The organism is Candidatus Darwinibacter acetoxidans (assembly GCF_041936445.1).
Lineage (GTDB): Bacteria > Bacillota > Limnochordia > Darwinibacteriales > Darwinibacteriaceae > DTU010.
In genome coordinates, this window is record NZ_JBHGXH010000279.1 from 1 (window position 1) to 44,593 (window position 44,593).

The window sequence follows — 44,593 nt, forward strand, 5'->3', positions numbered from 1 at the left end:
TCATCCCGAAGGGGAAGCCCATCAAGTCCTTCAGCGCAGACCACATCCGAAGAGCTGAGACCTTGGTGAATAACCTACCTCGGAAGATCTTGGGTTACCGCACACCGTTGGAGCTCTTCCAGGAGGAACTATCGAAGCTGAACACAACTGTGAAATGCTTTATAGAACGGGTTTCTGGCTAGCTGTTGCATTTGCTATTGCATTTTAGACAATTCCTAGGTGGCCATGCGCTCGGCGATGATCTCCACATAGCGGTTCTGCACGCCTTCCCGGGCCACCCGGATGGCGTTGTAGATGGCTTTGGCATTGGATCCGCCGTGGGCGATGATCACCACCCCGTTGATGCCCAAAAGCGGTGCCCCGCCGTATTCGTTGGGGTCCATCCGCTTTTTGATCCGGCGGAAGCCGGGTTTCATCAACAGGGCCCCGGCAGTGGCCACCAGGCTCCGCTTGGCCTCTTCCTTGATCATGCCCAGGAGGGTGGACCCTAAGCCTTCGGCAAACTTGAGCACGATGTTGCCCACAAAGCCATCGCAGACCACCACATCCACATGGCCCGCGGGGATCTCCCTGCCCTCCACATTGCCGATGAAGTTCACTGCCGCATCCTGGAGGAGCGTGTAGACCTCCTTGGCCAGCTGGTTGCCCTTGCCGGGCTCGTGGCCCACGTTGAGCAGGCCCACCCTAGGGCTGTGCACCTTGAGGACCTCGGAGGCATAGATGGAGCCCATCTGGGCAAACTGCACAAGTTGATTGGGGCGGCAATCCGCATTGGCCCCCACATCCAGCAGCAGGGTAAAGCCTGTGGCGGTGGGCATAATGGTGGAAATGGCCGGCCGCTCCACACCCTTGATCCGTCCGATATTGAACAGGGCGGCAGCCAGGGTAGCCCCTGTATTCCCGGCACTGACCAGGGCCTGGGCCTGGCCCTGGCGCACTAGTTTAGCCCCCTGCACCAGGGAAGAGTCGGGCTTGGCCCGCACCGCAGCCACCGGCTCCTCATCCATGTGCACCACATCCGGAGCGTGGACGATCTCCAGGCGGCTGCCGCCGGCCTTCCCGCCCACCAGCGCTTTTAGGCGGCGTTCATCGCCGGTGAGGATGATTTGAACGTTGTCCAGCTCCGCCGCGAGCAGGGCTCCTTCCACGATCTGCTCCGGCGCATAGTCTCCTCCAAACGCATCTACTGCAATCCTAAGCACGGTTTGCCCCTCCCTTATCAGCCACATCAACCACCACAAATTCGCCGTTGAACACCAGTTCATCCTGGACGTAGCTGGCCACCGCCACCCGGTAGTGATCGCCCTGAACGGCAGTGACCTGGGCCTTGGCCAAAACCCGATCCCCCAGTTTCACCGGGCGCAGGTAGTCCACCTTGGCTCCCTCAGCCTGGACATCTTCCGAATCCACCAGGGCCACCGCCAGGGAATAGGCTTGGGCAAAGAGAAAATGACCCCTGAGGATCTGGTTGTGGGCGAAGACCATGGCTTCCGTAACTTCCATCACCGAGGAGCCCTTTTGGCCCAGCTCCAGCTCCACCAGATCACCGATGACCTCTTCGCCCCGCAGGGCGCGGATGGCGGAATAGGTGTCAGCGGCGATGGTTTTCGCCCGTTCCCTGAGTTCTGGAATGTCTAAAGCCATGCGGTCCAGGCGGATGGTGGCCACGCTCACCCCCAGCCGTTCGGCCAGCTGCCAATCGGTGAGGAAGGGATCTTTCTGCAAAAGTTCCCGAAGGGCCTTCCTCCGTTCGTTCCGGCCCTGCCTGCTCAACCCTGCTCCCCCCTTAACGCCAAGTCTTAGCACCAGGTTATAACTACTATTCAGTATAGGGCGGGGGTGGGAAAAAGTAAAGTAAAAATTTAGAATAAAAAAAGATGTCCCAAACGAGACACCTTTTCCAAGCTATTTTGCCTCTTCTACCTGAATAACCTGGCGTCCTTTGTACGTCCCGCAGTTCAGGCAGACACGGTGGGACATTTTGGGCTCCCGGCAGCTGGGGCAGATACTGGCCTCCACTACCGCGATGCGCCTCCAATTTGCCCGGCGCTTATTTGTCCTTGCCTTTGAATGTCTCCTCTTCGGTACTGCCATCGTCCTTCCTCCTTTCTGGTCTAGCGGCTTGCGGCGATAATTCCAGCAGCTTGCTCAAGGGAGCAAGGCGCAGATCGATGTCCTCCTGGGCGCATCCGCAGTCTCCTTCCGCCAGGTCCGCTCCGCAGCTGGGGCAGAGACCGGGGCAAGTTTCACTGCACACCACCTTCATGGGCAGGCTGATGAGCAGTGATTCCCGGATAATGCCCGTTACATCGATTTCGCTGCCTTCCACCAGCAGCTGCTCCTCAAGCAGCTCCTCGTCTTGGTCCAATGCTGTCTCTTTCAAGAATTCCTCCTCGCAGGATGCCTCCAGGGTTACCCCAAGGGGTTTGAGGCACCGACTGCAGCGGAGTTCCACATCCACAGTAAAGCTGCCGGCGACCAAGTATGCATCTCCGGTGTTTGTCACCTTCAGCTCTGTTCTAATGGGCCCGAGGACCTTTTTCACTTCGGGCAGAGTGCTTAGGAAATCACCGGGAAGCTCCCGCTGAACCTTAAAAAAGGCCCCTTTGCGGCCCTGAATACCGCTGATATTGAGACGCATCTTAATCACCTCATAGATTATACAAAGATTCTGCCACCCTGTCAACAACCTGCAGGTTAGGCGGTTTCAGCCAGGAGAGCTTCGATCTCCGGCAGAGCTTTCTGGGCTGCCTGCCTGCCCTTCTCCACGATTTCTGCAGCCCGGTTGAGCTGGGTGAGGCGCACATTGCCCAGCTCAGGCTCGATGAGAATATCGCAGTCCACCCAGCGGCTGGCCGCGGCCTGCCTGCTTAAAATATCGATGGTCTGGATGATCACATCCGGCAGATGGCGCACCCGGCTGCGCAGGGGTGCCCAGCCCACATCCACCGCGATCACCACATCCGCCCCCAGCCGGCGGCAGAGATCGCCGGGAACCCTGTTCACCAGACCCCCATCCACCAGGAGCCGGCCCTCTTTTTCCACGGGCACAAACACGCCGGGAATGGACAAACTGGCGGTAACCGCATCCGCCACCGAACCCCGGTCCAGCACCACCTCTTCCCCGGTGAGCAGATCGGTGGCCACCACCGCGGCCTTGATGGGTAGATCCTCGAAGCGCCGATCCCGGGTGAGCAGGCGCAGCATGTTGTGGATCTTATCTGGAACAATGAGTCCCCTGCTCCGCAAGGTCCAGCTGGTGAGATCATTCCAATCCAGCTCCTGCACCATACGTCCCAGAAGCTTAAGATCCGATCCCGCGGCAAACAATCCCGCCACCACCGCCCCGGCGCTGGTGCCGCAGGCGATTTCAATCGGGATGCCCTCTTCCACCAGCACCTGGAGCACCCCCAGGTTGGCCAGTCCCCGGGCAGCCCCGGAACCGAGCGCTACGCCCACCTTGGGATCAGGCATAATACTCACCTCAGCTTCGTAAGAATTAGCAGACCATCGAGGAAAGGGTGTGGCCCATGGGCCCAAGCCGCGGTTTAGCAGTTGTGGCCTGCCTTCTAACCCTATTAATTGTGGCCTATCCCGATATCTCCTTCCAAGCTTCCCTGTCCGGGCTGAAACTCTGGCTGGAGGTTGTGCTCCCTTCTCTCCTGCCCTTTTTTATCCTGGCCGACCTGCTCATGGGCCTGGGCGTGGTGCACTTTTTGGGCGCCCTTTTGGAACCTGTCATGCGCCCGCTGTTTAAAGTCCCCGGGGAGGGAGGCTTTGCCCTGGCCATGGGCCTGGCCGCAGGTTTCCCTTTGGGGGCCAAGGTCACAGGGGATCTCACCCGGGCTGGGCTGGTCACCACCACAGAGGGGGAGCGCCTTTTGGGCCTGACCCATACCGCCAATTCCCTGTTCTTGGCCGGGGCTGTGGCGGTGGGGATGTTCGGCCGGCCGGAGCTGGGCCTGATCCTGGCCGCGGCCCACTACCTGGGGGCACTTTTGGTGGGAGTGTGCATGCGGCTCCACAGGGGAGCGGAAACTCCCCCGGCAAAAAGTCAAGAAGCTTACCTGACCAGGGCACTGCGGGCCTTAGATCAGGCGCGCAGAAGGGATGGACGCCCTGTCGGAAAGCTCTTCGGTGATGCGGCCAAAAGCAGCTTTGCCAGCTTGCTCTTTATCGGCGGCTGCATCATGTTTTTCTCTGTGATCGTGGAGGTCTTATCCGCCGCCGGCCTCATGAACCCGGTCCGGGCCGGTTTGGGCTTCCTGCTCCAGTTCGCGGGCATCGACGCCAGCTTGAGCAGTGCAGTGCTCCACGGCTTTTTCGAAACCACCCTCGGCGCACAGCTGACCAGCAAAACCACTGCCTCCCTGGCTTCCCAGGTGGCCGCGGCCAGTTTGGTCTTGGGCTGGAGCGGCCTTTCCGTCCACGGCCAGGTGGCGGCCCTGATCAGCGGCAGCGGCCTGCGCTTGAGGCCCTACCTCACCGCCCGGTTGCTCCACGGCTTGTTTGCCGCGCTGATCTCCGCCCTGCTCCTGGGCCCGGCGGGCTTCATCCCCGCTTCCCTTGGGCGGGTGCTCCCGGCCCTGGGGAGCGGCGCCTACCTGGACGGCAGCTTCGGAGCCCGGCTTTTGGCCTCGGCACGGCTGGCCACCAGTTTCCTGCTGATCCTGATCCTCATCCTCAGCACCGTCTGGCTGCTGCGGCGCATTGTCTACATTTCCCTGCGCTCCAGGGATTGATCCTGCTCCCGGCCTGCCTGCAGGGCCTGCTGGCCCCGCTCGATTTCAGCTAGAGCCCGGCTGAGCACATCGTGCAGCTGGGCAAGCTTCTCCAAGGCATATTCCTCCGCGCCCTGCTGCATCTCCTGGGCGCGCCTTTTGCTCTCTTCTAAAAGGAGCTTGCTCTCTTCCTCCGCCTGGCGGTAAATCTCGCTGTTGCTCACCAGTTTCGCGGCATACTCTTCTGCTTTGGCGATCATGCGCTCAACCTGTTCCTGCCCCTCGGCGATCATCTTCTCCCGTTCTGAGGAGACCGCCTCGGCCCGTTTGATCTCTTCGGGAACGGCGGCGCGGATAATGTCCAAGAGATCAAGCAGCTCATCGGCATCGATCAAAACCTTGCCCACCAAAGGAACCTCGGGCGCCTTCTCCACTAGTGCTTCCAGTTGGTCAATGAGGACCAAAAGATTCACTCGGTTCACTGTGACCTCTCCCTACTTTTGAATTTCTTCGCCAACGCCTCAGCCACGCGGGGGCTGACCCACTTGGACACATCTCCCCCGAATTCCGCCACTTCCTTCACCGCGGAAGAGCTGATGAAGGAATACTCGCTGCTGGTCATCATGAACACCGTTTCCACGTCCGGGTCCAGGTAGCGGTTCATGGCCGCCAGTTTGAACTCGAATTCGAAGTCGGAAACGGCCCTCAATCCCCGCACCATGGCCGCGGCCTTTTTCTGCTTGGCATACTCAATGGCCAGCCCTGAGTAAGTGTCCACTGTCACATTTTTCAGCCCCTTGGTCTCTTCCCGCAGGAGCTCCATACGTTCAGCCACAGTAAAGAGGGGAACCTTCTCCGGATTGTGCAGTACGCAGATGTACAGATGGTCAAAAAGGCTGCTGGCTCTGGTGATGATGTCTAAATGCCCGTAGGTAACCGGGTCAAAAGTACCTGTGCAGACCCCGATTTTCACTGGGACCCCTCCCATCGATAAAACAGAAGCGCTGTTTCCCCGTAGGTGCGGATCTGTTCTAGGCAGAGTTTCGACACGCCTAGGGGAGCTTCCTCTTTTTTGCTCACTTCGGCGATGATTATTCCCTCCGCCTTAAGCAGGGCCAGATCCGCCAGGGCCCGCAGGGTCTTGAGGCCCAGCCCCTGGCCGTAGGGGGGATCGAGGAAGATCAGATCGAACCTTTCGCCCCTCCTTTGCAGCCTGGCCAGCACCGCAAAGACATCCCCCGGCAGAACCAGCCCCCCCTCCAACCTGGTGCGCTCCAGGTTCTTTTTGATCTGCCCGCAGCAGGCGCGATCAGATTCTACCCAGACCACCTTCTCCGCTCCCCGGCTTAAGGCTTCCAGGCCCACCGCGCCGCTTCCCGCATAGAGATCCAAAAAAGAACTGCCCAAAACTTTAGGCCCCAAAATGTTAAACAGCGCCTCCTTGACCCGATCCCCGGTGGGCCGGGTGGCCAGGCCCTTCACGCTGCTTAGCCTGGTGCCCTTGGCTTTGCCTGCAATTACCCGCATGTCCTGCACTCCTAAAGGGGGTATTGATCCAGTTCCGCCGCGAGCTCAGGGTAGCCCTCAAGGTGGGGATCCCGGCTCAACAGCGCCTTCGCCGCCTCAGCCGCCTGCTGCAGGAGGTCTTTATCCCTGGTGAGATCCGCCAGGCGGAAATAGGGCTGGCCCCACTGGCGCACCCCCAGGAGATCCCCCGGACCCCGCAGGAGCAGATCCTGCTCGGCGATGAAAAAACCGTCATTGCTCCTGCGCACAACCTCCAGGCGGGCCCGGCTCTGGGGCGAGAGGTTGTAGGCCAGAAGAAAACAGATGCCCGGCTTCTTCCCCCGCCCCACCCGGCCCCGGAGCTGGTGCAGCTGGGCCAGGCCGAAGCGCTCCGCGTTTTCAATCACCATCACAGTGGCGTTGGGCACGTTCATCCCCACTTCCACCACGGTGGTGGCGATGAGCACATCCAGTTCGCCCCGGGCAAAGGCCTGGAACACTTCTTCTTTTGCCCGGCCCATCTGGCCGTGGATCAAGCCCACCCGGGCCTGGGAAAGAAGACCCCTTTGCAGCTCTTCCATTTCCTGCACCGCGGCCTTGAGATCCACATGCTCCGATTCTTCCACCAAGGGGAAGACCACATAGGCCTGCTCCCCCTTTTTCACCCGGGAAAGCACATAGCGGTACACATCGGCGCGCCTATCCGGGTGGATCAGCCGGGTATCCACGGGCTGGCGGTGGGCGGGCAGCTGCCTGATTTCTGTAATGTCCAGATCCCCGTACATGGTCAGGGCCAGGGAACGGGGAATGGGGGTCGCGCTCATGACCAAAAGGTCCGGATTGCCCTTGCCCAAAAGGGCAGCCCGCTGCCGCACTCCAAAGCGGTGCTGCTCGTCCACAATGGCCAGGGTGAGGTTTTTGTACTCCACTTTATCCGTGATCAGGGCATGGGTGCCCACCACCACATCTATTTCCCCCCGGGCTAAGGCCACTCGCACCTGTTCCTGCTCTTTACCCTTCATGGCTCCGATCAGCAGTTCCACCCGGATTCCCAAGGGTTCAAGGGACCGGCGGAGCCGCTCCACCATCTGCAGGGCCAGCACCTCCGTGGGCACCATCATGGCCACCTGGCCGCCGCTGGCCACCGCCTTCACCGCGCCGTATTCCGCCACGATGGTCTTGCCTGAGCCCACTTCCCCCTGGACCAGGCGGCGCATGGGCCGCGGCTCTTCCATATCCCGGGCCACCTGGCCCAGGGCGGCCTTTTGATCGGCGGTGAGCTCAAAGGGGAGCTGCTGCAGAAAGCGGGCCACCAGTTCGCCGTCCTTTTGGTGGGCGATGCCCTCCCGCTGCCGCTGCCCCCGCTGGAGTCCCAAGTGGAAGAGGAAAAACTCCTCAAAGACCAGGCGCTCCCGGGCCCGGTGGTAGCTAGCCCAGTCACTAGGAAAATGGATCTGGCGCAGCGCCTCCCGCCTCTCCAGGTAGCGGCCCACAAGTTCCGGGGGGAGGCATTCCTTGAGCTCCCCGAGATGCCGCAAAGCGGCCCGCACCCAGTTTACCCGCTGGTTGTTGGTGATCCCCGCGGCCAGGGGGTAGATGGGCATCAATCCCCGATGCTCCGGCGGGCGGGTGTACACTTCCGGGGAAGTCATCTCCGGGAACAGGGTGCCCTCCTTGACCAGACCGTAGACCCACACTTCTCTGGCCCGCTGCAGTTTGCGGTAAAGAAAGCTCGGCCCCGGGGCGCGGTGGTGGACAAACCAGGTGAGCCCCAACTGGCCGCCGAGGGTGGCTTGGATCAGGCGCCTGCCTTGGGAGATGGGGCGCTCCCTGAGCTGCAGCAGGGGGCCGTGCACCAGCTGCACCGCGCCTGGCTGCACTTCTTCCGGCTCCAAGACTGCCTGGAAGTCTTTATAGGTCCGGGGGAAGCTGAACAGCACATCCCGCACCGTCTGCAGTCCCAAGCCTTTGAGGGCCTGGGCCTTCTTCACACCGACGCCGGGGAGAGAAGTAACCGGCCTGTTGAGCATGGCTTGATCACCCCAATCAAAAACAAGCCCCATCCTAGAGGGAGCTTAGGATGGGGTTGTGCGTGTTCTCGAGGGAAGCCCTTCAGACGCAGTAGAGAAAGACCGCCACTGTACCCGGCCCGGCATGCACCCCGATGGTGGCTCCAATTTCCCCCACCACTACTTCATCTTGGAGATCTAAAATCTCCGGGAGTGCTTCCGCCAGGGCGTCGGCTTCGGTTTGGTTATCCGCGTGGCTGACGGCAGCTTTGAGCTGTTTGCCAGGGTTCCGTTCCCGAAACTCCGCACCGAGCTCCCGCAAGCGCTTAAAGGCCTTGGCCCTCCCCCGGATCTTTTCAAAGGGGGCCACCTGGCCGTCCACCAAAGTGAGGACCGGTTTGATGTTGAGCAGGGTTCCCACCAAGGCGGAAGCTAGCCCAATGCGCCCGTTTCTCTGCAGATACTCCAGGGTATCCACGACAAAGTAGACCCGCAAGGAGTCTAAGATGCCCTCAACCTCCGTGAGGATCTCCTCGGCGCTTTTTCCCGCCTGGGCTGCCTTGGCCGCTGCGATGGTGGGGACGCCGATACCTAAAGAAGCGGCTCTGCTGTCCACCACATGGACCGTGATCTTGGGATCGATCATGGTAGTGGCCAGCATGGCCGACTGGTAAGTCCCGCTCATCTTGCTGCTCAAGTGGATGGAGATGATGGTATCGCCGGGCTTGGCGATGCGTTCATACACTTCCACGAACTCCGCGGGGGAAGGCTGGCTGGTACTGGGCATGCGGGTCTCCTGTTTCAGCCGGGCGTAAAACTCCGCGGCGGTGAGATCCACGCCGTCCTTGAACACCTCATCCCCAAAGCGCACCGTCAGGGGCACCACTTGGATGCCCAGTTCCTCCCTGAGCTTGACCGGCAGATCACTGCCGCTGTCTGTTACCACATGGATTTGACCCATTTCTATCCCTCCCCAGGGACCTGTTTATTCAACGGAGACGATGTAGTAATAGAGGGGCTGCCCCCCGGCGTACACTTCCACTTCACACTCGGGGAACTCGGCGCTGATCAGCTCGGTGAGCTCCTGGGCCGCCGCCTCATCCAGATCCGCGCCGTAGTAGATGCTGATCACCGACGAGTCTTCATCCACCATTTTGCGCAGCAGATCCTGGGCCACACTGGCGGGCGTGGCGCCCACCACGGCGATCTTACCCTCCGCCAGGCCGATGATATCCCGCTCTTCAATGTGCAGATCGCCGGCCACCGTGGAGCGGACCGCGTAGGTGATCTCCCCGGTCTTCACTTCCCGCATCCCCTCTTCCATGGCGGCCAGGTTATCCTCCAGGGAATCCTCGGCCACGAAGTACATGAGGGCCGCGATCCCTTGGGGCACAGAGCGGGTAGGTACAACACCCACCGGCTTTTCCGCCAGTTCCTTGGCCTGCTGGGCAGAGAAGATCACGTTCTTGTTGTTGGGCAGGATGATCACCTGTTCAGCGTTGACGCTGTCGATGGCCCTGACCAGCTCCTCGGTGCTGGGGTTCATGGTCTGGCCGCCGGTGACGATGCAGTCCACACCCAAACTCTTGAAGATCTCCGCCAGGCCATCTCCGGAAACCACCGCCACAATCCCGATGGGCTTCGGTTCGCTCTGCCCCGAGTTGACGGGGAAGTCGATCACGTTATTGCCCACGCTGTAATCCAGGTGGTGGCTTTCCTCATGGCTGGCGAACTCCTGATTCTGCAGACGCATATTATCGATGGCGATCTCGGTCAGTTCCCCCAGGGCCCCGCAAAACTCCAGGACCTGGCCGGGATGGTCTGTGTGAATATGCACCTTCACCACATCGCCGTCGCTCACAACCAAGAGGGAATCGCCCTTGGACTCCAGTTCTCCCCTCACCTGGTGGGGATCGATGCCGCTGCCCAGGATGATGAACTCGGTGCAGTACTTGTTCACTGAAACTTCCTGTTCCACCTGGGGAACGGCTTCCACCGCCGGCGGCGCCGCCATTTCTGCGAGGAGCTCTTCCAGCTCCTCAGGCGCGGCGGTCAGCCCCATGAGAAAACCCTCAAACAAACAGACCAGGCCTTGACCGCCTGCGTCCACCACTCCAGCCTGTTTAAGGACGGGGAGAATATTGGGTGTGTCCGCCAGGGCCTGCCGGGCCCCATCCAGGGCCGCCTGAAGCACTTCCAGGGCGCCGGCACCTTGGGCAGCGGCCTGCGCGGCGTGCTCCGCGGCCACCCGGGCCACCGTGAGCATGGTCCCTTCCACCGGCTTCATCACGGCCCGGTAAGTGGTCTGGGAGGCGGTAGCCAGGGCATGGGCCAGATCCTCCCCGGTGATTTCCTCCTGGACATGGGCTAGGCCATCGGAAAACCCGCGGAAGAACTGGGAAAGGATAACCCCGCTGTTACCCCTGGCCCCCATGAGGGAACCCCGGGTCAGCAGGGAAGCTAGCCGCCTGATTTCCCCATTGCCGAACTGTTCCAGCTCTTTTGTGGCTGCGCTGAGCGTGAGGGACATATTTGTTCCCGTGTCGCCATCTGGCACCGGGAAGACGTTCAACGCGTTGATTTTATCTTTCTGCTGGTCTAGATGGCGGGCCGCCGCCAGCAGCATGTTTTTGAAAGCAAACCCATTGATCACGTCCAACGTTGTTCCTCCGATCACTTTCTCGTTGGGCGAGTAACTCGCACACCCTGGACCTTCACATTAATGCGGTCCACCTTCAGGCCGAGCAGGGATTCAACTGCATACTTCACCCGCTCCTGGACATTCCTGGCGACCTCAGATATCTTCACGCCGTATTCCACCACAATGTAGAGCTGGATGCTGATGCTGTCTTCGTTGAACTGTATATCTACGCCGCGCTCGTAGTTCTCGCGGCGAAGCAAATCCGAGAGCCCTTCCTGGATGTTGCGCGGGGCCATGCCTACAAGGCCGTAGCATTCCGTGGCCGCCACGCCGGAGATGGTGGCGATTACCCCTTCCTCAATCGCAATCTTGCCGTATGGGCCTTGAATCTCTTGGGCCACAACTGTCCCCCTCTCCACACCATTTCCAAATTGGTCCATCGACTATCATCCCTATTCTACCCATTTGACCCCTGCTTGTAAAGGATTTTATCTTGGCGGCTGTTTCCCGCATCTCACCTTGCATTTCCAAAAACCCTGTGCTACAATGTAGTAGCGTTCAGGAAATCGGTTCAAAGGGGGTAGGAAACATGGCTAGACGGTGCATCGTCTGCGACAAGGGTACGGTTACCGGTAATCTGCGCAGCCATGCGGAGAACAAAAATCGGCGCACCTGGAAACCCAACCTGCAGAGAGCTCGCATCATCGTCCAAGGCAGCCCCAAAAGGGCTTATGTCTGCACGCGGTGTCTCAAGAGCGGAAAAGTACAGAGAGCTCTTTAGGCCTGCCCCTTCATATATGTTCGCAGAGAAGGACCCCTAGGTGAGTACCTAGGGGCATTTTATTGCTCACAAATCAGGAGCAGAACGCCTTCTTCAAGGCTCACGCCGATCTCCCCCTCCAGGGCGTAATTGCTGATGCCCAAGGTACTGCCCTTGTGCAGGTCCTGCCCGCTGAGGGGGTAGCCCAGTCCCCGGGTGCGCACCCCCCGCACGCAGGGGGTCAGGGGAATTAGGGAGACGAAGCTGCCCGGCGATACCTTGGCCTTCACCTGACCGCTGAAGGCCGTGAGCCTGTGACCGCTGGTGAGCAGCTCGTTTTCCACACCCTCCAGGGCCAAACGGTAGAGCAGCTCCACATTGCCCAGGGCATGGTCGATGCGGCTGCCCCAGCCCCCCACCAAGGTGATGGAGCGGGCCCCCTTTTCTAGGGCCAGCTCCACCGCAAGCTCCAGATCGGTCTGATCTTTGCGGGCCGGTACCGTGTGGAAGGGCACCCCCTCCTCCCGCCAAAACTTTTGATCCTCCAGGGAGAGGGAGTCCAGATCGCCCACCACAAGGTGGGGCTTGAGCCCCCAGCGCCGGGCCAGTGCCGCCCCGCCGTCCGCGCAGATGATCAGGGTGGCGGAGGAAAAGGCCGGGGGCCCTGCGGGCAGATCCTCCCCGGCCGCCAGAATCAGCGCCCGCCTATTCCCGCGGTTCAAAGATCTCCCTCCGCCTCTCCAAAAGCCAGATGATCACCAAGGTGATCACGGCGCTGGGCACCAGGTAACCGGCGTTGTAGCCCAGGGAATAGCCCCAGACGGAGCTCCCCTCGGGGGTGTATTCGGCAAAGAAGATCACCCCGGAAAGAACATGGAGAATCAGGCGCAGCAGGCTCCCTGTGATTACTCCCAGCCAGCGCACTTGGCGCAGAAGGCCAAACCCGGCCACGCCCAAAACGAGAAAGGCCGCGGGGTAGTCCAGGATCACCTGCACGGGATGGTAGATGTAGCCGCCGAGGATGATCTGGAGCACCCCGAACAGCCCGCCGCCCATGAGGCCCGCGACGCCCCCCCGGCGGAAGGCCAGAACGAAGATGGGCAGCATCTCCAGGGTAATGCTTCCCCCCTGGGCCGCCCGCCAGAGCCGCAGCTCCGAGAGGAGCAGGGCGGCCCCCACCAAGACCGCGGTCTCCACCATAATCTGAACGTTCTTGTTGCGCATCAACGCACCTCCTAGATTCCCGATCTCCTTCCGCCCTCGGCACTAAAAGCAAAACATGGACGCGAAGCGGTCCATGTTCCAAATCACCGCTTCCCTACGCTGGAATTACCCAAACAGGTTCGAAGGGTTCGGATCCGCGGCCCCTGCCGCCTGATCCTGTCTCAGCTGATCAGCACCCCTAGCGGAACTCAATCGTATTTGTTTGCTTATTACTTCTTGTTCCAAAGAGAAAACCCTCCCCAAAAGCGCGGAAAAAAGAGAAAAGCATCCCGCAAATCAGGATGCTTTTCCGACGGCCCTTACTGAGCGGCGGGTTTGGTTTCTCGCTTCGCAGGCGAACGCGAAGCATTTGTCCTTGCCCAGGGAGTTGGTATTTTTTTGGTGATCGATTGAAAAGTTAAGGAACACTACCCTCCTTTCTCTGCGTTTTCCGCCGTCCGCTCAGTGTGTTTCTATAATAAAGCAAATTGTCAGACTTGTCAAGCATAGAGATGTACTTTTCCGTCAATTGAGGCCAAAAGAAAAGGTAAGCAAGCTTACCTTACAGCGCGCCGCAGCGCTTCGATATAGGCTGCGGGGTCTTCCGCCTGGAAAATGGCGGAACCGGCCACGAAGTTGTTGGCCCCTGCCTCCGCCAGCTCCCGGATGTTTTCCACGCTCACTCCCCCGTCCACCTGCAGCTCAATGGGTCGCGCGCCGATAAGCTCCCGGCAGTCCCGGATTTTCTCCAGCATGGCGGGGATAAAGCGCTGCCCGCCAAAGCCGGGGTTGACGGTCATCACGAGGATCAAGTCCAGATCATCTAAAACATAGCGCAGCCCATCCAAGGGCGTATGGGGATTGAGGGAGACGCCAGCTTTGCACCCCAGCTCCCGGATGCGGGCCAGGGTACGCTGCAGGTGGACCGCGGCCTCATAGTGCACAGTTATAATCTCCGGCCGCACCGCCGCGAACTGCTCCAGGTAGTTTTCGGGATGCTTGATCATCAGGTGCACATCCAAGGGGAGCTCCGTGCAGCGGCTCACCGCCTCAATTACCGGCAGTCCAAAGGAAATGTTGGGCACAAACTGCCCGTCCATCACATCAAAATGCACCAGATCGGCACCCTTCACCTTGGCCAGCTCGGCCCGGAGATTGCAGAAATCGGCAGCTAAAATGGATGCACTAATGCGTATGTTCACGGCAAGGGCTCCCTTCTAATAGCGTGGTGTTACTTCTTCCAAAAAGAGCAGGTAATGCCCGTGGCGGCTGGGGGCGATTTCGCCTGCCTCCACCGCCTCTAAAACGGCGCAGCCGGGCTCGCTCCGGTGCAGGCAGCTGCGGAAGCGGCAGGCACCCCGGTAGCGGTCGAACTCGGGGAAGGCCAGCTGCAGCCGCTCCTGCTGCTCCTGGCCAGCTTCCAGGTGGAGCTGGGAAAAGCCCGGAGTGTCCGCCACGTAGCCCTGATCAAAGGCCAAAAGCTCCACCCGGCGGGTGGTATGCCTGCCCCGCTGCACTTTGGCACTGACCTCCCCAATCTCCAGCTGCAGCTGGGGGTTTAAGGCGTTGAGCAGGGACGATTTGCCCACCCCGGAGGGTCCAGCCAAAACGCTGATCTTCCCCTGGATGGCTTCCCTCAGATCTTCCAGGCCCTGGGAGGTGCGGGTGCTGGTCACGATGGTCCGGTAGGGAATGGCGGCATACAGGGAGCGCAGCTCCTCCGCCCGGGCGGGGTCCAAATCGGCCTTGTTGAAAACCACCACACAGGCCAGATCCATCAGCTCAGCCTGGACCAGGATCCGGTCCAGCAGCACCAAATTGGGCAGGGGCTTTTGCACGGCGAAGACCACCAGCACCTGGTCGATGTTGGCAACGGGCGGGCGCACCAGCTCCGAGCGGCGGGGCAGGATCCGCTCCACCACGCCTGTGGAGCCTCCACTTAAGGAGACTTCCACCCGGTCCCCCACCAGCACCCTCTCCACTTCCAGGCGCAGCCGCCCCCGGAGCGTGCACTGTAGGCGCCCTTCCTGGGTTTCCACTTCGTAAACTCCACCTATGCCTTTAACGATTATTCCTTCCCGCATACCTCACTCCTGAAAAGCACGGTCTAAGAACTGACGTCCGCCAAGATAAACCTGGAAGCGGGCATCTTTGCCCCGGCCTTGGATGGTGCGGACCACCCTGGTGCCGCCCCTGTGGGTCTCCCTGTAGACTTCCCGGGCGCCAAAATCATCGATGACCAGGATCACGATCTCCTGGCTGGGCCCAGGGGGAACATCGATGGTCACTTCTTTGGTGCTCCACAAATTCTCGTGGATCCACTGGGTTTCCTCAGGTGTTTCCACGGTTTCCGGCTCCTCCGCGGGTGCCACCGGCGGCCCTTGGGAGTAGACGAAGTCAATGGGCCAGCCCTCTTCCACCATGCTGCCCGGTGCGGGGTTCTGTTCGATCACCCGCCCCGCGGGGTAGATGGTGCTGAACTCGGGCCAGCTGTTCCCCAGGGGCAGCCCCAAGCTGGCCAGCTGCTGCTTGACCAGATCAAAGTCTTGACCCCGGAAATCCGGCAGGGCGAAGGGTTCCGCCGCCTTGCTCAAAACCAGGCTCACCGCGGTACCCTTGACCACGATCTCCCCTGGTTCCGGCCGCTGCTCCAGGACGATGCCTGGGCCCACCGCGGGATCGTACACCTCTTCGTTTTCCCCTTCCACAAAGCCCGCCTGGGTTAGGGCCACCTTAGCTTCCCGGAGAGAAAGGCCGATGAAGGAAGGCATTTCCACTTCCTCCGGTCCCCGGCTCACCCGCACCAAGATCTCCCGGCCCTCCTTCACCATGCGGCCCGGCAGGGGATCCTGGCTCACGATGTGGCCTGCCGGCACTTCATTGTCAAAGATGCGCTGCTCTACGGCTAGGTCCAACTGCACATCCCGCAGCGTCCGCAAAGCTTCCATCTCATGCAGCCCCACGATGTCCGGCACCCGCACATCGTCGGGGAACAAGATCTCGGGGATGACATACGTGGCCGCTAAAGCGAGACCCCCCAAAAGCAGCAGAATAACCAGAGCAATAATTCCCTTGGAACGTTTCTGGGGCGCCTCCTTGTCCTGCTTCTTCTTTTTCTTCTTCCGAGCCAATCCCCAGCCCCCTTTCCCCAAAAGGTCCACTGCCGGCAGCGGCAGGGTTGCATCCACATCGCCTTCGCCTTCCCCACCCGCGGCCAGGCGGCGCTCAATCCTCTGGAAGATGCGCACCACCTCTTCCGCATCGCCCGGTCGATCCTTCGGATCCTTATTCAAGAGCTTCAGCACCAAATCCTCCAGCTCAGCGTCGAGATCAGGTCTGAGTTTGCGCAGGGGCTCCGGCGGGTCCTGCACCTGCTGCAGGGCAATGGCGATGGCCGAATCGCCCCTGAAGGGCGGCTGGCCCGCCAGCATCTCGTAGAGCACGATCCCGAGAGAATAGAGATCGCTTGCGGCCTGCACCTGGGCGCCCCTGGCCTGTTCGGGGGAAAAATAGCGTACGGAACCCAGGACCATCCCCGTTTGGGTCAAGTTGGTCGCGGACATGGCCTGGGCAATGCCGAAGTCCGTCACCTTCACCCGCCCCTCTTCCGTGAGGAGAATGTTGTGGGGCTTAATGTCCCGGTGGATGATGCCGTGGTAATGGGCATGGGCAAGGGCCAGGGCGATCTGCTTCCCTACGCTGACCACAAACTCCTGGGGAAACTGGCCGTGCTCGCGGATCAGATCATGCAGGTTCCTCCCCTGCACATACTCCATCACTATATAATGAACGCTGCCCTGTTGGCCCACATCATAGATGTTCACAATGTTGGGGTGGGACAGGCTCGCGGCGGATCTGGCTTCCCGCCGAAAGCGCTCCACAAACTGCTCATCATCGGCAAACTGGGCCCGGAGGATCTTCACCGCCACAACGCGGCTGAGCAGCTGGTCCCTGGCACTGTACACCAGGGCCATGCCCCCGTCCCCCACCTTCTCTAAGATCTCATAGCGATTGGCCAGCGTTTCTCCAACCATACCCTCACCCTCTATGCCTTACTCACTCCGCTGCACAGCCCTGCGCATCAGCTCAACCCCCAGGGGGGCCGCCGCCTGGGCGCCGGTGCCTCCGTGTTCGATCACCACGGCCACCGCCACCTGGGGTGCCTCGGGCGGGGCAAAACCGATAAACCAGGCATGATCGGGGCCCGAGCCCATTTGGGCTGTCCCCGTCTTGCCGCCATAGGCAAACTCTCCGCTAAGCTCGGTCCTGGCGGTACCTTCCTGGGCGGCCAGGACCATGGCCCCTTTGATCTTCTCAGCTAAGGCCGGCGGCAAAGCCTGCCCCAACACCTGGGGGCGGGTGATCTGCCGCATACGCAGGCCGCCCCGGACTTCATGAACCAGATAGGGCCGGAGCAGAACCCCTCCGTTGGCCAGGGCGCAGGCCACCTGGGCCATCTGCAGGGGCGTAACGAGAAGCTCCCCCTGCCCGATCCCCAGCTGAGCGGTGTGATACTGGGAAGAAGTGCCCTCGGGCACAAGGCCAGCTAAATTGGCCAGTTCAAACTGGACTTCCTGGCCCAAACCCCAAAGGCGGTAGTACTCCAGGAGCTTATCCCCCAGCTCCACCGCGAGCTGGGCGAAAACCACATTGGAAGATTGGGCCAAAGCCTGATCCAAAGTGATCTCCCCGTGGGCCCTGCCCCCGTAGTTGCGGATCGTGCCGCCGGGCAGCTGCCAGGCGCCCCCGTCCGGCCACCGCTGATCCGGCTCTGCCTGGCTTTCGGCCAGGGCCGCGCCGTAGACCAGAGGTTTCACCACGGATCCAGGGGGATAGAGGCCGTGGGTGGCCCGGTTCAAAAAAGGACTTCGCACATCGGCCCGATAATCTGGCCAATGCTCATCCAGGGCCCCGCCGTCCACATAAGGGGCGGAAACCAAGGCCAGGATTTGGCCCGTGGCGGGGTGCAGGGCCACAACTGCCCCCGCGGCTTTTCCCAGGAGCTCTTCTGCCGCCTTCTGCAGCTCCAGATCCAGGGTGGTAAACAGGCTGCGGCCGGCGCTCAGCTCCCCATGGTAGAGCCTCTCCAGCCCGGTCATCCCGTAGCGCTCGTGGAAATAGCCCACCACATGGGAAAGGGATGGCGATGCATAGCTACGCCTGTAGCCGCTTTCCAGGGCCTCGGAATAGGCCAGCGCCTTCCCCTGGCGGTCGAAGATGGGCCCCCGGTCCTGCTGGAAGACCAGGTAGTAGCGGGGATTGGCCGGGTGCTCCCCCAGATCCGCGCAGAGCTGCCAGTAAAAGGCACCTCCCAAGAGCAGGCAGTAAAGGAGCGCCAAAACCAGGAAGGAGCGGCGCATCACCCTTCCCCTCCCCTGCTCAGCCCGGCCACGAGGCCCAGCATCCCAAATTGCGCGACCAGGGAAGTTGTGCCGTAACTGACAAAGGGCAGCGTCAAGCCGGTAAAGGGCAGAAAGCGCAGGATTCCTCCCGCCACCAAAAACACCTGCAGGTGGAGGAGCAAAGTCAAGCCCAAACCCGTCAGCTGCTCCCCGCCGGTCAGATCCTGGAGGATCCGCGCCGCCCAAAAGGCTAGCCCCAGGTAGCAGAGGAGCAGGGCGGCTGTGCCCAAAAAACCCAATTCTTCGCCGATGATGGCCAAGATGTAATCGGTATGTCCGTGGGGGATCACCTGGACCAGGCCTTCACCGAGCCCCTGCCCCACCAACCCCCCGGAGTTTAAGGCGAACAAACCCTGCAGCACCTGATAGCCCTTGCTGCCCAGGTAATCCCAGGGCCTGAGCCAGGCCAACACCCTGGTCTGCACATGGGGAAAGAGATAGGCCCCTGCAGCAAACCCGGCGCCCAGCGCCGCCAGAAAGCCCGCCAGCTTGTACCAGGAAAAGGCCTGCCGCAGGGAAAGCCAGATGAACACCAGAAAGACCAATGCAGCAGGGCCCAGATCCCGCTGCCAGGCCAAAAGCAGGCAGAAGCTCGCCAGGAAAAAGGCCAGTTCCCAGAGGGAAGTGCCGGGAGCAAGGTGTTTGCCCAAGTACAGGATGAAAAAGATCTTGGCCAGCTCCACCGGCTGAAAGCGCACTCCAGCCACAGTCAGCCAAGCCCGGGCACCGCCCGCGGTCTCCCCCCAGATGAGGGTGATGGCCAGCAGGCTCAAGGCTGCCCAGGCCCAGAGGCGCCTTAGGGGCAGCTGACAAACTGGCACCAGCAGGCCCAGAAGGTAAAAACCGCTTCCCAAGAGTACGCCCTGGAAATGCCCTTGGGCCAGGTGCGGATCCAGCCGGGTGAGGAAGATCCAGCCGAGAAAGACCAATGCCGCAGTGAAGGGTAACGCTCCAGGGTGGGCGCCGAGCTTCCTGGTGATAAGCCAGAGGAGCGCGAACAAAGCCCACAGGGCCGCAGGCTGCCACCAGAGCACCTGGCCCTGGAAAAGCACCAGCCAGAGGACCACAGCCGCCAGCCAGCCGCTAAACCCAAACCACGTGCGGTAGAGGAGTGCCACGGATTTTCCCCCCGCCTCCTTAGACCTGGGCCACGATCACGGTGATGTTGTCGGGGCCCCCCAGTTCGTTAGCTAAATCCACCAGTTCCTGGGCTAGGTTTCTGCCCTGGAAGTTCTGCTGCAGCTTCTCCTGGAGCAGCGCATCATCCACCACATCGGTTAAGCCATCTGTGCAGAGCATGACCAGTGAACCCGGCTCAAGCTGCCTGGTGATCAGTTCCGGTTCGATTGCTTCCGACCCCAGAACCTGCGTGAGGATGTGCCGCTTGGGGTGGATGCGGGCTTCCCCGGGGGTAATGGTCCCCGCCCGCAGGAGCTCACCCACCACCGAATGGTCGCTGGTGAGCTGCTCCAGCACGCCGTTGGCATAAAGGTAGCAGCGGCTGTCCCCCACATGGCCCACCACCAGCTCCCGCAGTCCGTCCGGGCCGGGACCGGAGATCCAGGCCAGGGTGATGGTGCTGCCCATGCCCCGGTACTTCCTGTTGCGCCCCGCCTCCTCCAGGATGCGGGCCTGGGCTCGCTCAATGGCCGCCAGGACTTCCTCTTGGGGCCGGCCGGCACCAAAGGGGAATGACTTGATGGCTTCCACCGCCAAGGCCGAGGCCACCTCGCCGGCAACATGCCCCCCCATGCCGTCGCAGACAACGAGGCAGTGCTCCCCTACCCAGAGGGCATCCTCGTTATTCTCCCGCAGTCGCCCCACATCTGTTGCCGTTTTCACATCCATGCCCAACACTCCTATTTTAACTCTTCCAGCATTGCCTTGAGCAAGTTCCAGACCATCCTGAACAGCCAAACCGCCAAGACCGCCCTGACCACCCAGTGGACTACGGCCATGCTCATCGCTCCTCAAAGGTTAAAACAGTCTGCCCCAAGCGAATGGTGTCGCCGTGGTGCAAAAGCGCCCGCTTGATGCGCCTGCCGTTGAGGAAAGTGCCGTTTCTGCTGGCATTGTCCTGCACCAGCCAGCTGGCCCCCATCGGCTGAAAGCTGGCATGCACCCTGCTCACCTTGGGATCGCTCAAGCGCAGGTGGCAGCTGGCCCCCCGGCCCACCAAAAACCCCGGCTGAAGCGGGATAACCTGGGAGTCCAGGCGCAGGCAGGCCCGGGAGGTGTCCCCTTTTTTGCGCACCGCCAGCACCTCATAGCGCTTGGTGGGCGCCAGATCCACAGGCGTTTCCTGCTTATCTTCGGCCTGCCCAGGTGATTTTCCTGTTAATACTTGGATAATTCTTGCCAGCCACAGGCGAATCCCGGCCATTACCCCTGCCCCTCCAGGGTGCGCTGGCGCAGCTGGCCGCAGGCCGCTTCAATATCGCTGCCCCGTTCTTTGCGGAGGGAAACGGGGATCCCGGCGCGCTCCAGCATCTGCGCGAAGGCGGCGATGCGGGCACTGGAGGGACGGGCCGCGCCGCTTCCGGGATTGACTGGAATCAGATTCACATGGCAGAGGCGGCCCTGCAGGAGATCGCTAAGTTTCTGGGCCGCCTGCGGGGAATCATTTATCCCGCTGATCAGGGCATACTCATAGGAGATGCGGCGGTTGGTGCGGGCAGTGTAGTAATCACAGGCCGCCAAAAGCTCCTCCAGGGGATAGACCTTGTTGATGGGCATGATCTCCCCCCGGCGCCGGTCATCCGCGGCATGGAGGGAAACGGCCAGATTGACCTGGAGCTCTTCTTCCGCCAGGGCCCGGATCTGGGGAACCAGGCCGCAGGTGGAGATGGTGAGCCGCCTAGCGCCAAGGTTTAGGCCCTCCGGGTGGTTGAGCAGCCGGGCGCTGCGTAAAACCGCCTGGTAGTTGGCTAAAGGCTCCCCCATACCCATGTACACGACGTTGGTGACCGTTTTCCCCTGGGCCTTCAGCCGGTTTTGCACAAAAAGCACCTGGGCGGCGATCTCGCCGGCGGTGAGATCCCGCCTGAAGCCCGCCTGCCCCGTGGCGCAGAAGGAGCAGTTCATCGCGCAGCCCACCTGGGTGGAAAGGCACACGGTCTGGCGCCTTTTCTCCGGCAGGAGGACCGTTTCAATGGTGGAGCCATCTTCCAGGGCAAAGAGGTACTTCTCTGTGCCATCGGCGGAAAGGCGGCTGGTGACCAGCTCCAGGGGCCAGGGGCTCTGGAAGCGCTTTTCCAGCTCCTCAATTAGCGCCCGGGGGAGGCTGGTCATCTCCTGAAAGCTGGCCGCGGCCTGCCGGTGCAGCCAGCTGAAGATCTGGCGGGCCCGGTAGGGCGGCACCTCCGCTTCCAGCCGGCCGGCGATTTCCTCCGGGAACAGCCCGGCAAGATGCTCTTGGGCAGTATGCACAGTAATAACCTCCACTTCAGGGGGTGAGATCATGGCCAAGCGGCCTACGGTTCATTTTCTAACCGCGTATGTGGAATACCTCTGGGATCAGGGTATCCGATCCGAGGAATACTATTTAGGGGATGCCTCCCGCTTTCTGCGCTTTCTTTTGGCCAGTACCACGCCGGAACAGATCGAAAGCTACATCTCTGCCCACAGCTCGCCGGCTTACCGCGCCCGGCTGGAAAAGACCCTGCGCAAATTCTTCGCCTTTGCCCAGGAAAAGCTGGCCATCCCCGCGGGGGAAATCCTGCACAGACAAAAAAAACCAGATCGAAACCTGGTTTGAAAGCAAGATGGTCGGGGCGACACGATTTGAACGTGCGACCTTCGCGTCCCGAACGCGACGCTCTACCAAGCTGAGCCACGCCCCGCAACTTAAGTATAAACCCTGCTTGGGGATTTTGTCAACGCATTTGGGGCCAAAAAGGACCCCCCCGCAAGGAAGATGCTTCTCAGCCAAGCTGAACTTAGAGGCTCAAGCTCCCTTCCACGATTCTGGCGATGATCAGCGAGTTGGTGGGCATGCGGTCATCGCAGTAGGGCTCGCAGAGCTCTTTGATGAACTCCGCATTCCCATTCTTCCAGGCAGCCGCCAGGGCATTGCGGATTCCCGCCTCTACCCCGCTCATGGTGGTGTTGTACTTCTCCGCCAGGGCTGGGTACATCTCTTTGGTGAGGCCGCCCGCGTAGTAGCCTTCCTCCAGGTACATGAGGACCGCATCCCTGAGGTAGGCAAACCCCTTGAAATGGGGCGGCACGCCCATCTTGTGCAGGATCTGGACCACCTTTTGGTCCATGGAAAGGGGCCCATCCTCGGCCGCGGCCTCCTGGCCCACGATCATCTTCCCTGGAGCGCTGGAAAACTGCCGCAGCCGCTCCAGGAGGATCTCCAAACGGAAGGGCTTCACCAAAAAGTAATCGGCGCCCAGGGCGAGCAGCCTGCTCAGCAGGTGGTCGCTGCCAAAAGCCGTGATCACAAACACCTTTGGTTTTTTCCTCAGAGACATGGCCTTCAGGGCTTCCAAAACCCCAATTCCATCCAGGTACGGCATGGTGATGTCCAAAAGAACCAAATCCGGCTCTAATCTTTGAATCTCCCTAAGGGCTTGCTCCCCGTCATGGGCCGCGCCTACCACCTCTAGGTCATCGTGTAGGGCGAAGAACTGCTGCAGGACCTGACAGAGCTCCACGTTGTTGTCTGCAATCAGAATCCGCATACAGAACCTCCAAGAGAGTATTCCCCCAGGAGTCCTGTTTGACATGAATTCCCAAAGTCCTGCTGCTTTTCAAGTTGTGCCTAAAATTTAACTTTTCGAAATAGCGCCAAAAAGAACCCGTCACCGCCATGCCGGTGGGGCAGAAGCGTCTTCAGCCAGGGCTCCGGGCCGCAGCCGGGAAATCCCTCTGGAAAGGGCTCGCCCCGAAACTCCGGGTGCTCGGCCAAAAACCAGTGGGCCACCTCTTCATTTTCCCAAGACGTCAAGGTGCAGGTGGTGTACAAAAGCAGGCCCTGCCCATCCACGTAGCCGGCGGCTTGGTGCAGGATGCCTTTCTGGATTTCCACCAGATCTTTGATTTCCTCGGCCCTTTTCCGCCAGCGGATATCCGGGCGGTGCCCCATGGTGCCCAGCCCGGAACAGGGGGCATCCACCAAAACCCGGGGAGCTGGGGGCAGCTGCAGATCCTGGGTGGCATCGCCCACCGCGGTGGCGATGCTGGAGATGCCTAAGCGCCTGGCGTTTTCTTCCACCAAGGCCAGGCGCCGGGGGCTCACATCGAAGGCGAGGATCCGCCCCTGATCCTGCATGAGCTGGGCCAGGTGCGTGGTTTTGCCCCCGGGGGCGCTGCACAGATCGTAGACGGTCTGGCCTGGCTCCACCTGCAGGGCATGGGCGGCCAGGGCGCTGCTCTCATCTTGAATGTAGAACATCCCCTGGTCCAGCCAGGGATCCGCCACAGCTAAGTGGGCGGGCTCCACTGTGAAAATCTCCGGCAGATAACGTCCGGGCTCGACACTGGCTCCCCTATCTTCCAGATGGGCCCGCACCTCAGCGGGGCTCGCTTTTAGGGTATTCACCCGGATCTGCAGCTGAGGCGGCTCGTTGAGGGCCCGGCAGAGGGCCGCAGTCTCCTCCACTCCCCACCTATCCAGCCAGTGCTCCACGATCCAGTCGGGATAGGAGTACTTGAGCCCCAGATGTTCCGCAGGGTGTTCTTCCAGGGAGGGATAGACAAGGGAATCCCTCCCCCGCAGCACCTGCCGGAGCACGCCGTTGGCGAACTTGGCGGTGCCTTCATGGCCGAAGGCGCGCGCTAGCTTCACCGCTTCGTTCACCGCCGCGGAAGGAGGGATCCTATCCAGGTATAAGAGCTGGTAAACGCCGATGCGCAGCACATTGAGCAGGGCCGGGTGAATCTTAGCCAGGGGCCTTTTGCTGAACTGGGCCAGCACATAATCGAGGCTGCGCTTCATGCGCACCGTACCCATGACCAGTTCGGTGAAAAGGCCCTGATCCAGCCGGCTCAGGGAGCTTTTCTGCAGCTGTGCGTCTAAAAGATCCTTCAGGAACTCCCCGGAGGACTCCAGCTTGTTTAAGGTGTCAACCGCCAGGTAGCGGGGATCGGTGCTGCGCCCCATTACCTTCTCCGCTGGCCCCGCAGGAACAGCAATCTGATCAGCTGGGAGGCGGCCACCGCCACCGCGGCCACGTAGGTGAGGGCAGCGGCACTGAGCACCGCCTTGGCCTTGGGCACTTCCGCCTGGGTTAAGTAGCCTCCGGACTGGAGGGCCGCCAGCGCCCTGCGGGAAGCGTTAAACTCCACGGGCAGGGTGATCAGCTGGAAGGCCAGGGCCGCGATGAAAAACCAGATCCCCACCAGCATCAGAACATCCATGCTGAACAGAAAGCCCAACATGAACAGGGGAAAGGCCATCTGGGAGCCCACCGCCGCCACCGGAAACAGGCTGGTCCTCAGCCCCAGGGGCACATAGCCCCGAGCATGCTGCACCGCATGGCCCACTTCGTGCGCGGCCACACCCACCGCAGCCACACTGGTGCCGTCGTAGACCTGGGGCGAAAGGCGCACCGTTTCCGAACGGGGATCGTAGTGATCCGTGAGCTCTCCCCCCACCCTTTCCACACTCACATTGTGCAGCCCGTTGGCATTGAGGATCTGCCTGGCCACTTGGGCTCCCGTGAGCCCCACGTAGGAACGTTCCTGCAGGTAGCGGGCGAAGGTACTTTTGACCTTCACCTGGGCATACAAGGCAAGTAACAAGGCCGGAAGGACCAAGATAAAAGTGGGATCATAAAACATGCCATCTCCTCCTTACCTGCTTAATATCTCCCCAACACGCAGACGCAAACCATTGGCAAAGTCGAGGCCGGAAAGAATCTTTCCCCCGGGCCTCTGGAGTTTTTGCAGATAGAGGGAACCCGCTCCGCAGGCCACTAAAAGGCCCTCCTCGCTGAAGCTGAGAATCTCGCCGGGGGAGCCCGCCCCGCTGCCTGGCCAGGCTTCCCAGATGCGCACCGTCTCTCCTTTGATCTCAGCCCAGGCCACGGGCCAGGGGTTCATGGCCCTAATCAAGCGGTCCAGTTCCCAAGCGGTCCGGTGGAACTCTACTTTGGCATCTTCCTTTTTCAGCTTAAAGGCATAGCTGGCCTGGCTGTGATCCTGGGGAATCCGGGGTGCGGTGCCCTGGGCGATCTGGCGCACCGTTTCCAGAAGGAGCCCTGCCCCCTTGACCATCAAGCGGTCGTGGAGCGCCCCCGCGGTATCCCGGGGATAGATGGGCTCTTCCGCCTGGAGGATGATATCCCCATCATCCCAGCCGGAGCCCAGGTACATGGTGGTTACGCCTGTGACCGTATCACCATTTTTGATGGCGGTGTTGATGGGCGCGGCACCCCGGTATTTGGGCAGCAGGGAACTGTGCACGTTGATGCAGCCGTACTTGGGCGCGGCCAGCAGGCGATCGGGGATCTTCTGGCCGAAGGCCACCACCACAAAGAGCTCAGCCCCCAGCCCCTCCAAATCCTCCATGACCTGGGGATCACTGATCCTTTCCGGTTGGAAGATGGGCAGGCCCAGCTCCAGGGCCACCACTTTCACGGGGGATTGGACCAGCCTCTGCCCCCGGCCCGCCCGGCGGTCCGGTTGGGTGACCACGCCCACAAGCTCATGCTCCGCGGCCAGGGCTTTGAGGCTCGGTACGGCAAACTCCGGCGTGCCCATGAAGAGGATGCGCATTTAGCTCCCCTCCTCGGGGTTTTCGGCCGGTTCCAGCTCCGCCTCCCCCAGGCTGCGGTCGAGGATCAGGATGCCGTCTAGATGATCGATCTCATGCTGCAGGGCCCGGGCTAAAAAGCCTTCCGCCTTAACCCGCACGGGCTTACCCTTTTCGTTCAGGCCCGTCACCTCGATCTCCGCGGCCCGTTTCACATAGACCCAGCGCTCGGGGATGCTCAGGCAGCCCTCCACATCGATCTCTTCCCCCTGGGCGCTCTGGACCACGGGGTTGATCAAGCAGACCGGGCCTTCTCCCAGATCCACGACAATGATGCGCTTATTTACGCCCACCTGCGGCGCGGCCAACCCGGCGCCGTTGGCTTCATACATGGTTTCGATCATATCCTCAACGAGTTTGGTGATCTTCTTGGTGATCCTGGGCACTTCTTGGGCCCTGGTTTCCAAGATGGGATCGCCTATCTTCACAATGGGCAGTACAGCCATGGGTGCCACCTCGATTTCTCTACATCTATTATAACATACTAAAGCATGTACAGGGGATCAAGATCCACCGTCACCTGCACGTCCCCGCCCGCGGAGGGAAGCTCCCCGAGGCCCTGGAGGGGCCCATCGCTCTTGACCAAAACCTGCCAGCGGTAGCGCCCCTGGATACGCCCGATGGGCGCGGGGAAGGGCCCCACCAGATCCACTTGGGGAATGCCCCGGGCTAAGAGGTGGGCGGCGATGCGCCGGCAGGCCTCCTCCGCCTCCGTTTGGGGGCCGCTGCAGAGGATGCGGGTGAGCTGGCGGAAGGGAGGGTAGCCAAGGGCCCGGCGAAAGCCGATTTCCTTGCGGTAAAAGCCCAAATAATCATGGCTGCGGGCCGCCTCGATGGCAAAATGGCCTGGCTCGTAGGCCTGGACGATCACCAAGCCCGGCAGCTCGCCCCGGCCGCTCCGCCCAGCCACCTGGGTTAAGAGCTGGAAAGTACGCTCCGAGGAGCGGATATCGGGAAAGCGCAGGCTCAAATCCGCGGCCAAAACCCCCACCAGGGTAACCTGGGGAAAGTCCAGGCCCTTGGCCACCATCTGGGTACCGATGAGCACCTGGGCCTGTCCCTGGGCGAATTGGCGCAAAATGGCGCTGTGGGCGCCCTTGCGCCGGGTGGTGTCCGCATCCAGGCGCAGGGTTTTCAATTCAGGGAACTCTTGAGCCAAGGTCTCCTCCAGCTGCTCGGTGCCCACCCCGAACTGGCGGAGGTAGCGGGAAGCGCAGCGGGGGCACTTCTGGGGCAGAACCTCCTGGTGCAGGCAGTAGTGGCACTTCAGGCGGTTCACGCCCTTATGGTAAGTGAGGGACACCTGGCAGTTGGGGCAGTCCAAAACCTCTCCGCACTCCCGGCAGAGCACGAAGTTGGCAAAGCCCCTCCTGTTTAGAAGGATGATGGCCTGGCGCTCCGTTCCCACCAGGTCCTCCAGTTCTTCCCGGAGACGCCGGCTGAACATGCTGCGGTTGCCCTGGGCAAACTCCTCCCGCATGTCCACAACCTCGATCTTGGGCAGGGGCCGGCTTTCCACCCGTTCCGGCAGTTCAGCCAGGATGTACTGGCCCTGGAGGGCCCTGTGGTAGCTTTCCACCGCGGGGGTGGCACTGCCCAGAACCACCTGGCCGCCGGTGAGCTGGCAGCGCTTGATGGCCACCTCCCGGGTCTGGTAGCGGATGGAGCCCTCTTCCTGCTTGTAGGTGCGCTCATGCTCTTCATCTAGGATAATCAGCCCCAGCCGGGGCAGGGGCGCGAACACCGCGGAGCGGGCCCCAATCACCACATCCACCCGCCCCTCCCTGATCTTGCACCACTGGTCAAAACGCTCCCCCAGGGAAAGCGCGCTGTGCAGCACCGTCACCCGGTCGGGAAAGCGGGCTGCAAAGCGGCCCAGCATCTGGGGGGTCAGGGCGATTTCTGGAACCAGGACGATGGCCTGCCGGCCCCGCCGCAAGACTTCCGCGATCACCTGGAGGTACACTTCCGTCTTGCCGCTGCCGGTCACCCCGTGGAGCAGCACCGGCCGGCGCTCTCCCTCCAGTTCGGCTAGGATCGTGGCCACCGCCTCGTGCTGTCTTGCGGTAAGTACCAGCTGCGGATCGGGAAGCGGCTCCACTTCCACCTTCCGCTCCACCCGCACATCTTCCAGGGCGATGATGCCCCTCTCCGCCAGGGCCCGCAACGTAGAAGTGCTGGTCTCCGCCAGGGCCAGAAGTTCCGGGGCCAAGAGCCTGCCTCCCCGGGCCTGGAGGACCTCCACGACCCGCCTTTGGACCCAGGCGTTTTTGCGCAGCTGGGGCTCGGGCTCCAGCAAGGTGACCAGCTGGGCGGTTTTCACCCCCACCCTCTCCCGGCCGTAGCGCCGGGCCGGGGGCAGCATGTACTGCAGGGCTTCGGAGAAGAGCCCGGCATAGGTTTCCCCCATCCAGCGGGCCAGCTCCACCAGGGAAGGCAAAATGGCGGGCTCCGGATCCAAAGGCTTGAGGATGCTCCTGAGCCTTTCCTTTTCCACCTCCAGCTCATCGGTGAGCTCCACCACATAGCCCTCCAGCTTGCGGCGGCCGAAGGGGACCAAAACCCGGTGGCCGATTTCGATGGTTGCCCGATAGCGCTCGGGGATAGCGTATTGGAAGATGCGGTTCACCGCCTCGGCCCGCACATCCACGATCACGCCAGCGTAGAGTTTTTCCACATGCTTCACCTCGAAAAAAAGCCCGTGGCATCCACCACAGGCTCGCACAAGTGCCGTTATTTCTGATACTCCCATTTGATCTTGCCTGCTTCCAGTTCCTCGATGGCGATGGTCACCGGTTTGCAGGCCTTGGCTTCCAGGACCGGTTCCGATCCATCAATCAACTGCCTGGCTCTCTGGGAGACGACCATAATAGCCTCATAGCGGTTAGCTTTCTGTGGCTTCAAGATCCGACCCCCCTTTCCAGATCTGCTGCAGATAGTCTAGATCAATGCGGCTCACTCTGCACCATTCGCTGAGTATGATCTGCCGGAGCTGCTCCGCAGCTTTATTTAAATCATCGTTGATGATGAAATAGTCGTAGTCGACGATATGCTTCACTTCTTCCCGTGATTTGGCCAAACGGCGCTTGATCACTTCCTCCGAATCGGAACCGCGCAAGCGCAAGCGCCGGCTCAGTTCCTCCGGGGTGGGCGGCAGCAGGAAAACCAGCACCGCCTCGGGCATCTTCCGCTTGATCTGGGCCGCACCTTGAATATCAATATCCATGATGACTGCATTACCCGCCTCAATCTGCTCGTACACGTATTTCTTCGGTGTCCCGTAGCGGTAGCCCACAAACGTTGCCGATTCTAATAATAGATCAGCTGCGAGCATTTTGTCAAATTCTTCTTCACTCACGAAGAAATAATTCACCGCGTGCACTTCCCCCACCCGAGGCGGCCGGGTGGTCACGCTCACGGAGTACTTTAAGTTGGGAATGGTGGGAAAAACGGCATTCATCACAGAGTTTTTACCGGCACCGCTGGGGCCGGATAACACTATGAGAAAGCCTTTTGTTTTTAGCCCACCATTCCGCAAGTCCTTCTGTGTTCCCTTCAATCCAGCAGCAACTCCCTATTTCTCATTAGCTTCCAGGTTGTCTTTACTTGTGAGACGATGTGCCACGGTCTCGGGTTGCACTGCTGACAAAATGATGTGATCGCTATCTGCGATAATGACTGCTCTGGTGCGCCGGCCGTAGGTCGCGTCAATGAGCATCCCGCGATCCCGGGCCTCCTGCACCAGGCGCTTAATAGGAGCCGACTCGGGACTGACTATGGCCACGATTCGATTAGCTGCGACGATATTGCCAAAACCGATGTTGATCAGTTGGATGCCCATGTTCTAAGCTCCTTATCCCTAACCTAACCTCTTGAGCAGCTGTTCCTTTTGCCGTTTGCCCAAACCCTGGACGCGGCGGTTCTCTTTGATGCCGATCTCCCGCATCAACTTCTCAGAAGTGACCTTGCCCACCTGCGGCAAGGACTGCAGCAGATAGGTGACCCTCATCCTGGCCACCACCTCGTCATCCGTTTTTTCCAAAACCTCCCGGAGCGTGATGGTGCCCTTCTTCAGCTTGTTCCTCAGTTCAGCCCGTTTGCTGCGCATCTCCTGAGCCTTTTTCAGCGCGTTGAGCTTCTCTTCCGGGGTCAAAACCGGCAGCGACATTCTTGCTCACCTCCTTTGCTTGACGGATTCAGCATGTTCAGAACCTGGGCAAGTTGGAGCCAGGTCACTCGATGTTCTGGACTTGTTCGCGCACCTTCTCCAACTCACTTTTTAACTCCACCACCAGGCCGGCAATGTGCGCACTGGAACCCTTGGCGCCGATGGTGTTCACCTCACGGTTCATCTCCTGTATCAAAAAGTCCAGCTTGCGCCCGACCGGCTCGGTTGAGTGCAAGAGGTCTTTTAGCTGCTGAGTGTGGCTGGCCAAACGCACCAGTTCCTCATCGATGCTGCATCGGTCAGCAAAGAGGGCCACTTCGGCCAAAAAGCGTTCCTCGGTGAGGGTTGTCCCCTGCAGAAGTTCCCGCAGGCGCTCCCGGAGGCGCTCCCTGTAATCCACCACAACCTGGGGCGCGATCTCCGCCACCTGGCGCTGCAGCTCGGCGATGCGGGTGATCTTCTCCTCCAGGTCGCGGCACAGGCGGGCACCCTCCGCGGCCCGCATCTGCTCTAGATCAGTTAAAGCCTGCCCGGCCGCCTCCAGGAGCACCCCTTGGAGCTCTTCCCAGTCGCATTCGGGCTCTTCCACCTCTAGGATGCCGGGGAGAGTCAAAACCTGGCTCAAGGTCACTTCCTCGTCGCTGCCCAGAACCTCCTGGATAGCCCCAAGCGCCCGCAGATAGCCCAGGAGCAGCGGGGCGTTTAACTGTACATTTCTCTCTTTTTGCGCAAATTCCTCCACTGTAACCGCGGCTTCCACCCTGCCCCGGGCGATCCGCTCGCCGATGGCCCGGCGCAGCACCTCCTCCAGCTGGCTGTACTGCTTGGGCACGCGCAAAAAGAGGTCCAGATAGCGGTGATTCACGGATCGCAGCTCGACCCGGACCGCATAGCGTTCGCTTGTGGCTTCGCCTTGACCGAAGCCGGTCATGCTCTTGATCACTGGGGTTCCTCCAAACCCTGCTGTATTATAGCCTTTATTCTTGCTCTGGTAAAATAATCCTGCCTGCTAGCTAAACTTTCGCAAAGGAAAAGCGCCTTTTAACTGCACGCTTGATGGTCAGCACCACCGTTTCGGCAAAGAGGGGGAAACAGGCGAAAATGCCCACCAAAAGCCAGTCATCGCCGCTTAAGGGTACGGTGCCGAAGATCCTGGAGAGAAAGGGCGCATGGATCAGAAACACCTGGGCCCCTCCGGAAAGGAGCACCGCCAAGATGAGGTAGGCATTCCCCCAGATGCCCAGCTCAAAAATGGAGTGGCGCTCGTAGCGGCACTGGAAGGCGTAGATCAGCTGGGCAAAGACCAGGGCGCTGAAGGCCAGGGTGCGGCTGCGCTCCAGCTGGCCCGGGTAATACCACAGGCTGAAGAGGAACAAGGCCAGGGCGGCAAAGCTGATGGTGGTTCCCGCAAAGAGGATGCGCCGGAGCAGCCCCCGGGCGAACACCCCTTCGTCCGGCCGCCGGGGCCTTTGGAGCATAATATCCCTCTCCACCGGATCTAGTCCCAAGGCGATGGCCGGCAGGCCATCGGTCACCAGGTTCATCCAGAGGATCTGCAGGGGGATCAGAGGCAGGGGCAGCCCCAGGAGGGTGGCGGCCAGCATGGTCAGAACCTCCCCCACGTTGCAGCCTAAAAGATAGCGGATGAACTTGCGGATGTTGTCGTAGATCCCCCGCCCCTCTCGCACCGCCTTGATGATGGTGCCGAAGTTGTCGTCCAAAAGCACCATGTCCGCGGCCTCCCGGGTCACATCGGTGCCCTGCCGGCCCATGGCCACCCCAATATCCGCCTCCTGCACCGCGGGGGCATCGTTCACCCCATCGCCGGTCATGGCCACAATTTCCCCGTTGGCCTGCAGGGCCCGGACGATGGAAAGCTTGTGGGTGGGGGCCACCCGGGCAAAGACCGCGGTGCGCTTGATCTCCTCCCGCTGCTCCAGGGGCGTTAAGGCCTCCCACTGGGCACCGGTGAGCACTTGATCCGCCTCTGAGGTGAAAAGGCCGATCCGCTCAGCGATGGCCGCGGCGGTCTTCTTGTGATCCCCGGTGACCATGATGGTGCGCACCCCGCCAAGGCGGGCCGCCTGCACCGCCGCGGCCACCTCGGGTCTGGGGGGATCCAGCATGCCCACAAGGCCGGCAAAGATCAGGCCCTGCTCCCACTGCTCCTCCGGGAGGAGCCTTGGGCCCAGGGGGCGGAAGGCCGCGGCCAGAACCCGCAGAGCTTCCGCGGTCATCCCGTCCAGCACCCCCATGATCTCCCGGCGCCTTTCAGGGGTGAGGCGCACCAGCTGGGTGCCGCTGAGGAGGTGGGTGCACCTGGGGAGCACCACATCGGGGGCGCCCTTGACTAAGGAGAGGTAATCGCTGCCCTTCCTGACCACCACCGCCATGCGCTTGCGCTCGGAGCTGAAGGGGATGCCCCCCACTTCCTGGAAGGTGCGGCGCAGCTGCCGCTGGCTGAGGCCCACCCTTTCCGCAAAGCGCACCAGGGCCACTTCGGTGGGATCGCCAAAGACAGTTCCCCCTTCGTAGACCTCCGCCTTGGTGCAGAGGGCCCCCACCACCGCGGCATACCAGAGCTCATCCTGGCTCAGGGGATCCGCTTTCAGCTTGGCCCGACCCTCCACCCCCCGAAAGCCCCGGGCGGTCCAGATTTTCTGCACCTCCATCTGGTTGAGGGTGAGGGTGCCGGTTTTGTCCGAGCAGATCACCGTGGCGCAGCCCAGGGTTTCCACCGCCGGCAGCTGGCGGATGATTGCGTTTTGCCTGCTCATGCGCTGCACCCCCACGGAAAGGGCGATGGTCACCACCGCGGGCAGGCCCTCGGGGATGGCGGCCACCGCCAGGGTGACGGCCACCATGAACATCTTGTAGGCGGGCAGACCCTGCCGCACCCCCGCGGCAAAAACCAGGGCCACAAGGGCGGTACAGGCCAAAACCAGGATTTTCCCCAGCTGCTGCAGGCGCCTCTGCAGCGGGGTTTGGGGCCGGCCCTTTTCCTGGAGCAGGTGGGCGATCTTCCCGATCTCCGTCTGCATCCCGGTCGCGGCCACCACCGCCCGGCCGAAGCCCCGGGCCACCAGCGTGCTCTTGTAAACCGCATTGCGCCGGTCCCCCAGGGGAGTTTGGGCCGTGCCGACAAATCTTTCGTCCTTGGCCACCGGGACCGATTCCCCGGTCAAGTTGGACTCATCAACGCTTAAGAGCTGGCACTCCAAAAGGCGGGCATCCGCGGGCACCCGATCCCCCGGTTCTAAGAGGATGATATCCCCCGGAACGAGCTCAGATGCATCCAGGAGAGATTTCTTCCCATCCCGGATCACCCGGCACTGCTCCGCGGCCAGCCTGCCCAGCATCTCCAGGGACCGTTCCGCCCGGTACTCCTGGACAAAGCCTAAAACCGCGTTGAGGAAGAGGATGGCAAAGATGGCCGCGGCATCCAAATACTCCCCCAAAAGCACGGAGATGACCACCGTGCCCAAAAGCACCAGTACCATGAAGTCCTGGAACTGATGAAGAAAAAGCCGCCAGGGGGCAGTTGGCGGTTTGGTCACAAGTTCATTGGGGCCCCAGCGTCCCAGGCGCGCCTTGGCTTCCTGGGAGGAGAGCCCCGTTTGAGGATTGACGTTGAGATCCCTCAGCAGCTGCGCGGTGGAAATGGCATGCCAGCTTTCAGCCACAAGCCTCACTTCTTTCCCAGAATAATCTCGCGCATTCTTATTCCGGGAAGGGGGAAAATAGTACGCCCCTTACTCTCTTCAGTTGCCCCTACGCAGCTCTTCCAGGCGGGAAGAGACGTGGGCCGCTTGCTCGGCGCGCCCTGCGGCTTCGTAAGCCAAGGCCAGCTGTTCCAAAATGCTGATGGAGCGGGGAGCCAAAAGCTGGGCCAGCTCCAGGGTTTCAATGGCCCCTTCGTATTCACCTAAGTAATACAGGGCCCTGCCTAGACCTAAGCGGGCATCCACAAAGCTGTCCGCGGCGGCCACGGCCAGCTCAAACTCGGCCTTGGCCGCGGGATACTCGCCCCGCTCCAGGGCCACACTGCCCAGCCCGTAGTGGGCCCGGGCCCAGGTTTCCCCTTCCGGGCTGGCCTGGATAGCCAGGCGGAAGCTCTCCTCAGCCTGGTCCAGCAGGCCCATTTCCGCGTAGAGCTCGCCGATGAGGGCGTGCACCCAGGGATCCTCCGGCTGGTCGTAGGCGAAGTCGAGGTAATAACCTAGGGCGGTGCCGGGGCGCTGCAGCGAGCTGTAGATCAGGCCCAGCATGAGCAGGGCTTCTCCCCTCTGGGAGGGATCCTGGACCGCCTTGGTGAACTCGTCACTGGCCAAGGCCAAAAGGTTCACATCCCGGCGCAGCAGGGTTTCCTCCAGCCTTACCGCGTGGTAAAAGAGAAACTGGAAGCCGTTTTGCAAAAAGTCGGCGGCTGGGGCCACCTGGGCCAAAACCACGCCGGAGGCCAGGGCCAGTACCGTTAAGACCAAAAATGTGCGCTTTCTCATGTTCAACAACTCCTTACCCGCTCCTTACTTCTCCATGCACAGCAAATCACCTGCTGAGTTGTGGGCGCAACCGCCAGGTGGTATAATAGGCTGGCGAGGTGGTTCTATGCCCTTGGACGGCCTGACAATCAAGGTTTTAATAGATGAGCTGCGGCCGCGGCTTGTCAATTCCCGCGTGCTTAAAATTTACCAGCCGGAGGCTGCCGCCCTCACCCTGCAGCTTAGGCAGCCGGGCCGGACCGAGACCCTCTACCTTTCCGCGGATCCAGTCTATCCCCGCCTGCACACCTTGGAGGAGCAGCTGGAAAACCCGGCCCAGCCCCCCAGCTTCTGCATGCTGCTCCGCAAGTACCTGGAGACCAGCCGTCTTATGGCCATTGAACAGCGGGGCTGGGACCGCATCGTGCAGCTGCGCTTTGAAGCCCTGGATGAGGCGGGAAGGCCCACCGAGCGCAGTTTGATCCTGGAGATCATGAGCAGGCAGAGCAACCTCTACCTGGTGGATGCGGAGGGCACCATCATCGACGCCCTAAAGCGCTCTCCGGAAAGGAACGTGATGCCTGGGCAGGCTTACCAGCCCCCCTCGGATCAAGGTAAACTGGATCCGGCAGCCCTTGCTCCCCAGGAGTTTATAGATGAAATCCGCCTCCTACCGGTGCAGACCCCCATCGCCAAGTGGCTTGCCGCCACCTTCCAGGGCTTCAGCAAGGCCGCGGCCCAGGAGGTGCTCCGCCGGGCGGGCCTGAGCCCCACCGCCCTCCGGGCGGAATTGGAGGAAGCCCAGTGGCGGAAGGTGCGGAAGGCTTTTGCCGATCTCCTCAGGGAGATCGCCTCCGGCGGCAGCCCCCGCTTCTATCCCGAGCTCGATGATTTTGCCGCCTACACCCTCAGCGGGGAAAGGGGCGTGCCCTTCCCCTCCGCGGACCGTTTAGTTGCCGAGGTGCTTTCCCGCAGGCAGCGGCTCTCCTCCCTCAGCGAGGCCAAGGGCGCCCTGCGGCGGCGCCTGGCCCGGCAGATCAAGCGCCTGGATAATAAAGAAGCCATCCACCAGCTGGCCCTGCAGGAGGCGGAGCGGGCGGATTTGCTCCGCCATCAAGGGGAGCTCCTCACCGCCTATTTCCACCTCATCCGCCCGGGGGCCAAGGCTTTGGAAGTACCCGATTACACCCAAGATGGCCGCCTGATCACCATCGAACTGGATCCCCGCCTTTCCCCCAGCGCCAACATCCAGCGCATCTTCAAGCGCTACCACAAGGCCAAGGCCAGCGGAGTGCACAGCACGGAGCAGCTGGCCGCCATCCGGGCGGAAAGGGAGTATCTGGAAACGATCCTGCTCCAGATCGAGCTGGCGGATACGCCGGCCCTGCTCAGGGAGATCGCCGGGGAACTGGCCAGGGCAGGCTATCTACCCCAGACTTCAGGAAGGAGCAGAAATCGCTCCGCGGGTTCACCGGGGCCCGACCGCTACCTCTCCCCGGAGGGCCTCACCATATTGGTGGGCCGCAACAACAGGCAAAACGACGAGCTCACCTTCCGCTTAACCGGCCCCAACCACCTCTGGCTCCATGCCCGGGGCACCCCCGGCAGCCACGTGGCCATCCTCGGGGAAGGGGAGATCCCGGAAGGCACCCTGCTTTTGGCAGCCCAGCTCGCCGCCTATTTTTCCGCGCAGCGGACCTCCCCCAAGGCTGAAGTGAACTACACCCTGCGCAAGTATGTGCGCAAACCCAAAGGGGCCAAACCGGGCTTTGTCCACTACGAGCGGGCCAAGACCATCATCGTGGATCCCACGGCCTTTACTCCCCCACTTAAACAGTGAGGACAAGAAGCAGGCGAGTTCACTGAGCGTCATCTACGCCTGCCCCTTGTCGCTCTTTACAAATGCAGGTCCCTGGGGGGACCTTTTTTGTTTAACGCATTTTATTCGACTTCGAGGCGTAGATTCCTCTTTTACTAACGGTATTTTTCGCGTTTTTACAAGGTTCATACAACCCCTGGTACCAAGGGGGTTAAGTATAAGCATCTCCTTGAGGGTCATAATAATAGATAAACCAAAGGTAAAGGAGGACTGACCATGACCGCCGAGGAGAAGCAGGGGGCGCTGGCCACCCGGGGGGCGGTACGTCTGTGGACCGAGGAGGAAAAGGATCTGGTCTGGGCGGAAACCCTGAAGGCCAAGGAGGAGAATTTGCCCCTAACCGAGGCCTTCCGGCGCTGCGCAAAGCTGCTGCCCCACCGCTCGGAAGCCGCCATCGGCATGCTTTATTACAACGTCCTGCGCAAAGAGCGTAAAGAACCTTCCCCCAAGCCGAAAACCCCGCCCAAGGCCGCCGACTTTACAGTAGACCCCAAGCTGGTGGAAGCCTTTCAAGGCCTGCCCGAGTTCATGCAGCAGCTGAACAAAAGGATCTCCTCCCTGGAGGAGCGCCTGGAAAACCCCGATCCCGAGTCCATCCTAAGGGCCCTGGCGGGGCTTGCGGGCAGCCTCAGTACAAAGGCCGAACAAGAGGCCCGCCTGCAAGAGCTGGAAGAGGAAAATGCCAGGCTCAAGGAGATCAACGCCGAACTGCAGGAGAGCCTGGCCAAGCTCAAGGCGGCCTACGAGGATGCCCTGGGCATCTATGATCTGTTCACCAACATGGCTTCCATCTCCCAGATCATGAGCTTGGGCGACTTTAAACAGCAGATGAAGACCACTTTAGACAAGTGGGGTAACGTGCTCAATATCACCTTTGCCCGCAGCGTCTAAAGGAATCCCGCAGCCCCTGGCCAATTAGTTACAAAAAACGGAGTAAAGGCTATGCAGGGGAAAATCATCATCAAGCAAGCAGAAGTAAAGCCCAGCGAAGCAGGGCTGGAGCTGGGGGTCTTTGCCCGGGAGGTGCTGGGCCTCTCCAGCCGCAGGCTGCAAAAGGCGGTGCGCACCCAGGGCCTGATGCGCAACGGGCGACCCGCCCACAGCAAAAGCAAACTCCGGGCCGGAGATGTGGTGCAGGTGGCCCTGCCCGCCCAGGAACAGGTGAAAATCCCGGTGGCCAAGGCGGGGGGCCTGCGAATTTTGTATGAAGACGAGTGGCTTTTGGCAGCGGATAAACCGGCTGGCCTACCCACCTATTCTGTAAAAGACCAAGGGGGCCTGGCCAACCAGGTCGCCGGGTATTTCCTCTCCCGGGGGCTGAAGCTCACCCCCCGGCCGGTGCACCGCCTGGATACCCCCGCTTCCGGTGTGGTCCTCTTCGCCAAGGAGGCGGAGGTGCAGGCGGAAATAAGCGCGCTCTGGGCCCAAGGCCAGGTGCGCCGGATTTACTACGCCATCTGCCTGGGAAAGTGGGAGAGGCCGGGCACCATAGAGCTTCCGATCCAGGGCCGGCGGGCTGTAACCAAACTTGAGCCCCTGAAGGTCCATCCCCACTGCACAGAGCTTTTGGTGGAGCTGGTAACGGGGCGCACCCACCAGATCAGAAGGCACCTCGCGGCCCTGGGCCATCCCCTTTGGGGCGATGTGCGCTACGGTGGGCCAAGGGGTCCGCGCCTGGCCCTCCATGCCCTGGAGGTGAGCTTTCCCCATCCCCGCAAAAAAGGAGAGCAGCTGAAAATCTGCTCTCCCCTGCCCGCGGATGAACTCCATCCCTAGCTGCTTACCTGCCGCGCCCCTTCCGGGGCGCTGAAATCCTCCTTGTACTGCAGCAAGAAGAGGTTGTAGTACAAACCCTTCTGGGCCAGAAGCTCCTGATGGGTGCCCATCTCCCGGATCTTGCCCTTATGCAGCACGATGATCTGATCCGCATCCTGGATGGTGGAAAGGCGGTGGGCCACCACCAGGCTCGTCCTGCCCTTGAGCAGCTTCGGCAGGGCATCTTGGATCAGCTGCTCCGTTTCTGTGTCGATGTTGGCCGTGGCCTCATCCAGGATCAAGATGGCGGGGTCATAGGCCAAGGTCCGGGCAAAGGCAATCAGCTGCCGCTGGCCCGCGGAGAGGGTGGAACCCCGCTCTGTCACCGGCTCATCGTACTTTCTCGGCAGCTTTTCAATGAAGTGGTGGGCGTTGACGTAGCGGGCCACCTCTTCGATCTGCTCCCTGGTGATCTCGGGATTCCACAGCCTGATGTTTTCCGCGATGGTGCCGGAAAAGAGGAACACATCCTGCATCACCAACCCGATACTCCGGCGCAGCTCTTCCTTGCGCAAGGTGCGGATATCCTTACCATCGATGAGGATCTGCCCCTTTTGGATGTCGTAAAAGCGGGTGAGCAGGTTCATGATGGTGGTTTTGCCCGCACCGGTGGCCCCCACAAAGGCCACCGTCTGCCCCGGTTCCACGGTGAAGGAGACATCCCTTAACACCCACTCTTCCCCCACATAGGCGAACCAGACGTTCTTAAATTCGATGCGCCCCATCACTTCTCCCAGGGGCACGGGGTTTTCCGGCTCTTTGATCGCGGGCTCTTCATCTTTGATCAGGAAGATGCGCTCCGCGGAGGCCATGGAGGCCTGCATGATGTTGAACTTCTCCGTCAGGTCATTGATGGGCCTAAACATCATCTCCATGTAACTTACAAAAGCGTAAACCACGCCAAACTCGATGCTGCGGCTGAGCAGCAGCGAGCCCCCCACCCAAAAGAGGAGCACCTTGGCTAAAAGATCCATCATGTTGATGGCCGGCCTAAACACGGCATAGACCATGAGCTCCCGCATGCTGGCCCGGTAGTGATCCCGGTTGATCTCTTCGAACTCCTTAAACTTGCGCCGTTCCTGGCGGAAGATCTGCACCACCCGCATGCCGGAGATGGTCTCCGCGAAGTTGGCGTTGATCCGGGCCAAGCGCACCCTGGTCTCCCGGTAGGCGGCCCGGGCCTTGGTGCGGAAAATGGCCGTCATGACCACAATCACCGGCAGCACGCTTAAGGAAGTGAAGGCCAGCCGGGTATCCAACCTAAACATGACGATGATGATGCCTAAAACCATAAAGACATCCTTAAACAGGTTGACCAAAACCCCTGTGTACATCTCGTTGAGGTTTTCGATGTCGTTGGTTACCCTGGTGACCAGCCGCCCCACGGGCTGGCCGTCGAAGAAGCGCAGGGCCAGGCGCTGGATGTGGCTGAAAAGATCCTGGCGGATATCAAAAATGATCCGCTGCCCGGTGTACTGCAAAAGGTAAACCTGCCCGTAGTTGAGCACAAAACCCACGGTCAAAAGCACTAAGAGAAAGAGCCCCAGCCGCAGGATGGCACTGACCTCATAGCGGCGCAGCTCCCTGAGCTCCTCCGGGCTCAGTTCCAAAACGAAGTCGCCGTCAGCGCTTTGGAGAAAGTGCTTCCCCTCTGCTTTCACCAGCTCCAGCCTGGGCCCCCCCGGGAGATCCTCCAGGCGGTCTTCCCGCAGCAGTCCATAGCCCTGGATGGTGACCAGGGCTGGATGTTCGGTGCTGCCTTCCATCACCACATAGGCCCGGTTGGCGGCTAGAATGTGGTCGTCGATGGCCACCTTGATCACGTAAGGAGTGGCCAGGTCGATTGCGGCCACCACCAAAAGGAGGAAAATGCAGCAGAGGATCCAGACCCAATAGGGTTTGGCGTACTTCAGCAGCCGGCGCATTAGGGCACTGTCATAGGCTTTACCAAGTGTTTGTTCTTCCTGCATGTACTGCAACTTCTTCACCTGCCTTCAGCACTCAGCTCACGCTTTCGATCTGTTCTTCCAGGAGCTGCTTGTGGTAAAGCTCTTGGTACAAACCGGGCTGGGCCACCAGCTCCTCATGGGTACCCCGCTGGGTGACCATACCCTCTTCCAGCACCAGGATCTGGTGGGCGTTTTTGATGGTGGAAATGCGGTGGGAAACGATGAGCACCGTCTTCCCCGGGAACACCCGGCGCAGATTCTGGAGGATGGCCTCCTCCGTTTCCGTGTCCACCGCGGAGAAGCTGTCATCCAAGAGCAGAATCTGGGGCTCTTTGATCAAGGCCCTGGCCAGGGCAATGCGCTGCTTCTGGCCGCCGGAAAGGGTTACCCCCCGCTCGCCCACGATGGTGTCGAACTGATCGGGGAATTCCACGATGTTGTGGTAGACTTCCGCGAGCTTGGCGTACTCCATCACCCGCTCCAGGCTGCTTCCGGTGGCGGCGAAGTCGATATTCTCCCGCACCGTGGTGGAGAAGAGGAAGCTGTCCTGGGGCACGTAGCCGATGTTGGTGCGCAAAACCTCCAGGGAAATGTCGTGGATGTCCACCCCATCGAAGAAGATCATCCCCCGCTCCGCATCATAGAGGCGCAAAAGCAGATTGAGCAGGGTAGTTTTGCCGGAGCCGGTGCGGCCTAGAATTCCCACCACCTGCCCTGGAAGGATCTCGGCACTGATCCCCTTCAGCACAGGTTCGGTGGAGCTGGGATAGGCGAAGGTGAGGCTGCGCAGTTCAATCCGGCCCTGGAGTTTGTCCAGGGCGCTTTCCGGGGGATCAACGATCTCGGAGCGCTGGGTGAAGATGGCATCGAGCCTGTCCATGGAAGCTTTACCCCGCTGGATCATGTTGATCACCCAGCTGATGGCCATCACCGGCCAGATCAGCATGCCCAGGTAGCTGTAAAAGGCCACAAAGTCCCCTAAGGTGATGGCTCCATTGAGCACCAAGGAGCCCCCGTAGCCTAAGATAATCACCATGGCCAGGGAAGCGCAGTAGCCGATGAGGGGATGGAACAGGGCGTGCACCCGCACCAAAGCCATGTTCCGCTCCACGTTGAGTTCGTTCACTTCCCTAAAGCGCTCCTCTTCCCTTTTTTCCCGGGCAAAACCCTTGATCACCCTAATCCCGGAGAAATTCTCCTGGGCCCTGTCGGTGAGCAGGCCAAAGGCCTCCTGCACCCGGCGGAAGCGCCGGTGGATCAAGCGGCCGAAGCCCACCCCCACCCCCACCATAAAGGGCAGGGGCAAAAGCGCGACCAACGTGAGCTTCAGGCTGATGGTGCGGGCCATCATGTAGATGGTCGCGGTGGTGAGGAAAACTGCATCAACCGCGCTTACTATCCCCGGTCCGAAGGCCATGCGGATGGCGTGGATGTCGTTGGTGGCATGGGCCATGAGGTCACCTGTCTTGTTGCGGTTGAAAAACTCCGTGGAAAGGCTCTGGAGATGCTCAAAGAACATGTTGCGCAGGGTGTATTCCATCTTCCGGGCGGCACCCATGATGTTGATCCGCCACAGGTAGCGAAACACGGCAATAACCACCGCCAGGCCAACTAAGAACAGGCAGAACCGGCCCAGCTCCGCCCGGGTGAAGGTGCCTTCGGCGATCATGTCGGTGAGCTGGCCGGTCATCTTGGGCATCACCAGCTGCGCGGAGTTGACCACAATCAGGGCTAGAATGCCCACAATGTAATAGCGCCTGTGGGCGCGGAAAAATTCCTTGAGTCGAATGAAGCTGAGAATAGTACTCCCTCCTTGCCCTGGGTTGAAAAAACTTTAACTTAGCCGCACCGGCTGGCCCCGGCGGGCCGACTCGTAGGCGGCCAGGGTTACCTCCAAGGCTTTGAGACCATCCCAACCTGTGATGCTGGGCTCCCGGTCTTCCGCCACTGCCGCCACGAAATCCTTGATTAAACCGTAATCCATATCCCCGCCGTAGAACTCCTGGAGGATCTGGCCCTGTCCATCATCGTAAACCAGGAAGTTCTCGGCGAAGGCATCCAGGTAGATCACCCCTTCGGTGCCCACAAACTCCAAAGTAACATCGCCCCAGGTGGGAAAGGACTTGGGCCTGGACCAGCTGGGGTCTTGGGTCATGATGATACCCCCCTCCAGCTCCAGGGAGAGCATGCCGCAGTCATCCAGGGGTATCCCCCAGATCCTGCTATCCACCTCCGCGTAGACGGAGATGAACTCCCGGCCCAAGAGCCAGCGCACCGCATCCACCACGTGGACGGTGTGGTCCATCACCGCACCGCCACCGGCCAGTTCCCGGTCGATGAACCAGCCCCCGGGCATCTTCCCCCGGTTGGTGCCCCGGATGGCCACAACCTCCCCGATCCTCCCCTGATCTAAGAGATCTTTCACCGCCCGGACCGGCTCGGCAAAGCGGACGGGGAAGGCGATCTGCAGCTTCACGCCGGCCTTGGCGCAGGCGTCGATCATGGCCTTGGCATCTTCTAGATTGGTGGCGATGGGCTTTTCACAAAGCACATGGCAGCCGTGGGCCGCGGCCAGCTCGGTGTACTCCCGGTGGCGGCTGTTCTCCGAGCAGATGATCACCGCATCCACCTGGTCCAAGAGGGCTTCCGCCTCCGGGAAGAACTGGGAGCTAAACCGCTTGGCACCCTCCGCTCCCCGCTTTTGGTCGGGGTCGAAGATACCCACAAGCTGCGCACCGGGGATCTTCTGCAGGGCCGCCCCGTAGCTGAAGGCGTGCATGTGGGCGAGGCTGACTATACCGATCTTAACCATCACCTTCACCTCCTAAAGCTCCACGACCCGGCCGGTTTGGGCAGATTCCAGCGCGGCCAGGGTCACTTTCAGGGACTGGAAGGCATCCTCCACGGTAACCAACGGAGGCCTATCGCCTCTGATGGCCTCGATCATGTCTTGGAGTTCTAGGTAATACGGATGGAGGGTGCCCAGGGGAAGCTCAGCACCGCCCGCCAGCGCGATGGGCTGGGCCCGGCGGCTGTCGTAGTCCACAAGGCCCTTCTCTCCGGCGATCTCCACCGCGGTGTGGAACTCACCGGGGGAGCTGGACCAGCCCGCTTCCACATGGGCGATCACACCGCTCTTAAAGCGAAGCACGATGAAGGCCCACTCCAGCTGGGCGGATGTGCGGCCCCGGGTGCTTTGGGCGTAGACCCGCTGCACATCCCCGAAGAGCCAGCGCAGGTAGTCGATGTCATGCACCGCCAGATCGAGGATCACTCCCCCGCTTAAGTCGAAGTCGGCAAACCAATCGTGCCAGCCCCGGGGAAACTGGCTGCCCCCCCGGGAGGTGCGGGCCACCGCGACCTTACCCAGCCTGCCCTGAACTACGCTCTCCCTGATGCGCACATAGGCCGGGGTAAAGCGCAAAACATGGGCTATGCCGATCTTCTGCCCATACCCGGCGCTGAGCTCCACCAGGCGCTCCCCTTCTTCCAAGGTGCGGGCCAGGGGTTTTTCGCAGAAGATGTGCTTGCCAGCCTTAAGGGCCTCCTGGAAAATGCTGGCGTGGAGATAGGTGGGGGTGCAGATGTCCACCAGATCCACATCTACCGCCTGCAGCAGCTCTTCGATACTACCCACAGTATCTACGCCGTAATCCCGCTGGGCCTGGGCCTGCCGCTCGGGATCGGGATCCGCCACCACCACCAGCTCCGCGCCGGGGATGCTCTGCAGGGCCTGGCTGTGCACCTGACCCATGGTGCCGTAACCTACCACTCCCACTCGGACCAAGCTGATCACCTCGCTTAGCGTATCTCCTTTTCGTATTCTGGAAGCTTGCCCGAAACCCTCCATAAATGCGCCGGCGGGCGCGAAAAAAGGGCCCCAGAAACAGGCCCTTTCCCTCCAGCAGGCCCCCTACTGCCTCCCCTTGGTCACCCTTTCCTCCAGGAAGGAGACGGCGTAGTAAAGCACAACGGAAACAGCCAAAAGCAGAAGCACACTGGCCATGACCAAAGACATGTTGAACACCTGGCCGCCGTAGACGATTAAGTAGCCCAGACCGGCTTTGGAGGCCAAAAACTCACCTACAATGGTCCCCACCAGGGATAGGCCCACATTCACCTTCAAAGCGGCAATCATGGTGGGGATGCTCGCGGGGATGATCACCTTCCAGAGGACCTGCCCCTTGCTGGCTCCAAAGGTTCGCACGAGCTTCACCTTGTTGGGGTCCACTTCCTTGAAACCGGTGTGCATCATCATAATGGTGACGATGATGGAAACGGCGATGGCCATGGCCAC

Annotated in this window: 46 protein-coding genes, 1 tRNA gene, 1 pseudogene and 1 riboswitch; of the genes and pseudogenes, 7 read left to right on the top strand and 41 right to left on the bottom strand. The window is 61.0% G+C overall.

The features are described from left to right. A pseudogene (locus ACE4YL_RS10615) lies at positions 1-182 on the top strand (hypothetical protein); the annotation flags it as partial. 33 nt (positions 183-215) lie between these two features. On the opposite strand, the gene plsX reads toward ACE4YL_RS10615, so the two are convergent. From plsX to ACE4YL_RS10640, 5 genes are all read right to left on the bottom strand, one after another. Beyond that, positions 216-1,202 (bottom strand): phosphate acyltransferase PlsX, encoded by a 987-nt coding sequence (plsX, locus tag ACE4YL_RS10620; RefSeq protein WP_461358536.1) that lies wholly within the window; start codon positions 1,200-1,202, stop codon positions 216-218. Further along, a complete protein-coding gene (fapR, locus tag ACE4YL_RS10625) occupies positions 1,195-1,773 on the bottom strand; it encodes a transcription factor FapR (RefSeq protein ID WP_461358535.1) in 579 nt (192 codons plus the stop codon). The genes plsX and fapR overlap by 8 nt, the downstream gene beginning before the upstream one ends. 132 nt (positions 1,774-1,905) lie before the next feature. Then, complete coding sequence (rpmF, locus tag ACE4YL_RS10630; protein ID WP_461358534.1) at positions 1,906-2,094, bottom strand: 50S ribosomal protein L32; 189 nt, start codon at positions 2,092-2,094, stop codon at positions 1,906-1,908. Further along, entirely contained in the window at positions 2,051-2,641 is a 591-nt protein-coding gene (locus ACE4YL_RS10635) for a YceD family protein (RefSeq protein WP_461358533.1), read from the bottom strand. Before ACE4YL_RS10635 ends, rpmF begins: the two co-directional genes overlap by 44 nt. 56 nt (positions 2,642-2,697) lie before the next feature. Next, positions 2,698-3,474 carry a patatin-like phospholipase family protein gene (locus ACE4YL_RS10640; protein WP_461358532.1) on the bottom strand — a complete coding sequence of 259 codons (777 nt, stop codon included), beginning with the start codon at positions 3,472-3,474 and terminating at the stop codon, positions 2,698-2,700. Between the two features lie 56 nt (positions 3,475-3,530). On the opposite strand from ACE4YL_RS10640, the gene ylbJ reads away from it, so the two are divergent. After that, complete coding sequence (ylbJ, locus tag ACE4YL_RS10645; protein WP_461358531.1) at positions 3,531-4,742, top strand: sporulation integral membrane protein YlbJ; 1,212 nt, start codon at positions 3,531-3,533, stop codon at positions 4,740-4,742. Here the strand turns inward: ylbJ and ACE4YL_RS10650 are convergent. The 7 genes from ACE4YL_RS10650 to ACE4YL_RS10680 all read right to left on the bottom strand — a co-directional run bounded on the left by ACE4YL_RS10650 (position 4,715) and on the right by ACE4YL_RS10680 (position 11,317). After that, positions 4,715-5,203 (bottom strand): ATPase, encoded by a 489-nt coding sequence (locus ACE4YL_RS10650; protein WP_461358530.1) that lies wholly within the window; start codon positions 5,201-5,203, stop codon positions 4,715-4,717. The two genes, ylbJ and ACE4YL_RS10650, sit on opposite strands and share 28 nt — an antisense overlap. Then, positions 5,200-5,694 (bottom strand): pantetheine-phosphate adenylyltransferase, encoded by a 495-nt coding sequence (gene coaD, locus ACE4YL_RS10655; RefSeq protein ID WP_461358529.1) that lies wholly within the window; start codon positions 5,692-5,694, stop codon positions 5,200-5,202. Before coaD ends, ACE4YL_RS10650 begins: the two co-directional genes overlap by 4 nt. Continuing rightward, on the bottom strand, positions 5,691-6,248 hold the full coding sequence (rsmD, locus tag ACE4YL_RS10660) for a 16S rRNA (guanine(966)-N(2))-methyltransferase RsmD (protein WP_461358528.1): 558 nt from the start codon (positions 6,246-6,248) through the stop codon (positions 5,691-5,693). Before rsmD ends, coaD begins: the two co-directional genes overlap by 4 nt. A gap of 11 nt (positions 6,249-6,259) precedes the next feature. Beyond that, positions 6,260-8,257, bottom strand: a complete 1,998-nt coding sequence (gene recG, locus ACE4YL_RS10665) for an ATP-dependent DNA helicase RecG (RefSeq protein ID WP_461360391.1) — start codon at positions 8,255-8,257, stop codon at positions 6,260-6,262. Between the two features lie 82 nt (positions 8,258-8,339). Further along, entirely contained in the window at positions 8,340-9,197 is an 858-nt protein-coding gene (locus ACE4YL_RS10670; protein ID WP_461360392.1) for a DegV family protein, read from the bottom strand. 24 nt (positions 9,198-9,221) lie between these two features. Continuing rightward, on the bottom strand, positions 9,222-10,889 hold the full coding sequence (locus tag ACE4YL_RS10675; protein ID WP_461358439.1) for a DAK2 domain-containing protein: 1,668 nt from the start codon (positions 10,887-10,889) through the stop codon (positions 9,222-9,224). Between the two features lie 20 nt (positions 10,890-10,909). Beyond that, positions 10,910-11,317, bottom strand: coding sequence for an Asp23/Gls24 family envelope stress response protein (locus ACE4YL_RS10680; protein ID WP_461360393.1), 408 nt, complete (start codon positions 11,315-11,317; stop codon positions 10,910-10,912). A gap of 149 nt (positions 11,318-11,466) precedes the next feature. Here ACE4YL_RS10680 and rpmB point away from each other — a divergent pair, with 149 nt between their 5' ends. Beyond that, on the top strand, positions 11,467-11,658 hold the full coding sequence (rpmB, locus tag ACE4YL_RS10685; protein ID WP_461359476.1) for a 50S ribosomal protein L28: 192 nt from the start codon (positions 11,467-11,469) through the stop codon (positions 11,656-11,658). Between the two features lie 59 nt (positions 11,659-11,717). Here rpmB and ACE4YL_RS10690 read toward each other — a convergent pair whose 3' ends face one another. The 10 genes from ACE4YL_RS10690 to rlmN all read right to left on the bottom strand — a co-directional run bounded on the left by ACE4YL_RS10690 (position 11,718) and on the right by rlmN (position 21,671). Beyond that, entirely contained in the window at positions 11,718-12,359 is a 642-nt protein-coding gene (locus ACE4YL_RS10690) for a thiamine diphosphokinase (protein ID WP_461359475.1), read from the bottom strand. Further along, positions 12,343-12,861, bottom strand: a complete 519-nt coding sequence (thiT, locus tag ACE4YL_RS10695; protein ID WP_461359474.1) for an energy-coupled thiamine transporter ThiT — start codon at positions 12,859-12,861, stop codon at positions 12,343-12,345. The genes ACE4YL_RS10690 and thiT overlap by 17 nt, the downstream gene beginning before the upstream one ends. A 74-nt stretch (positions 12,862-12,935) precedes the next feature. After that, positions 12,936-13,051, bottom strand: a riboswitch (TPP riboswitch). A 346-nt stretch (positions 13,052-13,397) separates the two neighbouring features. Next, a complete protein-coding gene (gene rpe, locus ACE4YL_RS10700; protein ID WP_461360394.1) occupies positions 13,398-14,042 on the bottom strand; it encodes a ribulose-phosphate 3-epimerase in 645 nt (214 codons plus the stop codon). A gap of 15 nt (positions 14,043-14,057) precedes the next feature. Then, positions 14,058-14,924, bottom strand: coding sequence for a ribosome small subunit-dependent GTPase A (gene rsgA, locus ACE4YL_RS10705; RefSeq protein ID WP_461359473.1), 867 nt, complete (start codon positions 14,922-14,924; stop codon positions 14,058-14,060). Positions 14,925-14,927: 3 nt separating this feature from the next. Further along, on the bottom strand, positions 14,928-16,874 hold the full coding sequence (pknB, locus tag ACE4YL_RS10710; protein ID WP_461359472.1) for a Stk1 family PASTA domain-containing Ser/Thr kinase: 1,947 nt from the start codon (positions 16,872-16,874) through the stop codon (positions 14,928-14,930). Between the two features lie 18 nt (positions 16,875-16,892). Beyond that, positions 16,893-18,200 carry a peptidoglycan D,D-transpeptidase FtsI family protein gene (locus ACE4YL_RS10715; RefSeq protein ID WP_461359471.1) on the bottom strand — a complete coding sequence of 436 codons (1,308 nt, stop codon included), beginning with the start codon at positions 18,198-18,200 and terminating at the stop codon, positions 16,893-16,895. Then, positions 18,200-19,360, bottom strand: coding sequence for an FtsW/RodA/SpoVE family cell cycle protein (locus ACE4YL_RS10720; protein ID WP_461359470.1), 1,161 nt, complete (start codon positions 19,358-19,360; stop codon positions 18,200-18,202). The genes ACE4YL_RS10715 and ACE4YL_RS10720 overlap by 1 nt, the downstream gene beginning before the upstream one ends. Positions 19,361-19,379: 19 nt before the next feature. Beyond that, the gene (locus ACE4YL_RS10725; protein WP_461359469.1) at positions 19,380-20,090 is read right to left on the bottom strand and encodes a protein phosphatase 2C domain-containing protein; all 711 of its coding nucleotides are present in this window, start codon (positions 20,088-20,090) and stop codon (positions 19,380-19,382) included. A gap of 112 nt (positions 20,091-20,202) precedes the next feature. Next, positions 20,203-20,625 (bottom strand): FHA domain-containing protein, encoded by a 423-nt coding sequence (locus tag ACE4YL_RS10730; protein ID WP_461359468.1) that lies wholly within the window; start codon positions 20,623-20,625, stop codon positions 20,203-20,205. Next, the gene (rlmN, locus tag ACE4YL_RS10735) at positions 20,625-21,671 is read right to left on the bottom strand and encodes a dual-specificity RNA methyltransferase RlmN (protein WP_461359467.1); all 1,047 of its coding nucleotides are present in this window, start codon (positions 21,669-21,671) and stop codon (positions 20,625-20,627) included. The genes ACE4YL_RS10730 and rlmN overlap by 1 nt, the downstream gene beginning before the upstream one ends. Before the next feature lie 31 nt (positions 21,672-21,702). Between rlmN and ACE4YL_RS10740 the strand changes: the two genes are divergently transcribed. Then, entirely contained in the window at positions 21,703-21,999 is a 297-nt protein-coding gene (locus tag ACE4YL_RS10740; protein ID WP_461359466.1) for a hypothetical protein, read from the top strand. 8 nt (positions 22,000-22,007) lie between these two features. Here ACE4YL_RS10740 and ACE4YL_RS10745 read toward each other — a convergent pair. The 14 genes from ACE4YL_RS10745 to ACE4YL_RS10810 form a co-directional block, all read right to left on the bottom strand. Beyond that, positions 22,008-22,084: transfer RNA gene (locus tag ACE4YL_RS10745), tRNA-Pro, on the bottom strand. 96 nt (positions 22,085-22,180) lie between these two features. Then, positions 22,181-22,930 carry a sporulation transcription factor Spo0A gene (gene spo0A, locus ACE4YL_RS10750; protein WP_461360397.1) on the bottom strand — a complete coding sequence of 250 codons (750 nt, stop codon included), beginning with the start codon at positions 22,928-22,930 and terminating at the stop codon, positions 22,181-22,183. 80 nt (positions 22,931-23,010) lie between these two features. Then, the gene (gene rsmB, locus ACE4YL_RS10755; protein WP_461359464.1) at positions 23,011-24,351 is read right to left on the bottom strand and encodes a 16S rRNA (cytosine(967)-C(5))-methyltransferase RsmB; all 1,341 of its coding nucleotides are present in this window, start codon (positions 24,349-24,351) and stop codon (positions 23,011-23,013) included. Then, positions 24,351-25,031, bottom strand: coding sequence for a zinc metallopeptidase (locus tag ACE4YL_RS10760; RefSeq protein WP_461359463.1), 681 nt, complete (start codon positions 25,029-25,031; stop codon positions 24,351-24,353). Before ACE4YL_RS10760 ends, rsmB begins: the two co-directional genes overlap by 1 nt. Before the next feature lie 12 nt (positions 25,032-25,043). Beyond that, a complete protein-coding gene (fmt, locus tag ACE4YL_RS10765) occupies positions 25,044-25,967 on the bottom strand; it encodes a methionyl-tRNA formyltransferase (protein ID WP_461359462.1) in 924 nt (307 codons plus the stop codon). Next, positions 25,968-26,450 (bottom strand): peptide deformylase, encoded by a 483-nt coding sequence (gene def, locus ACE4YL_RS10770; protein ID WP_461359461.1) that lies wholly within the window; start codon positions 26,448-26,450, stop codon positions 25,968-25,970. A 38-nt stretch (positions 26,451-26,488) separates the two neighbouring features. Next, a complete protein-coding gene (gene priA / locus ACE4YL_RS10775) occupies positions 26,489-28,681 on the bottom strand; it encodes a primosomal protein N' (RefSeq protein ID WP_461359460.1) in 2,193 nt (730 codons plus the stop codon). A gap of 56 nt (positions 28,682-28,737) precedes the next feature. Continuing rightward, the gene (rpoZ, locus tag ACE4YL_RS10780) at positions 28,738-28,908 is read right to left on the bottom strand and encodes a DNA-directed RNA polymerase subunit omega (protein ID WP_461359459.1); all 171 of its coding nucleotides are present in this window, start codon (positions 28,906-28,908) and stop codon (positions 28,738-28,740) included. Then, complete coding sequence (gene gmk / locus ACE4YL_RS10785) at positions 28,889-29,503, bottom strand: guanylate kinase (RefSeq protein ID WP_461359458.1); 615 nt, start codon at positions 29,501-29,503, stop codon at positions 28,889-28,891. The genes rpoZ and gmk overlap by 20 nt, the downstream gene beginning before the upstream one ends. A 75-nt stretch (positions 29,504-29,578) precedes the next feature. After that, positions 29,579-29,845, bottom strand: coding sequence for an extracellular matrix/biofilm regulator RemA (gene remA / locus ACE4YL_RS10790; RefSeq protein WP_461359457.1), 267 nt, complete (start codon positions 29,843-29,845; stop codon positions 29,579-29,581). An 18-nt stretch (positions 29,846-29,863) separates the two neighbouring features. Next, positions 29,864-30,172, bottom strand: a complete 309-nt coding sequence (mihF, locus tag ACE4YL_RS10795) for an integration host factor, actinobacterial type (protein ID WP_461360400.1) — start codon at positions 30,170-30,172, stop codon at positions 29,864-29,866. Between the two features lie 64 nt (positions 30,173-30,236). Then, positions 30,237-31,115 carry a YicC/YloC family endoribonuclease gene (locus tag ACE4YL_RS10800; protein WP_461359455.1) on the bottom strand — a complete coding sequence of 293 codons (879 nt, stop codon included), beginning with the start codon at positions 31,113-31,115 and terminating at the stop codon, positions 30,237-30,239. Positions 31,116-31,185: 70 nt separating this feature from the next. Beyond that, positions 31,186-33,855, bottom strand: coding sequence for a calcium-translocating P-type ATPase, SERCA-type (locus ACE4YL_RS10805; RefSeq protein ID WP_461360401.1), 2,670 nt, complete (start codon positions 33,853-33,855; stop codon positions 31,186-31,188). Between the two features lie 78 nt (positions 33,856-33,933). Then, entirely contained in the window at positions 33,934-34,674 is a 741-nt protein-coding gene (locus ACE4YL_RS10810) for a tetratricopeptide repeat protein (RefSeq protein WP_461358203.1), read from the bottom strand. Positions 34,675-34,786: 112 nt separating this feature from the next. Here ACE4YL_RS10810 and ACE4YL_RS10815 point away from each other — a divergent pair, with 112 nt between their 5' ends. The 3 genes from ACE4YL_RS10815 to ACE4YL_RS10825 all read left to right on the top strand — a co-directional run bounded on the left by ACE4YL_RS10815 (position 34,787) and on the right by ACE4YL_RS10825 (position 38,308). Continuing rightward, the gene (locus tag ACE4YL_RS10815) at positions 34,787-36,493 is read left to right on the top strand and encodes an Rqc2 family fibronectin-binding protein (protein WP_461369631.1); all 1,707 of its coding nucleotides are present in this window, start codon (positions 34,787-34,789) and stop codon (positions 36,491-36,493) included. 255 nt (positions 36,494-36,748) lie between these two features. Then, positions 36,749-37,423 (top strand): hypothetical protein, encoded by a 675-nt coding sequence (locus tag ACE4YL_RS10820; RefSeq protein WP_461358201.1) that lies wholly within the window; start codon positions 36,749-36,751, stop codon positions 37,421-37,423. A 51-nt stretch (positions 37,424-37,474) separates the two neighbouring features. Then, positions 37,475-38,308: an RluA family pseudouridine synthase gene (locus ACE4YL_RS10825; protein ID WP_461358200.1), complete on the top strand. Its 834-nt coding sequence runs from the start codon at positions 37,475-37,477 to the stop codon at positions 38,306-38,308. Here ACE4YL_RS10825 and ACE4YL_RS10830 read toward each other — a convergent pair. From ACE4YL_RS10830 to ACE4YL_RS10850, 5 genes are all read right to left on the bottom strand, one after another. Further along, a complete protein-coding gene (locus ACE4YL_RS10830; RefSeq protein WP_461360403.1) occupies positions 38,305-40,317 on the bottom strand; it encodes an ABC transporter ATP-binding protein in 2,013 nt (670 codons plus the stop codon). The genes ACE4YL_RS10825 and ACE4YL_RS10830 overlap by 4 nt on opposite strands. Before the next feature lie 31 nt (positions 40,318-40,348). After that, a complete protein-coding gene (locus ACE4YL_RS10835) occupies positions 40,349-42,097 on the bottom strand; it encodes an ABC transporter ATP-binding protein (RefSeq protein ID WP_461359333.1) in 1,749 nt (582 codons plus the stop codon). 33 nt (positions 42,098-42,130) lie between these two features. Then, a complete protein-coding gene (locus ACE4YL_RS10840) occupies positions 42,131-43,108 on the bottom strand; it encodes a Gfo/Idh/MocA family protein (protein WP_461359332.1) in 978 nt (325 codons plus the stop codon). Positions 43,109-43,120: 12 nt separating this feature from the next. After that, positions 43,121-44,092, bottom strand: a complete 972-nt coding sequence (locus tag ACE4YL_RS10845; protein WP_461359331.1) for a Gfo/Idh/MocA family protein — start codon at positions 44,090-44,092, stop codon at positions 43,121-43,123. A 117-nt stretch (positions 44,093-44,209) separates the two neighbouring features. Next, positions 44,210-44,593 (bottom strand): ABC transporter permease (locus ACE4YL_RS10850; RefSeq protein ID WP_461369632.1); only part of this gene is annotated, 384 nt, incomplete at its 5' end.

What these genes read in the sequence shown, in the direction of transcription:
- rpmF (WP_461358534.1), bottom strand. Translation starts at nt 2,094, where the DNA reads ATGGCAGTACCGAAGAGGAGACATTCAAAGGCAAGGACAAATAAGCGC.
- ACE4YL_RS10635 (WP_461358533.1), bottom strand. Translation starts at nt 2,641, where the DNA reads ATGCGTCTCAATATCAGCGGTATTCAGGGCCGCAAAGGGGCCTTTTTT.
- ACE4YL_RS10640 (WP_461358532.1), bottom strand. Translation starts at nt 3,474, where the DNA reads ATGCCTGATCCCAAGGTGGGCGTAGCGCTCGGTTCCGGGGCTGCCCGG.
- ylbJ (WP_461358531.1), top strand. Translation starts at nt 3,531, where the DNA reads ATGGGCCCAAGCCGCGGTTTAGCAGTTGTGGCCTGCCTTCTAACCCTA.
- rsmD (WP_461358528.1), bottom strand. Translation starts at nt 6,248, where the DNA reads ATGCGGGTAATTGCAGGCAAAGCCAAGGGCACCAGGCTAAGCAGCGTG.
- recG (WP_461360391.1), bottom strand. Translation starts at nt 8,257, where the DNA reads ATGCTCAACAGGCCGGTTACTTCTCTCCCCGGCGTCGGTGTGAAGAAG.
- ACE4YL_RS10670 (WP_461360392.1), bottom strand. Translation starts at nt 9,197, where the DNA reads ATGGGTCAAATCCATGTGGTAACAGACAGCGGCAGTGATCTGCCGGTC.
- ACE4YL_RS10680 (WP_461360393.1), bottom strand. Translation starts at nt 11,317, where the DNA reads ATGGACCAATTTGGAAATGGTGTGGAGAGGGGGACAGTTGTGGCCCAA.
- rpmB (WP_461359476.1), top strand. Translation starts at nt 11,467, where the DNA reads ATGGCTAGACGGTGCATCGTCTGCGACAAGGGTACGGTTACCGGTAAT.
- thiT (WP_461359474.1), bottom strand. Translation starts at nt 12,861, where the DNA reads ATGCGCAACAAGAACGTTCAGATTATGGTGGAGACCGCGGTCTTGGTG.
- rsgA (WP_461359473.1), bottom strand. Translation starts at nt 14,924, where the DNA reads ATGCGGGAAGGAATAATCGTTAAAGGCATAGGTGGAGTTTACGAAGTG.
- pknB (WP_461359472.1), bottom strand. Translation starts at nt 16,874, where the DNA reads ATGGTTGGAGAAACGCTGGCCAATCGCTATGAGATCTTAGAGAAGGTG.
- ACE4YL_RS10715 (WP_461359471.1), bottom strand. Translation starts at nt 18,200, where the DNA reads ATGCGCCGCTCCTTCCTGGTTTTGGCGCTCCTTTACTGCCTGCTCTTG.
- ACE4YL_RS10725 (WP_461359469.1), bottom strand. Translation starts at nt 20,090, where the DNA reads ATGGATGTGAAAACGGCAACAGATGTGGGGCGACTGCGGGAGAATAAC.
- ACE4YL_RS10730 (WP_461359468.1), bottom strand. Translation starts at nt 20,625, where the DNA reads ATGGCCGGGATTCGCCTGTGGCTGGCAAGAATTATCCAAGTATTAACA.
- ACE4YL_RS10740 (WP_461359466.1), top strand. Translation starts at nt 21,703, where the DNA reads ATGGCCAAGCGGCCTACGGTTCATTTTCTAACCGCGTATGTGGAATAC.
- spo0A (WP_461360397.1), bottom strand. Translation starts at nt 22,930, where the DNA reads ATGCGGATTCTGATTGCAGACAACAACGTGGAGCTCTGTCAGGTCCTG.
- rsmB (WP_461359464.1), bottom strand. Translation starts at nt 24,351, where the DNA reads ATGGGGCGCAGCACCGATCCCCGCTACCTGGCGGTTGACACCTTAAAC.
- ACE4YL_RS10760 (WP_461359463.1), bottom strand. Translation starts at nt 25,031, where the DNA reads ATGTTTTATGATCCCACTTTTATCTTGGTCCTTCCGGCCTTGTTACTT.
- fmt (WP_461359462.1), bottom strand. Translation starts at nt 25,967, where the DNA reads ATGCGCATCCTCTTCATGGGCACGCCGGAGTTTGCCGTACCGAGCCTC.
- def (WP_461359461.1), bottom strand. Translation starts at nt 26,450, where the DNA reads ATGGCTGTACTGCCCATTGTGAAGATAGGCGATCCCATCTTGGAAACC.
- remA (WP_461359457.1), bottom strand. Translation starts at nt 29,845, where the DNA reads ATGGGCATCCAACTGATCAACATCGGTTTTGGCAATATCGTCGCAGCT.
- mihF (WP_461360400.1), bottom strand. Translation starts at nt 30,172, where the DNA reads ATGTCGCTGCCGGTTTTGACCCCGGAAGAGAAGCTCAACGCGCTGAAA.
- ACE4YL_RS10810 (WP_461358203.1), bottom strand. Translation starts at nt 34,674, where the DNA reads ATGAGAAAGCGCACATTTTTGGTCTTAACGGTACTGGCCCTGGCCTCC.
- ACE4YL_RS10820 (WP_461358201.1), top strand. Translation starts at nt 36,749, where the DNA reads ATGACCGCCGAGGAGAAGCAGGGGGCGCTGGCCACCCGGGGGGCGGTA.
- ACE4YL_RS10825 (WP_461358200.1), top strand. Translation starts at nt 37,475, where the DNA reads ATGCAGGGGAAAATCATCATCAAGCAAGCAGAAGTAAAGCCCAGCGAA.
- ACE4YL_RS10830 (WP_461360403.1), bottom strand. Translation starts at nt 40,317, where the DNA reads ATGCAGGAAGAACAAACACTTGGTAAAGCCTATGACAGTGCCCTAATG.
- ACE4YL_RS10840 (WP_461359332.1), bottom strand. Translation starts at nt 43,108, where the DNA reads ATGGTTAAGATCGGTATAGTCAGCCTCGCCCACATGCACGCCTTCAGC.